General features: G+C 64.2%; 56 protein-coding genes (1 of these 56 running past the window's edge). 50 read left to right on the top strand and 6 right to left on the bottom strand.

The window, feature by feature from the left end; genetic code table 11:
• Nucleotides 1–239 carry the end of a DUF2252 domain-containing protein gene (locus ACFQ6H_RS18820; protein ID WP_378647841.1) on the top strand. 1,162 nt of this gene lie to the left of the window's left edge, so only the last 239 of its 1,401 coding nucleotides appear in the window; its start codon lies off the left edge, out of view; it ends in the stop codon at nt 237–239.
• 4 nt (nt 240–243) lie between these two features.
• Here the strand turns inward: ACFQ6H_RS18820 and ACFQ6H_RS18815 are convergent, their stop codons facing one another.
• The 3 genes from ACFQ6H_RS18815 to ACFQ6H_RS18805 all read right to left on the bottom strand — a co-directional run bounded on the left by ACFQ6H_RS18815 (nt 244) and on the right by ACFQ6H_RS18805 (nt 2,589).
• On the bottom strand, nt 244–960 hold the full coding sequence (locus ACFQ6H_RS18815) for an SRPBCC domain-containing protein (protein ID WP_378647839.1): 717 nt from the start codon (nt 958–960) through the stop codon (nt 244–246).
• A 2-nt stretch (nt 961–962) separates the two neighbouring features.
• The gene (locus ACFQ6H_RS18810; protein WP_378533183.1) at nt 963–1,592 is read right to left on the bottom strand and encodes an ArsR/SmtB family transcription factor; all 630 of its coding nucleotides are present in this window, start codon (nt 1,590–1,592) and stop codon (nt 963–965) included.
• Nucleotides 1,593–1,665: 73 nt separating this feature from the next.
• Nucleotides 1,666–2,589: a neutral zinc metallopeptidase gene (locus tag ACFQ6H_RS18805; protein WP_378533181.1), complete on the bottom strand. Its 924-nt coding sequence runs from the start codon at nt 2,587–2,589 to the stop codon at nt 1,666–1,668.
• Nucleotides 2,590–2,752: 163 nt separating this feature from the next.
• Between ACFQ6H_RS18805 and aspS the strand changes: the two genes are divergently transcribed.
• The 3 genes from aspS (at nt 2,753) to ACFQ6H_RS18790 (ending at nt 6,945) form a co-directional block, all read left to right on the top strand.
• Nucleotides 2,753–4,576, top strand: coding sequence for an aspartate--tRNA ligase (gene aspS / locus ACFQ6H_RS18800; RefSeq protein WP_378647837.1), 1,824 nt, complete (start codon nt 2,753–2,755; stop codon nt 4,574–4,576).
• Between the two features lie 18 nt (nt 4,577–4,594).
• A complete protein-coding gene (locus ACFQ6H_RS18795) occupies nt 4,595–5,572 on the top strand; it encodes a DUF389 domain-containing protein (RefSeq protein WP_378647835.1) in 978 nt (325 codons plus the stop codon).
• Nucleotides 5,573–5,763: 191 nt separating this feature from the next.
• A complete protein-coding gene (locus tag ACFQ6H_RS18790; RefSeq protein WP_378544381.1) occupies nt 5,764–6,945 on the top strand; it encodes a kinase in 1,182 nt (393 codons plus the stop codon).
• A 68-nt stretch (nt 6,946–7,013) separates the two neighbouring features.
• Here the strand turns inward: ACFQ6H_RS18790 and ACFQ6H_RS18785 are convergent, their stop codons facing one another.
• On the bottom strand, nt 7,014–7,394 hold the full coding sequence (locus tag ACFQ6H_RS18785) for a nuclear transport factor 2 family protein (RefSeq protein WP_378445930.1): 381 nt from the start codon (nt 7,392–7,394) through the stop codon (nt 7,014–7,016).
• 171 nt (nt 7,395–7,565) lie between these two features.
• Between ACFQ6H_RS18785 and ACFQ6H_RS18780 the strand changes: the two genes are divergently transcribed.
• The 11 genes from ACFQ6H_RS18780 (at nt 7,566) to aroQ (ending at nt 19,372) form a co-directional block, all read left to right on the top strand.
• A complete protein-coding gene (locus tag ACFQ6H_RS18780; protein WP_378446117.1) occupies nt 7,566–8,909 on the top strand; it encodes a replication-associated recombination protein A in 1,344 nt (447 codons plus the stop codon).
• A 77-nt stretch (nt 8,910–8,986) separates the two neighbouring features.
• Entirely contained in the window at nt 8,987–11,659 is a 2,673-nt protein-coding gene (gene alaS / locus ACFQ6H_RS18775; RefSeq protein ID WP_378445931.1) for an alanine--tRNA ligase, read from the top strand.
• Between the two features lie 2 nt (nt 11,660–11,661).
• Nucleotides 11,662–12,195 (top strand): Holliday junction resolvase RuvX, encoded by a 534-nt coding sequence (gene ruvX / locus ACFQ6H_RS18770; protein ID WP_230815526.1) that lies wholly within the window; start codon nt 11,662–11,664, stop codon nt 12,193–12,195.
• The gene (gene mltG / locus ACFQ6H_RS18765) at nt 12,192–13,502 is read left to right on the top strand and encodes an endolytic transglycosylase MltG (RefSeq protein ID WP_378647833.1); all 1,311 of its coding nucleotides are present in this window, start codon (nt 12,192–12,194) and stop codon (nt 13,500–13,502) included. Before ruvX ends, mltG begins: the two co-directional genes overlap by 4 nt.
• Nucleotides 13,492–14,331: a shikimate dehydrogenase gene (locus tag ACFQ6H_RS18760; RefSeq protein ID WP_378647831.1), complete on the top strand. Its 840-nt coding sequence runs from the start codon at nt 13,492–13,494 to the stop codon at nt 14,329–14,331. Before mltG ends, ACFQ6H_RS18760 begins: the two co-directional genes overlap by 11 nt.
• 89 nt (nt 14,332–14,420) lie before the next feature.
• Nucleotides 14,421–15,065, top strand: coding sequence for a prepilin peptidase (locus ACFQ6H_RS18755; RefSeq protein ID WP_378647829.1), 645 nt, complete (start codon nt 14,421–14,423; stop codon nt 15,063–15,065).
• Between the two features lie 226 nt (nt 15,066–15,291).
• A complete protein-coding gene (locus tag ACFQ6H_RS18750; protein ID WP_378630279.1) occupies nt 15,292–15,990 on the top strand; it encodes a S1 family peptidase in 699 nt (232 codons plus the stop codon).
• A 111-nt stretch (nt 15,991–16,101) separates the two neighbouring features.
• On the top strand, nt 16,102–17,289 hold the full coding sequence (aroC, locus tag ACFQ6H_RS18745) for a chorismate synthase (protein ID WP_003944974.1): 1,188 nt from the start codon (nt 16,102–16,104) through the stop codon (nt 17,287–17,289).
• Nucleotides 17,290–17,302: 13 nt separating this feature from the next.
• Nucleotides 17,303–17,812, top strand: coding sequence for a shikimate kinase (locus ACFQ6H_RS18740; protein WP_230815531.1), 510 nt, complete (start codon nt 17,303–17,305; stop codon nt 17,810–17,812).
• 25 nt (nt 17,813–17,837) lie between these two features.
• Nucleotides 17,838–18,947: a 3-dehydroquinate synthase gene (gene aroB / locus ACFQ6H_RS18735; RefSeq protein ID WP_283304619.1), complete on the top strand. Its 1,110-nt coding sequence runs from the start codon at nt 17,838–17,840 to the stop codon at nt 18,945–18,947.
• Nucleotides 18,944–19,372 (top strand): type II 3-dehydroquinate dehydratase, encoded by a 429-nt coding sequence (aroQ, locus tag ACFQ6H_RS18730; protein ID WP_378445938.1) that lies wholly within the window; start codon nt 18,944–18,946, stop codon nt 19,370–19,372. The genes aroB and aroQ overlap by 4 nt, the downstream gene beginning before the upstream one ends.
• 87 nt (nt 19,373–19,459) lie before the next feature.
• Here aroQ and ACFQ6H_RS18725 read toward each other — a convergent pair whose 3' ends face one another.
• On the bottom strand, nt 19,460–20,068 hold the full coding sequence (locus ACFQ6H_RS18725; RefSeq protein WP_230815534.1) for a B-4DMT family transporter: 609 nt from the start codon (nt 20,066–20,068) through the stop codon (nt 19,460–19,462).
• 111 nt (nt 20,069–20,179) lie between these two features.
• Here ACFQ6H_RS18725 and ACFQ6H_RS18720 point away from each other — a divergent pair, with 111 nt between their 5' ends.
• The 19 genes from ACFQ6H_RS18720 to ACFQ6H_RS18630 all read left to right on the top strand — a co-directional run bounded on the left by ACFQ6H_RS18720 (nt 20,180) and on the right by ACFQ6H_RS18630 (nt 41,105).
• On the top strand, nt 20,180–21,274 hold the full coding sequence (locus ACFQ6H_RS18720; RefSeq protein WP_378647826.1) for a M24 family metallopeptidase: 1,095 nt from the start codon (nt 20,180–20,182) through the stop codon (nt 21,272–21,274).
• A 34-nt stretch (nt 21,275–21,308) separates the two neighbouring features.
• A complete protein-coding gene (efp, locus tag ACFQ6H_RS18715; protein WP_230815536.1) occupies nt 21,309–21,872 on the top strand; it encodes an elongation factor P in 564 nt (187 codons plus the stop codon).
• Nucleotides 21,873–22,370, top strand: a complete 498-nt coding sequence (gene nusB / locus ACFQ6H_RS18710; RefSeq protein WP_214886555.1) for a transcription antitermination factor NusB — start codon at nt 21,873–21,875, stop codon at nt 22,368–22,370.
• Between the two features lie 206 nt (nt 22,371–22,576).
• Complete coding sequence (pyrR, locus tag ACFQ6H_RS18705) at nt 22,577–23,218, top strand: bifunctional pyr operon transcriptional regulator/uracil phosphoribosyltransferase PyrR (RefSeq protein ID WP_230815537.1); 642 nt, start codon at nt 22,577–22,579, stop codon at nt 23,216–23,218.
• Complete coding sequence (locus tag ACFQ6H_RS18700) at nt 23,215–24,159, top strand: aspartate carbamoyltransferase catalytic subunit (protein ID WP_378647824.1); 945 nt, start codon at nt 23,215–23,217, stop codon at nt 24,157–24,159. Before pyrR ends, ACFQ6H_RS18700 begins: the two co-directional genes overlap by 4 nt.
• A gap of 26 nt (nt 24,160–24,185) precedes the next feature.
• Nucleotides 24,186–25,493, top strand: coding sequence for a dihydroorotase (locus tag ACFQ6H_RS18695; protein ID WP_378647822.1), 1,308 nt, complete (start codon nt 24,186–24,188; stop codon nt 25,491–25,493).
• A gap of 6 nt (nt 25,494–25,499) precedes the next feature.
• Nucleotides 25,500–26,066 (top strand): transporter, encoded by a 567-nt coding sequence (locus ACFQ6H_RS18690; RefSeq protein ID WP_003944773.1) that lies wholly within the window; start codon nt 25,500–25,502, stop codon nt 26,064–26,066.
• Entirely contained in the window at nt 26,063–27,238 is a 1,176-nt protein-coding gene (gene carA / locus ACFQ6H_RS18685; protein WP_378533164.1) for a glutamine-hydrolyzing carbamoyl-phosphate synthase small subunit, read from the top strand. The genes ACFQ6H_RS18690 and carA overlap by 4 nt, the downstream gene beginning before the upstream one ends.
• Entirely contained in the window at nt 27,238–30,594 is a 3,357-nt protein-coding gene (gene carB, locus ACFQ6H_RS18680; RefSeq protein ID WP_378647820.1) for a carbamoyl-phosphate synthase large subunit, read from the top strand. Before carA ends, carB begins: the two co-directional genes overlap by 1 nt.
• The gene (gene pyrF, locus ACFQ6H_RS18675; RefSeq protein ID WP_378445944.1) at nt 30,591–31,412 is read left to right on the top strand and encodes an orotidine-5'-phosphate decarboxylase; all 822 of its coding nucleotides are present in this window, start codon (nt 30,591–30,593) and stop codon (nt 31,410–31,412) included. Before carB ends, pyrF begins: the two co-directional genes overlap by 4 nt.
• 57 nt (nt 31,413–31,469) lie before the next feature.
• Nucleotides 31,470–32,669: a glycosyltransferase 87 family protein gene (locus ACFQ6H_RS18670; protein WP_378647818.1), complete on the top strand. Its 1,200-nt coding sequence runs from the start codon at nt 31,470–31,472 to the stop codon at nt 32,667–32,669.
• A 369-nt stretch (nt 32,670–33,038) separates the two neighbouring features.
• Nucleotides 33,039–33,359, top strand: coding sequence for an integration host factor, actinobacterial type (gene mihF, locus ACFQ6H_RS18665; protein WP_003944825.1), 321 nt, complete (start codon nt 33,039–33,041; stop codon nt 33,357–33,359).
• 33 nt (nt 33,360–33,392) lie between these two features.
• Nucleotides 33,393–33,992, top strand: a complete 600-nt coding sequence (gmk, locus tag ACFQ6H_RS18660) for a guanylate kinase (protein WP_378647816.1) — start codon at nt 33,393–33,395, stop codon at nt 33,990–33,992.
• Nucleotides 33,993–34,090: 98 nt separating this feature from the next.
• Complete coding sequence (gene rpoZ / locus ACFQ6H_RS18655; RefSeq protein WP_003944996.1) at nt 34,091–34,390, top strand: DNA-directed RNA polymerase subunit omega; 300 nt, start codon at nt 34,091–34,093, stop codon at nt 34,388–34,390.
• Nucleotides 34,387–35,685: a bifunctional phosphopantothenoylcysteine decarboxylase/phosphopantothenate--cysteine ligase CoaBC gene (gene coaBC, locus ACFQ6H_RS18650; protein ID WP_378647814.1), complete on the top strand. Its 1,299-nt coding sequence runs from the start codon at nt 34,387–34,389 to the stop codon at nt 35,683–35,685. The genes rpoZ and coaBC overlap by 4 nt, the downstream gene beginning before the upstream one ends.
• A gap of 188 nt (nt 35,686–35,873) precedes the next feature.
• Entirely contained in the window at nt 35,874–37,088 is a 1,215-nt protein-coding gene (metK, locus tag ACFQ6H_RS18645) for a methionine adenosyltransferase (protein ID WP_003944827.1), read from the top strand.
• 25 nt (nt 37,089–37,113) lie between these two features.
• Nucleotides 37,114–39,132, top strand: coding sequence for a primosomal protein N' (locus ACFQ6H_RS18640; protein ID WP_378647812.1), 2,019 nt, complete (start codon nt 37,114–37,116; stop codon nt 39,130–39,132).
• Nucleotides 39,133–39,322: 190 nt separating this feature from the next.
• A complete protein-coding gene (locus tag ACFQ6H_RS18635) occupies nt 39,323–39,991 on the top strand; it encodes a PadR family transcriptional regulator (protein ID WP_378647893.1) in 669 nt (222 codons plus the stop codon).
• 94 nt (nt 39,992–40,085) lie between these two features.
• Nucleotides 40,086–41,105, top strand: coding sequence for an esterase/lipase family protein (locus ACFQ6H_RS18630; RefSeq protein WP_378647810.1), 1,020 nt, complete (start codon nt 40,086–40,088; stop codon nt 41,103–41,105).
• Between the two features lie 27 nt (nt 41,106–41,132).
• Here ACFQ6H_RS18630 and ACFQ6H_RS18625 read toward each other — a convergent pair whose 3' ends face one another.
• The gene (locus tag ACFQ6H_RS18625) at nt 41,133–41,339 is read right to left on the bottom strand and encodes a hypothetical protein (RefSeq protein ID WP_003944900.1); all 207 of its coding nucleotides are present in this window, start codon (nt 41,337–41,339) and stop codon (nt 41,133–41,135) included.
• A gap of 288 nt (nt 41,340–41,627) precedes the next feature.
• On the opposite strand from ACFQ6H_RS18625, the gene fmt reads away from it, so the two are divergent.
• The 16 genes from fmt to tpiA all read left to right on the top strand — a co-directional run bounded on the left by fmt (nt 41,628) and on the right by tpiA (nt 57,610).
• Nucleotides 41,628–42,551: a methionyl-tRNA formyltransferase gene (gene fmt, locus ACFQ6H_RS18620; RefSeq protein WP_378445948.1), complete on the top strand. Its 924-nt coding sequence runs from the start codon at nt 41,628–41,630 to the stop codon at nt 42,549–42,551.
• Nucleotides 42,548–43,996, top strand: a complete 1,449-nt coding sequence (locus tag ACFQ6H_RS18615) for an RsmB/NOP family class I SAM-dependent RNA methyltransferase (RefSeq protein WP_378647808.1) — start codon at nt 42,548–42,550, stop codon at nt 43,994–43,996. The genes fmt and ACFQ6H_RS18615 overlap by 4 nt, the downstream gene beginning before the upstream one ends.
• A 40-nt stretch (nt 43,997–44,036) precedes the next feature.
• Complete coding sequence (locus ACFQ6H_RS18610; RefSeq protein ID WP_283304635.1) at nt 44,037–44,384, top strand: MmcQ/YjbR family DNA-binding protein; 348 nt, start codon at nt 44,037–44,039, stop codon at nt 44,382–44,384.
• A gap of 85 nt (nt 44,385–44,469) precedes the next feature.
• Nucleotides 44,470–45,153 (top strand): ribulose-phosphate 3-epimerase, encoded by a 684-nt coding sequence (rpe, locus tag ACFQ6H_RS18605; RefSeq protein WP_230815552.1) that lies wholly within the window; start codon nt 44,470–44,472, stop codon nt 45,151–45,153.
• A gap of 8 nt (nt 45,154–45,161) precedes the next feature.
• Nucleotides 45,162–46,214, top strand: coding sequence for a bifunctional diaminohydroxyphosphoribosylaminopyrimidine deaminase/5-amino-6-(5-phosphoribosylamino)uracil reductase RibD (gene ribD, locus ACFQ6H_RS18600; RefSeq protein ID WP_378647806.1), 1,053 nt, complete (start codon nt 45,162–45,164; stop codon nt 46,212–46,214).
• Between the two features lie 5 nt (nt 46,215–46,219).
• Nucleotides 46,220–46,828 (top strand): riboflavin synthase, encoded by a 609-nt coding sequence (locus tag ACFQ6H_RS18595; protein WP_003944892.1) that lies wholly within the window; start codon nt 46,220–46,222, stop codon nt 46,826–46,828.
• 110 nt (nt 46,829–46,938) lie between these two features.
• The gene (locus tag ACFQ6H_RS18590; RefSeq protein WP_378544332.1) at nt 46,939–48,213 is read left to right on the top strand and encodes a bifunctional 3,4-dihydroxy-2-butanone-4-phosphate synthase/GTP cyclohydrolase II; all 1,275 of its coding nucleotides are present in this window, start codon (nt 46,939–46,941) and stop codon (nt 48,211–48,213) included.
• Entirely contained in the window at nt 48,210–48,707 is a 498-nt protein-coding gene (gene ribH / locus ACFQ6H_RS18585; protein ID WP_230815555.1) for a 6,7-dimethyl-8-ribityllumazine synthase, read from the top strand. Before ACFQ6H_RS18590 ends, ribH begins: the two co-directional genes overlap by 4 nt.
• Nucleotides 48,704–49,177 carry a PH domain-containing protein gene (locus tag ACFQ6H_RS18580; protein ID WP_378445951.1) on the top strand — a complete coding sequence of 158 codons (474 nt, stop codon included), beginning with the start codon at nt 48,704–48,706 and terminating at the stop codon, nt 49,175–49,177. The genes ribH and ACFQ6H_RS18580 overlap by 4 nt, the downstream gene beginning before the upstream one ends.
• A gap of 74 nt (nt 49,178–49,251) precedes the next feature.
• A complete protein-coding gene (gene uvrC / locus ACFQ6H_RS18575) occupies nt 49,252–51,444 on the top strand; it encodes an excinuclease ABC subunit UvrC (RefSeq protein WP_378630260.1) in 2,193 nt (730 codons plus the stop codon).
• Nucleotides 51,441–52,340 carry an RNase adapter RapZ gene (gene rapZ, locus ACFQ6H_RS18570; protein WP_172436543.1) on the top strand — a complete coding sequence of 300 codons (900 nt, stop codon included), beginning with the start codon at nt 51,441–51,443 and terminating at the stop codon, nt 52,338–52,340. Before uvrC ends, rapZ begins: the two co-directional genes overlap by 4 nt.
• Nucleotides 52,337–53,437, top strand: coding sequence for a uridine diphosphate-N-acetylglucosamine-binding protein YvcK (gene yvcK / locus ACFQ6H_RS18565; RefSeq protein ID WP_378647796.1), 1,101 nt, complete (start codon nt 52,337–52,339; stop codon nt 53,435–53,437). The genes rapZ and yvcK overlap by 4 nt, the downstream gene beginning before the upstream one ends.
• Nucleotides 53,428–54,411, top strand: coding sequence for a DNA-binding protein WhiA (gene whiA / locus ACFQ6H_RS18560; RefSeq protein ID WP_230815559.1), 984 nt, complete (start codon nt 53,428–53,430; stop codon nt 54,409–54,411). Before yvcK ends, whiA begins: the two co-directional genes overlap by 10 nt.
• A gap of 158 nt (nt 54,412–54,569) precedes the next feature.
• Nucleotides 54,570–55,589 (top strand): type I glyceraldehyde-3-phosphate dehydrogenase, encoded by a 1,020-nt coding sequence (gene gap / locus ACFQ6H_RS18555; RefSeq protein ID WP_003944851.1) that lies wholly within the window; start codon nt 54,570–54,572, stop codon nt 55,587–55,589.
• A gap of 17 nt (nt 55,590–55,606) precedes the next feature.
• Nucleotides 55,607–56,818 (top strand): phosphoglycerate kinase, encoded by a 1,212-nt coding sequence (locus ACFQ6H_RS18550; protein ID WP_378533134.1) that lies wholly within the window; start codon nt 55,607–55,609, stop codon nt 56,816–56,818.
• A 6-nt stretch (nt 56,819–56,824) separates the two neighbouring features.
• Complete coding sequence (tpiA, locus tag ACFQ6H_RS18545; RefSeq protein ID WP_019748390.1) at nt 56,825–57,610, top strand: triose-phosphate isomerase; 786 nt, start codon at nt 56,825–56,827, stop codon at nt 57,608–57,610.
• Nucleotides 57,611–57,671: the final 61 nt, after the last annotated feature.

The raw sequence follows: 57,671 nt of genomic DNA, 5'->3' as shown, positions 1-57,671 counted from the left end.
AGGAGATGGTGCCGGAGGGTTTGGAACTCTACGGGCGCCTGTGCGCGAGGGTCCTCGCCTACGCGCATGCTCGCTCGTCCGACCGGATAGCGATCGCCGAATATCTCGGTGACGGAACCGAATTCGATTTCGCGATCGGGGAGTTCGCGGCTGCCTACGCCAAACGCAACGCTCGCGATCACGCCGCTCTGCTGACCGCGATCGACAACGGTCGTATGTCAGCAGAGCGGGGAGTGTGACGACTCAGGCGAACACGCCGGTGAGCCAGGCCTGCCACGCTGCCGTCGCTGCGTCACCATCCGCATCCGCGGCGAAGAGGTGATGGGCCGCGTCGACGTTGCCGCCGAAAGCGTTTCGGCCGTAGAACCGAAGCAAGGCGTTCTCGGTGCGCAAGCCGATGAACCAGTCGTTGACGTAATCGACGATTGCTTCGATGGTCCCGATTCCGGGCACATTCACCGTCACCGTGTCGCCGACGGCGGTGTCTCGGGTGATTCCAAGTGCGCCGCGAAGTGTATTCATGGCCTCCGGCGCGCTGGAGGCCTCCGGACCCTCGGCCGAGACGTACGTGGTGGCACTACCGGCAAAGTACTGCACGTACTGGCCGAGACTGTGAAGGTAGAAGTCGGTGTGCTTGCTCGCTCCGTCGTACTGGTTGTCCCAGTCCTCGGCAAACACTCCAGCGTGGACGTAGCGGACAACGGCGGTGCTCTCGTCGCGTGCTTCGACAACGTATTCGAGGTTGTTGAACCAGCCGTCGGGGCCTTGCATGTGGATGGCAAGTTCGCTGGGCGGCTCCCAGGTCGCGATGATCGGGCTGTCCGGGCGGCTGCCGTCGGCGGGGATCTCGAGAGGAGAGGGGAACATCCAGCCGGCCGTTTCGGCCGAGATGGCGGCCCAGATCTGCTCGGGAGTTCCGGGGACGACCACCTCGCGGCGGATTTCGAATTTCTCGGACATTGCTACTTCTCCGTTTCGGGCGCGTCGATTGCCTGGGGTGTGTTGACAGGGGGTGTGGTGAGGCTGGGATGCAGGGCGACAACGAGGCGGTGTTTGCGTCCGCCCTCGGAATTGCCGCCGTGGTACTTGGCGACGAGTGAGTTGATCGATTCGCCGAGTTCGCCGGCGAATGCGGCGCGGTCGGATGCAGTCGCAAAGGTGATGTCGCTGTCGATGGCAAAGGACGCCAACGGTTTTCCGGCCGCAGTCGCCCCGGCGATCAGCTCGCCGACCTCTCGGACGATCCGCGCCGCCAGAGTGACGAGCCAGCGCGCCGAGAGCTGATCCGGGAACCGGCTCGGGTCCGGGGCGAGCGCAGACATGGCGGCGGGGGAGATGACGTACGACGCGGCGCTGGCCTGCATGATGCGCTCGGTCATGTTGCCCCGCTTGCGTTCCTCGACGAGTTCGACAAGGCCATGCTCTTCGAGAGTGCGTAAGTGGTAGTTCACCTTCTGGCGTGTCAGTCCCACCCGAGGCGCCAGCGAGGATGCCGATCCCGGCACCGCCAATTCGGCCAGAATCCGTTGCCGTATCGGGTCGAGCGATGCCTCCGCGGCAGCGGGGCGATCGATGACTGCTACTTCCAACATGAGAAAACCATCCCACCGACAATAAATTCTGTCAAGACAGAAAAAATTGTCAGCAGGATGGTTTCGGGGTTCTCTACCGCTTCAGGTCGGGTGGGTTGTTCAGATCCCTCGCCGAGTAGGTGTCACACGAGGAGACCTGGCCTGTTTGATATCCAGTTGCGAACCACGCCTGACGTTGCGCGGACGATCCGTGTGTCCAGCCTTCGGGGTTGACCCGACCGGTCGTGGACTTCTGGATGCGGTCGTCACCCACCGAGGAGGCCGCCGACAGTGCGTCGCGAATGTCGTTCTTCGACAGGGGCTTCAGGAAAGGCTGGCCGGTTGCCTCGTCGGGAATCGTGTCCGCGAAATGCGCCCAGACGCCGGCGTAGCAATCTGCCTGGAGTTCCGTGCGGACCGCGCCGGACTCCTCACCCTGCGGGTCGGCTTGCGCTCGGCCGATGTCACCGAGCTGATTCTGGATGTGATGACCGAACTCGTGCGCGACCACGTACTCCTGTGCGAGCGGTCCGGCGCTGGAACCGAAACGGTCGACGAGCAGTTGGAAGAAACTCGTGTCGAAGTACGCCGTCTGGTCGGCCGGGCAGTAGAACGGACCGACATCACTCGACGCCTGTCCGCACCCGGTGTTGACCGAACCGCTGAACAAGATGACCTCGGGTCGGACGTACGCCGTACCGGTCTGCTTGACCAATTGCTGTTCCCAGACATCGTCGAGGCTTCCGACGGTCAGGGTTACTCGGCAGTTCACGTCTGCGTTTGCCTGAGCGCCGGTGCACTCGTCTACCGAGGACAGTCCTGTCGATGAATTCGACGTCTCTGTCGACGTGCCCAGAAGTGAGCCGGGATCGCCACCGAACAGCAGCGCCAAGATCAGGACGATGATGCCGCCCGCGCCACCGCCGATCGCGATTTTGCCGCCCCGGCCACCGCCGCCCCCGCCGCCTTGAACCTGAACGCGTCCCGCTTCACCGCGAGCCCCCTCGTTGAAGGTCATCTATGTCCGCTTTCTGCTGTCGTGAACCAGTGCTTGCCGTCACTTCTGGAGATAGCTTCGCATGCGATGCGGGTCCGCGTTTCCGCTCTGCGCAGTTCGCTCCGTAGGATCGCAGGCAAAGTAGTCGGTCGTCGGTTATTGGAAGTAGTTCGAAAGGAATCCCGTGCTGCGCACACATCTCGCCGGTTCATTGCGACCCGAGCAGGCAGAGCAGACCGTAACGCTCACCGGTTGGGTAGCCAGGCGTCGTGATCACGGCGGAGTGATCTTCATCGATCTCCGTGACGCATCCGGAGTTGCGCAGGTAGTTTTCCGGGCAGGTGACGTGGCCGAGCAGGCGCACCGTCTGCGCGCGGAATACTGCGTCCGCGTGACCGGAACGGTCGAGGTTCGCCCCGAGGGCAACCAGAACTTCGAGATCCCCACGGGAGCAATCGAGGTCAACGCCACAGAACTCGAGGTTCTCAACGAAAGCGCACCGCTGCCGTTCCAGCTCGACGATCAGGTCGGCGAAGAAGCGCGCCTCAAGTACCGATACCTCGACCTGCGCCGTGAGGGCCCCGGCTCCGCAATTCGCTTGCGCTCCAAGGTAAGTGCTGCAGCGCGCGGCGTTCTCGCGCATCACGAGTTCGTCGAGGTCGAAACTCCGACGCTCACGCGCTCGACGCCCGAGGGTGCCCGTGACTTCCTGGTGCCCTCGCGCCTTCAGCCCGGCAGCTTCTACGCACTGCCGCAGAGCCCGCAGCTGTTCAAGCAGCTCCTCATGGTCGGCGGCATCGAGCGCTACTACCAGATCGCGCGTTGCTACCGCGACGAGGATTTCCGCGCCGATCGTCAGCCCGAGTTCACCCAGCTCGACATCGAGATGGCTTTCGTCAACCAGGACGACATCATCCTGCTCGCCGAGGAAATCCTGACGGCGCTCTGGAAGCTCGTCGGCCACGAGATCAAGACGCCGATCGACCGCATGACCTACAACGAGGCAATGCGTCGTTACGGCAGCGACAAGCCGGACCTGCGTTTCGGTATCGAACTGGTCGAGTGCGCGGAGTTCTTCAAGGACACGACGTTCCGCGTGTTCCAGGCCGAGTACGTCGGCGCTGTCGTGATGCCCGGTGGTGCAAGCCAGCCGCGCAAGCAACTCGATGCTTGGCAGGAATGGGCGAAGCAGCGCGGGGCCAAGGGGCTGGCGTATGTGTTGGTCGGCGAAGACGGCACCCTCGGTGGACCCGTCGCCAAGAACCTGACCGACGCCGAACGTGAGGGCCTTGCCGCTCATGTCGGAGCCCAGCCGGGCGACTGCATCTTCTTCGGAGCCGGTGCGACGAAGTCGACGCGCGCGCTCCTTGGCGCAGCCCGTGGTGAGATCGCACGCAAAAAGGACCTCATCGATCCCGACGCGTGGGCTTTCGTGTGGATCGTCGACGCTCCGATGTTCGAGCCGACTGCCGATGCCACTGCTTCCGGTGACGTTGCGCTGGGCCACTCCGCCTGGACGGCCGTGCACCACGCGTTCACCTCGCCGAAGCCGGAGTTCTTCGACACCTTCGACACCGATCCGGATTCCGCTCTCGCCTACGCATACGACATCGTCTGCAACGGCAACGAGATCGGCGGCGGCAGTATTCGTATCCACCGCAAGGACATTCAGGAACGAGTGTTCAAGGTGATGGGTATCTCCGAGGAAGAGGCGCAGGAGCAGTTCGGCTTCCTCCTCGACGCCTTCGCCTTCGGCGCGCCTCCGCACGGCGGAATTGCATTCGGCTGGGACCGCATCACCGCGCTCCTCGCCGGCATGGATTCCATCCGTGAGGTCATCGCGTTCCCGAAGTCCGGCGGCGGCGTCGACCCGCTGACGGATGCGCCGGCACCGATCTCGGCTCAGCAGCGCAAGGAGTCGGGTATCGACGCGAAGCCCGAGAAGAAGTCCGAGGAGAAGAAGTCAGAGGACAAGAAGTCCGAAGGCGACACCGGCGAAGCCAAGTAGAGCCGACACCGGATCGCCATGCTGCATTTGCGGGTGATCTGCCCGACCGAGCGCACCGAGCAAGTTCTCGGTGCGCTCGCGTCGCAGCGGGGCGCGACACACATCGTCGTATTACGTGATGTCGCAGTTCATCCTGCCGGTGACATGGTGGAGGCCGACGTCGCCCGTGAAGCGGCCAACGACGTCGTCGATGCCCTGAACGAACTCGGCGTCGCCGAGGACGGCGGAATGACGCTCGTACCGGTCGAGACGGTGTTGTCGGCGGCGGCGCGCAAAGCCGAGCGTGACGTGCCTGGTGATCCAGCGGATTCCGTCGTGTGGGAGGAATTGCTGTCCCGCACTCGGGAAGAATCAACTCTCAACGGATTGTTCGTCGCGTTCCTGACGATCGCGTGCCTTCTTGCCGCAATCGGCGTTGTCACCGACTCACAGATCACGATCGTGGGCGCAATGGTCGTCGGCCCCGAGTTCGGGCCGCTGGCGGCCCTTGCGGTGGCACTGGTGCGGCGCGACCGACGGTTGCGCCGACGCTCGATTCTTGCGCTCGCCGTCGGATTCCCCATCGCGATGGGCGTGACTCTTGCTGCCACGTTCGTGGTGAAGTTCTTCGGATGGATGGACGTCGTCAGTCTCGAATCACTCCACGAGGTCGATTTCGTCTACAAGGTCGGGCCAATTTCCTTTGTCGTCGCCCTCCTCGCCGGCGCGGCCGGAATGCTGGCGCTCGTCTCATCGAAGTCCGCCGCCTTGGTCGGGGTGTTCATCTCGGTCACCGCAGTTCCCGCCGCTGGTTTCGCCGTGGTTGCGGCAACGAACGGGGAGTGGCGGATCGCCGGATTGTCGTCTCTGCAACTGGCGGTCAACCTGCTCGGGATAGTCATCGCCTGTGTACTCGTTCTCTGGGTCAGAACGCGGGCCGACGAGGAATTCGAAGCAGCGTTGAAGGGCATTTCTCGATTTGTCGACGAGGACGACGACGCGGACAAATCGGCGTGAGGTTGTATTTGCGGAGTTCTGCTCACGAGTAGAAAAATTCTCGTGAGAACTGTGTGCCGATGTGGCGATTAGGGACTTTCGTCATCACCGCACGTGGGAGCCTATTTCTGTCGTTGTGAGCCCTCGGATTTACGAGCCTGCGCGGATGAGCTGGGCATGATCGGAGTCACTAACGGGTAAGTTGGTCGGTGATGACCGCATTACTGGCAGACCCCGTTTCCGAAGTCGTCGCAGCTGCTGAGCAGTTGCTGACACGCCGCACAGGGGCACCCGTAACCCTGGTGGATCCAGTCGATCTCGGGGGGAGTGGCCGCACCGTCGTGCTGCGCGTCCGTGTCGCCGAGAATCCGTTCTCGTTGCCTCGCACACTGGTGATCAAGCAGGTCCGCGACAACTTCCAGGGAGCTACCAAGACGGCGATTGCGCTCCCCGCCGCATCCGAGGGCGACTTCGACGTCGAAACCGCCTTCCTCCGTGAAGCGGTGTCGTATCAGTTCGCCAACGCGCTTGCCAAGGACGCTCGCCCCGGCGCGGAACTGTTGGCGTCCGACCTCGACGCTCGTCTCCTGATCCTGAGTGATCTCGGCGACGCCACCGCCATCAGCGTCCGTCTCGAAGACTCCGACCCGGACACCGTCACGCACACGTTGATGGCCATGGCGCAGGCCATGGGCCGCATGCACGCCGCGACCGTCGGTCGTGAGGACGACTTCACCGCGCTGCTGCGTCGCGCCGAGGTCGCCCATTGCTCCGACGAAGTAGCGGATCAGGTGGGACGCGCCGTGGCCGGCGTTCCCACCATGCTGGTGCAAAATCTCGGCATAGATGTGAGTTCGGACATTCTCGAGCAGGTCCAGCATGCACAAACGCTGTTCAGTGGCGGCCGGTTCCGCGCATTCAGTCCGTCGGACCTGTGCCCGGACAACATCATCGTCAACGACGACGGCGTGCAGTTCCTGGACTACGAGTGGGGCGGCTACCGCGACGCCCTCCTCGACATCACGTACGCGCTGGTGTCGTTCCCCGGTTGCCTGTGCAACATCGACCTGACCGAAGAGCGGGCGTCTGCGATGGTGGATGCCTGGCGGGCCGAGGTCGTCGGGATGTGGCCCGCCCTGGCCGACGAGGCCGAGTTGGGACGCAGGATCGTCGAAGCCCAACTCATCTGGGTCTGGCTCAGCACCTACCTGTACCTGCCCGAAGACCATTCACGTATCGCTGCGGTCCGAGAGCACTATCTCTCGATCCCGCGCGCCGACGCACTGGTGGGACGCTGGGCCAGGCTCGCACGGTCGGCGCAGCTCGCCGGCAACGACGCCGTCGAGTCACACGCCCGCGAGGTCGTGGCGGCGTTGCGCACCGAGTTCAGTTGAGTCTCTGACCACATGCAGACGGGCGCCCGTGCACGCAGCACGAGCGCCCTATCTTTGTCGAGGTCCGCTCAGTTGTCGGAGACCAGATCGCTCTCGGACAGGTCCGTCGCTGCGAGCGCCGTCGCCAGATCAGGATGCCGGAACGTCGACGTGACCTGATCCGCCACGACCCGGAACGCCGAGGCCACAGTTGCGGACTTGTCCGGTTCGGCCGCCCACGTTGCAGTCTGTTCGACGACGACCACGCCGTGGTGGACGTACATCTTTCCGGGGACGAGTGTGATGCCGGCGTTGGTGGCCCACTCGCGCAGGGCAGCGAGTCCCTGGCTCGCGCCCTTGGGGCCGCCGACCTCGATGTCGTCACTCGACAACTGCAGCAGTGTGTCGATGTCTTGGGAGTTGAGTGCATCGTGCCACGCGAGGACGGTGGCGATCTCGGAGGTGCTCATGGCGACAACGCTATCCAATGCTGATTCCCAGCGGGGTGAGGGCTGGCGGAACAGCGGATTGTGTCAGGCGTCGGTGGTCTCTAGTAGCGTCGATTCGTGAGCGATTGGCAAGCGGAAGACAGCACGGTGGCGGAAGACGGCCTCTTCGAGGCAACACCGGAAGAGTCCGAGATCGACGAACCAGATGTCGTGTCGGTAGCCGAGCGCGCTTTGTCCTCGGTGCCGCCCGGTGCTCCTCTGGCTGTCCGCATGCGCCCGCTCACTCTTGGTGAGGTTGTCGGGCAACAGCACTTACTCGGGCCCGGCGCGCCACTGCGCAGAATGGTCGAGGGATCCGGCGCCGCATCGGTGCTTCTGTACGGACCTCCCGGCACCGGCAAGACCACGCTTGCATCGTTGATCTCGGGTGCAACCGGCCGCCGGTTCGAGGCCTTGTCTGCTCTGTCCGCGGGTGTCAAGGAAGTCCGCGGTGTCATCGAACTCGCGCGCCGTCGCCTGCTGAACGGCGAACAGACGGTTTTGTTCATCGACGAGGTTCATCGTTTCTCCAAAACCCAGCAGGACGCCTTGCTCGCCGCAGTCGAGAACCGGATCGTTCTCTTGGTCGGCGCGACCACCGAGAACCCGTCGTTCTCCGTCGTCTCCGCGCTGTTGTCGCGCTCGTTGGTCCTGCAACTGCAATCGCTCACCGCTGCCGATGTCCAGGAACTGCTCGAGCGTGCGGTCGCGGACGAGCGAGGGTTCGGGGGAGCGATCACGATCGACGACGACGCGATGGAACACCTCGTCCGTCTGGCTTCCGGCGATGCACGCCGAGCCCTGACGGCACTCGAGGCCGCTGCCGGGGCCGCACTGGACACTGCAGGTGACGCGCCGGGTCCGGTGGTGCTCGACCTCGCGACCGTCGAGGCCAGCGTCGACAAGGCTGCGGTTCGGTACGACCGTGCCGGAGATCAGCACTACGACGTCATCAGCGCATTCATCAAGAGCATTCGCGGCTCCGACGTCGACGCCGCGCTGCACTACCTCGCACGGATGCTGACCGCGGGCGAAGACCCTCGATTCATCGCACGGCGTCTGGTCGTTCACGCCAGCGAAGACATCGGCATGGCCGATCCGACAGCTCTGCAGACTGCGACCGCCGCCGCGCAGGCAGTGCAGCTGATCGGCATGCCCGAGGCGCGTCTTGCTCTGGCACAAGCCACCATTCATCTGGCGACAGCCCCCAAATCGGGTGCGGTCATCGCCGCTCTCGGCGCTGCCATGGCCGACGTGGCCGCCGGAAAATCCGGACTCGTACCGCCGCATCTGCGTGACGGGCACTACAAGGGCGCCGAGCAATTGGGCAACGCAGTCGGTTACAAGTACCCGCACGACACACGTGATGGTGTTCTGCGGCAACAGTATCCGCCGGACGATCTGGTGGGTGTCGACTACTACCAGCCCACCGCGCACGGCAACGAGCGAGAGATCGCCGATCGGGTGAGCAAACTCCGCCGAATAGTTCGTGGCTGACGCCTGCCAGGTTCCACCGGTCGACGCGTTAGTCTGGACACCCATAGCTCGACGCTCTTGAAGGTAAGGACCGGTTAGTGCAAACCCACGAGATCCGCAGGCGATTCCTCGACCACTTCGTCAAGGCCGGCCACACCGAGGTGCCCAGCGCCTCGCTGATTCTCGACGACCCGAACCTTCTGTTCGTCAACGCGGGCATGGTTCCGTTCGTGCCGTTCTTCCTCGGGCAGCAGACGCCGTCCTACTCGCGCGCGACGTCCGTGCAGAAGTGCGTCCGCACCCTGGACATCGAAGAGGTCGGCATCACCACCCGCCACAACACTTTCTTCCAGATGGCGGGCAACTTCTCCTTCGGTGACTACTTCAAGAAGGAAGCCATCTCCCACGCCTGGCAGTTGCTGACAGGTTCGGTCGAGGACGGCGGATACGGCATCGATCCCACCCGCCTGTGGGCCACCGTCTACCTTGACGACGACGAAGCATTCGCGATCTGGCGCGACGAGGTCGGTCTGCCCGAAGAGCGCATCCAGCGCCGCGGCATGAAGGACAACTACTGGTCCATGGGCATCCCGGGACCCTGTGGACCCTGCTCGGAGATCTTCTACGATCGCGGCTCCGAGTACGGCGTCGAAGGCGGCCCGGAAGCCGACGAGGACCGCTACATCGAGATCTGGAATCTCGTGTTCATGCAGAACGAGCGCGGCGAGGGCACCAACAAGGGCGACTACCCGATCCTCGGACCGTTGCCGAAGAAGAACATCGACACCGGTATGGGCGTCGAGCGCGTCGCGTTCCTGCTGCAGGGTGTCGAAAACGTCTACGAGACAGATCTTCTCCGCCCCGTCATCGACAAGGCCGCCGAACTGACCGGCAGTGTCTACGGGACCGACCACACTTCAGACGTCCGTTTCCGGGTCATCGCCGACCACGCACGCACCGCCGCGATGTTGATCGCCGACGGTGTGAACCCCGGCAACTACGGCCGCGGGTACGTCCTGCGTCGGTTGCTGCGTCGTATCGTGCGCTCGGCCAAACTGCTCGGCAGCGAGCAGCCCACCATGCGCGAGTTCATGATCGTCGTCCGCGACACGATGGCGCCGTCGTACCCGGTTCTGGAAACCGACTTCACGCGCATCGAGAACGTTGCCGTCGGTGAGGAGACCGCGTTCCTCAAGACGCTGGCCTCGGGATCGGCACTCTTCGAAAATGCTGCCGAGTCGGTCAAGTCGTCCGGAAAGTCGGTCATCGCCGGCGATCAGGCGTTTGCACTGCACGACACCTACGGCTTCCCGATCGACCTCACGCTCGAAATGGCGTCCGAGGCCGGTCTCACCGTCGACGAAGACGGTTTCCGCTCACTCATGGCCGAGCAGCGTAAGCGCGCCAAGGACGACGCGCAGGCTCGTAAGCACGCTCACGCCGACCTCACGGTCTACAAGGAACTGCTCGATCGAGGCGCCACCGAGTTCACCGGTTTCGACGAACTCGTCTCCGAGGCTCACGTTCTCGCGTTGATCGTCGACGGCGTCCGCGTGCCGGTGGCGAAGGCCGGCCAGGACGTCGAGGTCATTCTCGACCGAAGCCCGCTCTACGCAGAGTCCGGCGGACAGATCGCCGACATCGGTTCGCTCACCGCTCCGGGCCTCGAAGCCAAGGTCAACGACGTGCAGAAGATCGCCAAGAAGGTCTGGACGCACAAGGTGACGGTCAAGAAGGGCGAGATCACCGAGGGTGACGTCGTCCTCGCACACGTCGATGCCGAGTGGCGCAAGGGCGCAACCCAGGGGCACTCCGGTACCCACATGGTGCACGCTGCGCTGCGTCAGGTGCTCGGCCCCAACGCGGTGCAGGCCGGCTCGCTCAACAAGCCGGGTTACCTCCGCTTCGACTTCTCCTGGCAGGGCGCGCTGTCCGAGTCCCAGAAGCAGGACATCGAAGCCCTCACCAACGAAGCCGTGGCGTCGAACTACGCGGTCAACACCTTCGTGACGGACCTCGACAAGGCCAAGTCGATGGGTGCGATGGCACTCTTCGGCGAGAACTACGGCGACGAGGTTCGCGTCGTCGAAATCGGCGGCCCGTTCTCGATGGAACTGTGCGGCGGTACTCACGTCGGAAGCTCCGCTCAGATCGGTCAGGTCACGCTGCTCGGTGAGCAGTCGGTCGGCTCCGGAATCCGACGCGTCGAGGCGTACGTCGGTTTGGATTCGTACCGCTACCTCGCCAAGGAGCGCGCGCTTCTGGCCGGACTGTCCTCCTCACTGAAGGTTCCTTCGGAAGAGGTGCCTGCTCGAGTCGAGGCACTCGTCGAGCGACTCAAGGTGGCAGAGAAGGAACTCGAGCAGACCAAGGCCAAGGCTGTGCTGGCGTCGGCAGGCGAGTACGTCGCCAAGGCCAAGCGCATCGGCAGCGTCCTGGTGATCGCCGAACCGGCTCCTGCCGGAGTCGGTGGAAACGATCTGCGCAGCCTGGTCACGGACATCAAGGGTCGCCTCGGCTCCGAACCTGCCGTCGTAGCTCTCCTCGGTGACGTCGACGGCAAGGTTCCGTTCGTGGTCGCCTCGAGCAAGGCAGCTCAAGGTCTCGGTGTGAAGGCCGGCGAACTGGTCGCGTCGTTCGGACCCAAGATCGGCGGCCGCGGCGGCGGAAAGCCCGACATGGCCCAGGGCTCGGGTTCGGACTCCGCAGGAATCCCGGCGGCGCTCGATGCGATCCGGGACAGAGTCGGAGAGCTGGCGGGCGGCAGCTGACGGTGGTGGCTACGCAGCAGGGTCCCGATCGCCCCGGCATCGACGACCCTGGTCGCGGGCGGCGCATCGCCATCGACGTCGGCAGTGTTCGCATCGGCGTCGCGTCCAGCGACCCCGACGGCATCCTCGCGACACCGGTGGAAACGGTTCCACGCTCGAAGGAGCGTGGGCCCGACGCGCCGGATATCCGGCGCATTATCGACATCGTGTCCGAATACGAGGCCGTTGAGGTTATCGTCGGACTGCCACAGACGCTGCGCGGTGAGCAAGGTAAAGCCGCCGGTATCGCGACTGCATTCGCCAAACGACTGCAGCGGGCCGTCGAACCGATCCCGGTGAGGCTGTCCGACGAACGACTGACGACTGTCACGGCTGCGCGCAATCTCCGCGAAAGTGGAGTCAAGGCACGCGGTCAGCGGCCGATGATCGATCAGGCTGCGGCGGTGGAAATCCTGCAAGGCTGGCTGGACGAGCGGAGTAGAGCTGTGAAACCAGGGGAGTCGTCGAAGGACGCTGCACTGGAGGGCGATCTGTGAACGCGCGGTGGGATGAGGGCGGCGGAAGCCGGCCCACCAGTTCGTTCGACTTCGACAACGACGAGACAATGGTCATGCGTGCGCTGCCGCAGAACATCGATCCGCCGCACATGTCGCGAGCCGAGGCACGCAAGCAACGCGAAGCGCGCAACAAGCGCGCCAAGCGAGGCAAGAAGGTCGGTGTTCTCGCCCTGCTGGTGTTGGTGATCGCAGTCCTCGGTGTCGGTGCATACGGCGCTCTCTGGTACATGGATCGCAACAAGACCGCGGAGGATTTCGCCGGCCCCGGCGGCGCACCCGTGGTCATCCAGATCAACAGTGGAGAAACCGCATCGGAAATCGGTGCGACGCTCGAGGCGAAGAACGTCGTCGCGAGTTCCGCTGCTTTCTACAACGCGGCGATCGCCAATCCGTCGGAGATCCAGAAGGTGCAACCCGGCTTCTACCAGGTGCCGGTGCAGAGTAGCGCCGCGAGCGCACTCGACACCTTGGTTGCCCCGGACTCCCGAGTCGGCAGTGTTGTCATCGCCGAGGGGCGTCAGCTGCACGACAGTTCGGATGCGCAGACGGGCTCACTCAAGAAGGGCATCTACAACCTCATTTCCGAGGCGAGTTGTGTAGGCCCGGTTTCCGCTCAGAAATGCGTATCGACAGATGAATTGAACACTGCGGGAGCATCTTCCGATCTGGCTTCGCTCGGCGTCCCGGACTGGGCCATGTCTTCGGTCAAGAGCGTTCCGGACAAAGATCGTCAGCTGGAAGGTTTGATCGCCGCCAGCAGTTGGGATTTCGACCCGACTGCGACGCCCACCGAGATCTTGCGTGCGTTGGTCGAGGGCAGCGCAGCCAAGTACGAGGCCACCGGGATTCTGACAGCCGGAAGCGGCGTCGGGATGTCGCCGTACCAGTTGTTGGTAGCAGCGTCGTTGGTCGAGCGTGAGGCATTGCCTGGCGACATGGCCAAGGTCGCGCGAGTGATCGTCAACCGACTCGCCGTCGATCAGCCGTTGCAGTTCGACTCCACGGTCAACTACTCACTCGACACCACCGAGGTCGCCACCACGGATGCCGACCGTGAGCGCGTCACTCCCTGGAACACGTACGCGATGCCCGGCCTGCCCGCGACGCCTATCGCTTCGCCGAGCATCGACGCTCTCAAGGCCGTGGAATCCCCGGCAGACGGTGACTGGTTGTACTTCGTCACGATCAACAAGGAAGGCCAGACGCTCTTCACCAAGAGTTACGAAGAGCATCTCGCCAACATCGAACTGGCACAGCAAAGTGGGATTCTCGACAGTGGACGGTAGTACCGCGGCAACACTCGAGACGCCGCGTAAGGCAGCTGTTCTCGGAAGTCCGATCGCTCACTCGAAGTCGCCGTTGCTGCACCTTGCGGCGTACGAGGCTTTGGGGCTGAGCGATTGGACCTACGAGCGGATCGAGTGCACCGGCGAGCAGTTGCCTGCCCTCGTGGATTCACTCGGCCCCGAATGGGTCGGACTCTCGGTGACGATGCCCGGCAAGATCGCGGCACTCGAGTACGCCACCGAACGCACACCGCGGGCGGTGACCATCGGCTCGGCCAACACCTTGGTTCGCATCGATGGCGGTTGGCGTGCCGACTGCACGGACGTCGACGGAGTCAGTGGTGCCCTGATCGCCGGCGGTGTCGGCGATCTGAGCGGGAGTTCGGCGGTAGTTGTCGGCGCGGGCGGCACCGCGCGGCCGGCACTGGTCGCGTTGGCCGACATGGGAGTTCGGGCAGTCACCGTGGTCGCACGTGATCCGGGACGCGCATCCGGTGCCATCGAATGTGGTGGCGCTGTCGGGTTGGACGTTGATCTGGTTACGTTCGACGACGCACGGCTCGGTGGGATCTGCGCCGAATCCTCGGTCTTGGTCAGTACTGTTCCCGCAGATGCGGCAACGCCCTTCGCCCAGCAATTGGGGAAGGCGCGGTTTGTCCTCGACGCGATCTACAACCCCTGGCCGACGCCACTCGCTTCGGCTGTCGAGGCGGCTGGTGGCACGGTGATCGGTGGCCTCGAGATGTTGCTCAATCAGGCCTTCGGACAGGTCGAGCAGTTCACGGGCAAGCCCGCTCCGCGAGAGGCCATGGCAGCCGCTGTCGCCTAGCTCTGTTCACAGGGCCCAGGTAGTCCACAAGACGATTCGTAGTCTGCCGCTGGTGAACGCCAGACCCCATGCTCGAAACCATGTGGACAATGGTGGTCTTGGCAGGCGCTGGGGTCGTCGCAGGTGCCTGCGCTCGGGCGATCGCCGACAGTTGGTTGCGGCGACACGGTTATCGACCAGTCACGACTCGCTGGTGTGCGCCGCAGTGCGCCGTCGCAACAGGTTGGGTTGTCGTCGGTGTGCTGAATACTTCAGTGGTGCAGCTAATTTCAGGTCTCGCTGTGGTGTGGTGGTGCATTGCGATCTCGACTGTCGACCTGGCTGTGCGCCGGCTGCCCAACAGTTTCACCTTGCCGGGTTACGTAGTCGTGATGGTCTACGCGACGGTGTCGGGAACGGTGTGGGCAGCCGCGGTGGGATCGGCACTGCTCGCCGGAATCCATCTCCTGGCGCACGTGATGTCGCCTGGATCCATGGGTCTAGGCGATGTGAAGCTTTCTCTTCCGTTGGGTGCGCTGACCGGATTGGTGGGAGCGGACGCCTGGCTGTGGTCGTTGACCTCCGCGTCGGTACTCACTGCAGCTCTGGGTATGGTGCTCGAACTTCGAAGACTCGAACGGCGAAAGCTGGAACGTCGAAAATCGGGTCCGGTAGCCCACAATTCGCCCATCGCGCACGGGCCTTCGATGTGCCTGGCAGCATGCGGTTCGATTGCGTTTGCCGGGTGGACGTGACGAGCGCAACGTTCACGAAAAAAGCTCGCGTCATTGAGGATTCAACGACGGACCGTGATCTGCAGGAAAGACGTAACCGTCGGTTTCATATGTTCGGCCGTCGTAGGCGCGCAGTCCCAGTATGCGGCGAGTCGGACTTGCCGAATGTCCACATACTGTCGTTCACTGTGGTTTCGGAAATGGGACAAAACGAATCTCGTTTCGCACTCGATTATCGGGGGAACCTATGCGCACAAGGCTTTTCGTCGCTGCCGCAGCCTGTTTGGCGGCTGTGGCTGCAGGGGCAGGCGTCGCCGGCGCCGCGCCTGCACCATCGTCGGTGGCACTGGGCGGGGGCTCAGGAATCCTGCTGCCGGACGTGGATCACTCCAATCCCGACCGAGTTGCGGCGTGCACGTTGACCGCGGTCGGCTATGACAACGCCGGTTCGCTCGTGGCACTCACCGCCGGACACTGCGGAGTTGTCGGCGACCGAGTGTTCGCCGAATACCTGCCCGAAGCCGGCCCTATCGGCCGATTCACCTACTCGAGTCCGGTCTCGGACATCGCCGTCATCGATCTCGACGACGCAAAGGTTGCTCCGCTGCGTACCGTCGGCGGCACGACGATCAACGGTATCGGCGCCCCGCCGGCACCGGGCACGATCGTGTGCAAGGAAGGCCGTTCGACCGGTAACACGTGCGGTATCACCTGGGGCTACGACTCCGTCTACGGAGAGATCGTCGAGCACACGTGCTCGATTCCCGGTGACTCCGGTGGACCACTCGTCGTCGGCGATCGCCTGGTGGGGTTGATCAGCAACGGTTTCGAACCGTACTGCTTCGAGCCGCTCCCGCCGCCGTTCCACGCTCCCGACAACTCGGCCGACATCAACATCGGATTGGCTGACATCAACGCCAACGGTGGAGGATTCCGCCTTCTCTAGACCCACAGGTACTGCTGATATGGCCCACACGCATCGTGCGTGTGGGCCATCTGTGTTCACCTGGAGGGCCACTGTGACAACTGAGGTCTGCGACGTGGAAAGATGGTCGGCGTGCTGCGTTGGATAACTGCCGGAGAATCCCATGGTCCCGCCCTCGTCGCGATGCTCGAGGGCATGGTTGCGGGGGTCGAAGTGACCTCTGAGGCCATCTCGTCCGAACTTGCCCGTCGTCGACTCGGTTACGGCCGTGGCGCGCGGATGAAGTTCGAGGCCGACAAGGTCACCATCATCGGCGGTGTCCGCCACGGATTTACGCTCGGTGGCCCCGTGGCCATCGAAATCGGCAACACCGAGTGGCCCAAGTGGGAAACCATCATGTCCGCCGACCCGGTCGACCCGGACCTGCTTGCCGATCAGGCTCGCAATGCCCCGCTGACGCGCCCGCGTCCCGGTCACGCCGATTACAGCGGCATGCTCAAGTACGGCTTCAACGACGCGCGTCCCGTCCTCGAGCGCGCCAGCGCTCGCGAGACCGCAGCTCGGGTAGCCGCCGGAACCGTCGCACGGTCGTTCCTGCGTCAGGTATTCGGTGCCGAGGTCGTCTCACACGTCATTTCCATCGGTGCTTCCGAGCCTTACGTCGGTCCCGTGCCGGAGGGCAAGGATCTGGACGCGATCGACGCGAGCCCGGTCCGCGCATTCGACAAGGCCGCCGAAGAGTCGATGATCGCCGAAATCGAATCAGCCAAGAAGGACGGCGACACCCTCGGCGGCGTCGTCGAGGTCGTCATCCACGGCCTGCCGGTCGGACTCGGCACTTTCGTCAGTGGCGCCGAGCGCCTTGATTCGCGACTTGCCGCTGCCCTCATGGGAATTCAGGCCATCAAGGGTGTCGAGGTCGGTGACGGTTTCGAAACCGCGCGTCGTCGTGGCAGCGAGGCTCACGACGAAATCCGTCCGGGCCCGGACGGCATCGTGCGCTCCACTAACCGCGCAGGCGGTATCGAAGGCGGCATGACCAACGGTGAGGCTCTGCGAGTTCGCGCCGCGATGAAGCCGATCTCGACGGTTCCGCGCGCTCTGGCGACGGTCGACATGGAGAGCGGCGAAGAGGCCGTGGCCATCCACCAGCGCAGTGACGTGTGCGCGGTTCCGGCCGCCGGCGTCGTCGCCGAGTCGATGGTTGCACTTGTCGTCGCTCAGGCCGCACTCGAAAAGTTCGGTGGTGATTCCATTGCTGAAACCACTGCCAACTACCGTCGTTACGCCGAGGGCATCGCAGCCCGACCGCCTCGATAGGACTCACGTATCGATGAAGCCGAAGGCTGTACTCATCGGTCCGCCCGGCGCCGGCAAATCGACCATCGGTCGACGCCTTGCGCAGGCCCTCGAACTCGAATTGGTCGATACAGACGCCGAGATCGAACGGACCACGGGTAGGACCATCCCGGAGATCTTCACCCACGACGGAGAGCCTCGGTTTCGTGAGATCGAGGAAGCGGTGGTCCGCGACGCGTTGCAGGCGACCGACGGAATCGTCTCGCTCGGCGGTGGTGCGATCCTCTCTGATCGCACCCGCGAGTTGCTTCAGGGACACACGGTCATCTACCTGGAGATCAGTGTCGCCGAAGGGCTTCGCCGCACGGGGGCGAACAATCATCGTCCGCTGCTGGCCGGTGGAGATCCCAAGGTCAAGTACCAGGAGCTGATGAGGCGCCGTCGTCCGCTGTACCGGCGTTCGGCCACGATTCGGATTCGGACCGACGGCCGCAGTCCGGCGCGTGTCGTCGGGCAATTGGTGTCGAAACTTCAAGACAAATGAACAACCGGAGCGGAGTAGTGGAGCAGTGACCGAACCCGTACGTGTAGAGGTGAAGACCGCAAGTCCCTACCCGGTCGTGATCGGCCGCGGCCTGCTCGGTGATCTTGTTGCCGAGTTCGACGGCGCGCGCACTGTCGCGATCTTCCATCAGCCGCCGCTCGCAGAGACCGCGGAGGCAGTACGGGCTGCGTTGGCGGAGAAGGGAATCGACGCTCACCGTATCGAAATTCCCGACGCCGAGGACGGTAAGGATCTTGCCGTCGCCGGCTTCTGCTGGGACGTGCTCGGCCGGATCGGTCTGACTCGCAGCGACGCGATCATGAGCTTGGGTGGGGGAGCGGCGACCGACCTCACCGGCTTCGTGGCAGCCACCTGGATGCGCGGCGTCAAGGTTGTTCACGTGCCGACCACGTTGCTCGCGATGGTCGACGCAGCGGTGGGCGGCAAAACCGGTATCAACACCGAAGCGGGCAAGAACCTCGTCGGTTCGTTCCACGAACCCGGAGCGGTGTTCATCGATCTCGCGACGCTCGAGACGGTGCCGCACAACGAGATCGTTGCCGGCATGGCCGAGGTCATCAAGACCGGATTCATCGCCGACCCGGTGATCTTGGACCTGATCGAAGCCGATCCCAAGGCGGCTCTCGATCCGTCGGGAACTGTTCTGCCCGAGCTGATTCGGCGCTCCGTCGAGGTCAAGGCCAAGGTCGTGGCCGCGGATCTGCGCGAGTCGGACCTGCGCGAAATCCTGAACTACGGCCACACACTCGGCCACGCGATCGAACGTCGTGAGCGGTACAAGTGGCGCCACGGTGCCGCTGTCTCCGTCGGCCTGGTCTTCGCAGCCGAACTCGGACGGCTCGCCGGTCGACTCGACGACGCCACCGCGGATCGTCACAAGTCGATCCTCGACCTCGTCGGCCTGCCGACGTCGTACGACGGTGACGCGTTCGGTGACCTGCTGAAGGGCATGCAGACCGACAAGAAGAACCGTGCCGGGCTGCTTCGTTTCGTGGTCCTCGACGGACTGGCCAAGCCGGGCCGTCTCGAAGGGCCGGATCCGAGCTTGTTGGTCGCGGCGTACTCCGCGATTGCCCGCGATCCGAGGCCGGCCGGCGGAACGGTCCTGTTGTGAGGATCAATGTCGTCAACGGACCCAATCTGGGGCGTCTGGGTAAGCGTCAGCCCGAGGTCTACGGGGCGACCACACACGATGATCTGATCGAATTGTGTGTCGCGGCGGGCAAGGATCTCGGCGTCGAGGTGACCGTTCGTCAGAGCGATCACGAAGGTGATCTGCTCGGTTGGATCCACGACGCAGCCGACGCGGGGGAGCCGGTGATTCTCAACGCCGGTGGCTTGACGCACACGTCGGTGGTCCTGCGCGATGCGTGTGCCGAACTGACCGCCGGACTGGTCGAGGTGCACATTTCGAATGTTCATGCGCGGGAAGAGTTTCGGCACCATTCCTACCTGAGCCCGATCGCAACCGGTGTGATCGTCGGACTCGGCGTCGCCGCGTATCCGCTGGCGATCAGGTTCCTCGCCGAGCGGGGCTGACCGAAGCGAAGTCGAAAGTACAGCCACACGAATGCGGCCCCGAGGAAAAGTTCCTCGGGGCCGCATTCGGTTGTGTAGACGGTGGCGTTACTGCTCGCGCTTGCCCAGATCGATCGCCGGGAAGACCGCGGTATCGGCGTCGGATTCCTCGACGGACATGGCGGCTCCGCTGTATGCGTGCTGCTCGGTGGGGGAGTCGTAGCCCTCGCTGACAGGCACTGGTTCGCGATGACGCTCGTGGGTCGGGGTCTGCGGAGCTGTTCCGTTCTTGCGCTGTTCACGGCTGACGAAGAAGCGTCCGACGGTGATGGCGACCATGGCGGGGACGAAGATGAGAAGGATCGTGAACGCCGCACCAGAGGTCACCTCGAAGAACAAGCCCTGCTGGGTCAGTTCGAGGGAGGGGACCAGGCTGAGTGCCCAGCTGGCAGCGCCGGCGACGAATCCGCCGACGAGTGCAGCCTTGAGCCACAGCATAGTCAGATCGGCGCCGTCTTCGGGTTCGGGGAAGTCTCGGCGGTCACGAATGCCGTCGATACCACCCCAGATCGCGGCGAAGACGATGACGATCAACAGGGACAGCCAGCGCAGGGTGGACCCCTGAAGTGGCCACTGTGCGATTGCTGCACCGAGCAACGCACGAAACACAACATGTATCAGGGCCATGCCGAGGCCACGTACCAACCACGCATTCATGGGTACAGCCTAACTAGAACCCATTTCACCTTGTGGCCTAACCCACACTTATTGCTGTAACCGTGAGTTTCGAGTTGATCGGCAGGTCTGCGCGGGCGGTAGGTTCGAGGGATGCCGGTCGACTTCAGAACACGCCGTGAATCCCTCAGACGCCTCCTCGCGGAGCGCGAACTCGACGCGATTCTCGTCACAGATCTTCTCAACATCAGATACCTCACCGGATTCACCGGTTCGAATGCGGCGCTCGTCGTCAGTGCGTCCGATTCAGCGTCCGACGAATGTGCGACGGTGATCTGCACCGACGGTCGTTACGTGACGCAGGTGGCGGAGCAGGTGCCGGACCTTCGTGCCGAAATCGCCCGTTCGAGTGCTGCGCACTTGATCGAGACGTCCACGGTGCCCGTTCTCGCGTTCGAGTCTCATGTGGCGACATTCGCCGAACATCGGGCATGGACCGAGGCAGCGCCGAAGATCAGGTTCGAACCGGTGAGCGGACTTGTCGAACAATTGCGCATGGTCAAGGACGAGCACGAGGTGGAGTTGTTGCGCGCGGCGTGCACCGCAGCCGATGTCGCGTTGGCGCAGTTGATCGCTCGCGGTGGCCTGCGACCTGGCCGAACGGAACGAGAGGTCGGCCGCGAGCTGGAAAACCTGATGCTCGACAACGGCGCAGACGGTATTTCCTTCGAGACGATCGTGGCGGCCGGTGCCAACTCGGCAATTCCCCATCACCGGCCGACCGGCGCGATTCTTGCGTCGGGAGACTTCGTCAAACTCGACTTCGGAGCTCAGGTAGGCGGGTATCACTCGGACATGACCCGGACCTACGTGCTCGAGTCCGTTTCCGATTGGCAACGGGAGATTTACGAGCTCGTCGCGCGTTCGCAAGCTGCCGGTTGCGACGCCCTCGCTCCGGGTGTCGAATGCGCGGCAGTCGACGCCGCTGCCCGTGCGGTGATCGACGATGCAGGCTACGGCGAGTTGTTCCTGCATGGCCTCGGCCACGGTGTGGGCCTCGAAATCCACGAAGCACCGGGGATCGGCAAGCTCGGCACCGGTACACTTCTTTCCGGCGCGGCGGTGACCGTCGAGCCGGGCGTGTACTTCTCCGGGCGCGGAGGTGTACGGATCGAGGACACGCTCGTTGTTCGTGAGCAGGGGCCAGAGCTGCTCACACTGACCGCAAAAGACCTTACCGTCGTCTGAGACGGTTTCCCGACCCCTAGGAGACGCGAAGCAAGTGGCTTCCACCAGTGATTTCAAGAATGGTCTGGTTCTGCAGATCGAAGGCCAGCTGTGGACGATCATCGAGTTCCAGCACGTCAAGCCCGGCAAGGGCCCTGCCTTCGTGCGCACCAAGCTCAAGAACGTGCTCTCGGGCAAGGTAGTGGACAAGACGTTCAACGCCGGTGTGAAGGTCGAGACCGCCACGGTCGACCGTCGTGACATGACCTACCTGTACCACGATGGCAGCGACTACATCTTCATGGACGGCGACACCTACGACCAGGTGTCGATCAGCGAAGCCACCGTCGGCGACCAGTCGCGTTTCCTGCTCGAGAACATGGCAGTCCAGGTCGCGACCCATGAAGACGTCCCCCTCTTCGTTGAGCTTCCGGTCACCGTCGAGCTCGTCGTCAAGCACACCGATCCCGGCCTGCAGGGCGACCGCTCCACCGGCGGCACCAAGCCTGCCACCCTCGAGACCGGTGCCGAGATCAACGTCCCGCTCTTCATCAACACCGGTGACAAGCTCAAGGTCGATTCCCGTGACGGCAACTACCTCGGGCGTGTGAATTCCTGAGTGTCCGGCACACATAAGAAACTCGGTGCACGCCACAAGGCGCGCAAGCGTGCTGTCGACTTCCTCTTCGAAGCCGAAGCACGTGACCTCGATCCGGTCGCACTCGCATCGGAGCGTTCAGACCTGGCCGTCAAGGACGACGCGGTAGCGCCCGTCGCGGCCTACACCGTCACGTTGGTCTCCGGAGTTGCGGAGAACCTGGATCGCATCGATCAGGTCATCTCCTCGCATCTGCAGGATTGGACGCTCGAGCGTCTGCCTGCCGTGGACCGCGCGATTCTGCGTATCGCCGTGTGGGAGCTCTTCCACGCGACGGACGTTCCGCCGGTTGTCGCTGTGGACGAGGCTGTCGAACTCGCGAAGCAGCTTTCGACGGACGACTCTCCGGGATTCGTCAACGGAATCCTCGGGCAGGTCGTTCTCGTTGCGCCGCAGGTTCGATCGGCTGCAGCTGCGACATCTCAGCGCGCGCAGGAATCGGATTCGGGTACCGAGTAGCAAGTTTTGTTCCACCACCCGCCGTGCGAGTCGCGCGAGTGTCACAGTGCGAGTCGCACAGGTGTCACAGTGCGAGTTGTGTGTCTGCACACAACCGGTTCGAGTGACTGCTCGCACGGCGGGATCAGGTCTGTCGGCTGATAGGGTGGGGACCGTCAGACATCCTTTAACGATCCGTCCAGTGAGGCGGAGAAGGAGGTCGCTGCATGAGCGTGCCCGAAGGGTCTCGCCCATCCGATCTTGCAGGTCCAGATAACGCGAAGGCGCCCGCCGGTGCCGAGGCAAGTAGCGAGACCCGCGAATTGTTGTCCGCCCAGGATGTGGGCAGGACCATCGCGCGGATCGCTCACGAGATCATCGAGAAAACCGCACTCGACGGACCAGAGGGAACAGCCCCGCGTGTAGTCCTGATCGGTATCCCGACGCGCGGCACTACTCTCGCCACGCGACTGCGGGCCAAGATCGAAGAATTCTCCGGTGTGCGTCTTCCCATCGGATCTCTCGACATCACGCTCTACCGGGATGATCTCCGGAACAAGCCGCACCGCCCGCTCGAGCGAACGTCCGTCCCTGAAGGCGGCGTAGACAATGCGCTGGTCGTTCTCGTGGACGACGTCCTCTTCTCCGGTCGCACCGTGCGCTCCGCCCTCGATGCGTTGCGTGATCTCGGCCGCCCCCGTGCGGTGCAACTCGCCGTGTTGGTCGATCGCGGTCACCGTGAACTGCCGCTGCGCGCCGACTACGTCGGCAAGAACGTCCCGACTGCGAGGTCCGAGGACGTCAAGGTTCTCCTCCAGGAGCACGACGGCAGGGAAGCGGTAGTCATCTCCGGAGGTAAGAGCGCGTGAAGCACCTTCTTTCCATCGCGGACCTCAATCGTGAATCCGCGGTAGAACTTCTCGACGAGGCAGAACGGTTCGAGCAGGCGCTTCTGGGACGCGAGGTACGCAAACTCCCGACGCTGCGCGGACGCACGGTCATGACGGTGTTCTTCGAGAACTCGACGCGCACCCGGGTGTCTTTCGAGGTGGCGGGCAAGTGGATGAGTGCCGACGTCATCAACGTCAGCGCGTCCAGTTCCTCGGTGTCCAAGGGTGAATCCCTGCGCGATACGGCGATGACCTTGCGCGCGGCCGGTGCCGACGCACTCATCGTGCGCCACCCGGCGTCGGGCGCCGCCCATCAGATCGCCAAGTGGACCGGAGCGGCCGACGACGGTGGCCCGGCAGTCATCAACGCGGGTGACGGCACCCATGAGCATCCCACCCAGGCGCTTCTCGACGCTCTGACCCTCCGCCAGCGTCTCGGCGACATCGAGGGCAAGCGGATCGCCATCGTCGGCGACATTCTGCACAGTCGTGTGGCGCGCTCCAATGCGCTGCTGCTCTCGATGCTCGGCGCCGAGGTCGTACTTGTTGCCCCTCCGACGCTGCTGCCGGTCGGGGCGCACACGTGGCCGGTCACGGTCTCGCATTCACTCGACGCCGAACTACCCGGCCTCGACGCGGTGCTGATGCTCCGTGTTCAGGCCGAGCGCATGAACGGCGGCTTCTTCCCGTCGCAGCGCGAGTACTCGATCAACTACGGCCTGTCCGAGAAGCGATTGGCGATGCTGGCCGATCATGCGGTGGTTTTGCACCCCGGTCCGATGCTGCGCGGCATGGAGATCGCATCCGCCGTCGCCGATTCCTCGAAAGCTGCTGTACTGCAACAGGTTACCAACGGTGTGCACATGCGCATGGCTGTCTTGTTCCGACTTCTGGTCGGGTCAGAGGACGGTGCGCTGTGACGAGAAACGAGAACGGAGAATCACCCGTGAGTGTCCTGCTCCGCGGAGTCCTGATCTACGGAGAAGGGGAGCCCACCGACGTACTCGTCGGCGAGGGCACCATCCTCGAGATCGGCGTGAACCTCGATTCGGCCACGGCGTCCGAGGTGATCGACGCCGGCGGGCAGATCCTGCTTCCCGGCTTCGTGGACCTGCACACACATCTGCGTGAGCCGGGTCGCGAGGATACCGAGACCATCGAAACCGGCAGCTCGGCAGCCGCTCTGGGTGGATACACCGCGGTCTTCGCGATGGCCAACACAAGCCCTGTCGCCGATTCAGTGGTCATCACCGATCATGTCTGGCGACGCGGGCAGGAAGTCGGCCTCGTCGACGTCCACCCCGTCGGCGCTGTCACAGCGGGCCTGGAGGGCAAGCAACTCGCCGAGATGGCGACCATGGCCGCCGGCGTCGGCAAGGTCAAGATGTTCTCCGACGACGGTCACTGCGTCTACGACCCACTGATCATGCGTCGCGCGCTCGAATACTCCAGCTCGCTGGGCGTTCTGATCGCGCAGCACGCCGAAGAGCCGCGCCTGACGGTCGGTGCGGTCGCCCACGAGGGTCCTACCGCTGCACGTCTCGGCCTGGCCGGGTGGCCGCGAGCAGCCGAAGAATCGATCGTGGCCCGCGACGCACTGCTCGCCCGCGACGCCGGTGCCCGCGTTCACATCTGCCACGCATCCACCGCCGGAACCGTCGAACTCGTGAAGTGGGCTCGCAGCCAAGGGATTTCGATCACCGCCGAGGTCACGCCGCATCACCTGCTCCTCGACGATTCACGTCTCGAGACGTACGACGCGATCAACAAGGTCAACCCTCCTTTGCGTGAGGCCAGCGATGTTGCTGCCCTGCGCAAGGGACTGGCCGAGGGCATCATCGACTGCGTCGCGACCGACCATGCTCCGCACGCCGAGCAGGACAAGTGCTGCGAATTCGCAGCTGCTCGCCCCGGAATGCTCGGCCTCGAGACAGCGCTCTCGATCATCGTGCAGACGATGGTCCAGCCTGGCCTGCTGGACTGGCGCGGTGTTGCCCGGGTTATGAGTGAGCGCCCCGCGGCAATTGTGGGCCTCGATGATCAGGGCCGCCCGATCGAGGTGGGGGAGCCCGCCAACCTGACATTGGTCGATCCTTCGGCCGAGTGGACGGTCCACGGCCCCGACCTGGCGAGTGTCGCGCATAACACTCCGTACGAGTCGATGACATTGCCCGCTCGGGTCACGACCACACTGTTACGTGGCCGCATCACCGCACACGACGGGAATGTGCGGCTGCGGAGTAGCGAGGAGTAGCGCGTCATGGACAGAGCACTGTGGATCATCGGTCTGGCGATCTTCTGGGTCGCGATGATCGGCCTGATGTACGTCGGCTGGCGTGGACGCGCTCGACGCCAGAAAGACAAGATCGGCGAGTTGCCGACGGTACCGGCAACTCTGGGTGAACTGCTCGTCCTGCCGACCACCGGCCTGTACGTCGGCAGCACCATTGCGCCCAGCTGGCAGGACCGCATCGCCGTCGGCGACCTCGGTTTCCGCGCCACCTGCGAGATCAGCCGCTACAGCGGCGGAATTCTCGTCGAGCGTGACGGTGCGTCGGCGATCTGGATCCCGGAGAAGTCGATCCGCGCGATCCGCACGGAGAACGGTCTCGCCGGCAAGGTCATGAGCAAGGACGGCGTCCTGGTGATTCGTTGGGAATTGCCGAGCGGAACCGAGATCGACACGGGCGTGCGCGGTGACGACAAGACGGTTTATCCGGACTGGGTCAAGCCGGTAACTGCTTCGAACAAGACTGCTTCGAACAAGACGAATGACAATGAAGACGCAAGCTCTGGCGACATCGAGCAGAACGGAAAGAACGCATGAGCGGCTTTGACAACAGCCCCGCAGTACTGGTCCTCGAAGACGGACGGGTGTTCCGCGGAACCACCTTCGGTGCGGTTGGACAGACCCTGGGCGAAGCGGTGTTCAGCACCGGAATGACCGGCTACCAGGAAACGCTCACCGACCCCAGCTACCACCGCCAGATCGTGGTCTCCACTGCGCCGCAGATCGGCAACACCGGCTGGAACGACGAGGACGACGAGTCTGTCGGACCGACCGGCGACAGTTCCGGAGCGAAGATCTGGGTTGCCGGCTACGTGGTCCGCGATCCTTCTCGGGTTACTTCGAGCTGGCGTGCAACGGGCTCGCTGCAGGCCAAGCTGGAAGAGCAGGGAATTGTCGGAATCGCCGGGATCGATACTCGCGCCCTGGTGCGCCACCTGCGCACCCGCGGCTCGATGAAGGCCGGTGTCTTCTCGGGTGAGGCAATTGCCGCCGATGACGAGTTGGTCCGACGGGTTCAGGATCAGCCGACCATGCTCGGCGCCGATCTTGCCGGTGAGGTCAGTACCACCAGTGGCTACGTCGTCGAGCCGAAGGGCGGGGAGGCGCTGTACACCGTTGCCGCCATCGACCTCGGTATCAAGACCAACACCCCGCGCATGTTCGCCGAGCGTGGCATCCGCGTGCACGTGTTGCCGTCGAACGCGAGCCTCGAGCAGATTCTCGACCTGAAGGCAGACGGAGTGTTCCTCTCCAACGGTCCGGGCGACCCGGCCACCGCGGACGGCGCCGTCCACCTCACCAAAGAGGTCATCGGGCAGGGCTTGCCGCTGTTCGGTATCTGCTTCGGCAACCAGATCCTGGGCCGCGCCCTCGGCCTGAGCACGTACAAGATGAAGTTCGGCCACCGCGGCATCAACATCCCGGTGATCGAGCATCAGACGGGTCGCATCGCGATCACCGCGCAGAACCACGGCTTCGCGCTCGAAGGCGAAGCCGGTCAGGAATTCGACACACCGTTCGGTCGCGCCGTGGTCAGCCACACCTGCGCAAACGACGGAGCCGTCGAAGGTGTTCGCCTGCTGGACGATTCGGCCTTCTCGGTGCAGTACCACCCGGAAGCCGCAGCCGGACCGCACGACGCTGCGTATCTCTTCGACCGCTTCACCAGCCTGCTCTCCGCACGGAAAGAAACCGGAGTCAAGAACTAATGCCACGCCGTACAGATCTCAAGCACATCCTGGTAATCGGCTCCGGTCCGATCGTCATCGGTCAGGCCTGCGAGTTCGACTACTCGGGCACCCAGGCCTGCCGCGTCCTCCAGGAGGAGGGCCTGCGCGTCAGCCTGGTCAACTCCAACCCCGCCACCATCATGACGGACCCCGAGTTCGCCGACGCCACGTACGTCGAGCCGATCACGGCCGAGTTCCTCGAGAAGGTCATCGCCAAGGAAGCCTTGCAGGGCAACAAGATCGACGCCGTCCTCGCGACGCTCGGCGGTCAGACTGCTCTCAACGCCGCCGTGGCGCTGCACGAGCAGGGAATCCTCGAGAAGTACGACGTCGAACTGATCGGCGCCGATTTCGACGCCATCCAGCGCGGCGAGGATCGCCAGAAGTTCAAGGACATCGTCGCCAAGGTCGGTGGCGAATCCGCGAAGTCCGCGGTTTGCTACACGATGGACGAAGTACATGCCACGGTCGCAGAACTCGGTTACCCGGTTGTCGTGCGCCCGTCCTTCACAATGGGCGGCCTCGGTTCCGGCATGGCGTACGACGTCGACGATCTCAACCGGATCGCCGGTGGCGGTCTGGCTGCCTCGCCGACGGCGAACGTCCTCATCGAGGAATCCATCCTCGGTTGGAAGGAATACGAACTCGAACTCATGCGTGACAGTCGCGACAACGTCGTGATCGTCTGCTCCATCGAGAACGTCGACCCCGTCGGTGTCCACACCGGTGACAGCGTGACGGTCGCCCCGGCGATGACGCTGACGGACCGCGAGTACCAGGCGATGCGCGACCTCTCCATCGACATCCTGCGTGAGGTGGGCGTCGACACCGGCGGCTGCAACATCCAGTTCGCGATGGACCCGGCCGACGGCCGCCTGGTTGTCATCGAGATGAACCCGCGCGTATCCCGCTCGTCGGCTCTGGCGTCCAAGGCGACCGGCTACCCGATCGCGAAGATGGCCGCCAAGCTGGCCATCGGCTACACGCTCGACGAGATCGTCAACGACATCACCAAGGAAACCCCGGCCTGCTTCGAGCCGACACTCGACTACGTCGTCGTCAAGGCTCCGCGGTTCGCTTTCGAGAAGTTCCCGGGTGCCGACGGAACGCTGACCACCACGATGAAGTCGGTGGGTGAGGCCATGAGCATCGGCCGCAACTTCACCGAGGCTTTCGGCAAGGTCATGCGTTCGCTCGAGACCAAGCGTGCGGGTTACTGGACCGGCGCCGACATCGAGACGGAGAGCCTGGACGCACTGCTCGCCGATCTGAGCGTTCCGCAGGACGGCCGCATGTACGGCATCGAGAAGGCATTCGCGCTCGGCGCAACTGTCGAGCAGCTCTTCGACGCCACCAAGATCGATCCGTGGTTCCTCGACCAGTTCCAGCAGATTCACGAGCTCGGTGAAAAGCTGCGCGCTGCAGAGTCTTTCGACGAGGCTTCCCTGCGTCAGGCCAAGTACCACGGCATCTCGGACCGCCAGATCGCGGCTCTGCGCCCCGAACTCGGTGGTGACACTCACGCAGGTGAGGACGCCGTTCGCGCTCTGCGTGATCAGCTGGGCGTGCGCCCCGTCTACAAGACCGTCGACACCTGCGCCGCAGAGTTCGAGGCCAAGACGCCGTACCACTACTCGACCTACGAGCTCGACCCCAACGCCGAGTCCGAAGTTGCTCCGCAGACCGAACGACCCAAGGTTCTGATCCTCGGATCCGGCCCCAACCGCATCGGTCAGGGCATCGAGTTCGACTACTCGTGTGTCCACGCGGCGCAGACGCTGTCCGAAGCCGGGTACGAGACCGTCATGGTCAACTGCAACCCCGAGACCGTCTCGACGGACTACGACACCGCTGATCGCCTGTACTTCGAGCCGCTCACGTTCGAGGACGTCTTCGAGGTCTACCGCGCGGAGGCGCAGTCGGGCACCGTTGCCGGCGTCATCGTTCAGCTCGGCGGCCAGACCCCGCTCGGATTGGCGAAGCGTCTCGAAGCTGCCGGTGTCCCTATCGTGGGAACGAGCCCCGCAGCCATCGACCTGGCCGAGGACCGCGGCGAATTCGGTCGCGTGCTGACCGAAGCCGGTCTGCCCGCACCGAAGTTCGGCACCGCCACCACGTTCGACGGCGCCCGCGAGATCGCAGCCGGCATCGGCTACCCGGTGCTGGTGCGTCCGTCGTACGTGCTCGGTGGACGCGGCATGGAGATCGTGTACGACGAGGCTTCCCTCGCCGACTACATCTCGCGCGCCACGGAGATCTCCGACGACCGCCCGGTTCTGGTCGACCGCTTCCTCGAAGACGCAGTCGAGATCGACGTCGACGCACTGTGCGACGGCACCGAGGTGTACCTCGGCGGCGTCATGGAGCACATCGAGGAAGCCGGCATTCACTCCGGCGACTCGGCGTGTGCGCTCCCGCCCATCACCCTGGGCCGGGCGGATCTCGAAAACGTCCGCCGTTCCACCGAGGCTCTCGCGAAGGGCATCGGCGTCAAGGGCCTGCTCAACGTCCAGTACGCCCTCAAGGACGACATCCTCTACGTGCTGGAAGCGAACCCCCGCGCCAGCCGCACGGTTCCGTTCGTGTCCAAGGCGACCGCCGTGCAGCTGGCCAAGGCATGTGCCCGCGTGATGCTCGGCGAATCCATCGCCGATCTGCGCGCAAGCGGCATCCTGCCGGCGACCGGCGACGGTGGAAACACCCCGGCCGGTGCACCGATCGCGGTCAAGGAAGCTGTGTTGCCGTTCAACCGCTTCCGCCGCGCCGACGGTACCGGCGTGGATACCTTGCTCAGCCCGGAGATGAAGTCCACCGGTGAGGTCATGGGAATCGACTTCGACTTCGGTACGGCTTTTGCCAAGTCGCAGACCGCTGCCTACGGATCGTTGCCCACCACGGGCGCGGTGTTCGTCTCGGTCGCCAACAAGGACAAGCGTTCGCTGATCTTCCCGGTCAAGCGCCTGGCAGATCTCGGATTCACCATCCTTGCTACCGAGGGAACCGCAGATGTGTTGCGGCGCAACGGTATCGAGTGCAAGCAGGTCTACAAGCAGTCGGGTGAGGATGTTCCGGCCGGTGCCGAGACCATCGTCGACCAGATCCGCAGCGGTGAAGTCGCCATGGTCATCAACACGCCGTACGGCAACAACGGCCCGCGCGTCGACGGCTACGAGATCCGAAGCGCAGCAGTCGCGTCGAACATTCCGTGCATCACGACGGTCCAGGGCGCCTCGGCGGCCGTGCAGGGCATCGAAGCGGCCATCCGCGGCGACATCGGAGTTCACTCGCTGCAGGAACTGCACGCAGGTCTTCGTCAGCCGGCACAGCAGTCGTGAGTCACAGTTGGGGGCATCGTCTCCGGTCCGCGATCGCGGACCGGGGGCGGCTGTGCGTCGGCATTGACCCGCATCCCGCGCTTCTCGACGCGTGGGGACTGCCACGCACGGCTGAAGGCCTCGAGACTTTCGCCGAGATCTGCGTCGAGGCGTTCACCGGTGAGGTGGGGCTCGTCAAACCTCAGGTTGCGTTTTTCGAGGCGTACGGCAGCGCCGGATTCGCCGTCTTGGAGCGGACCATTTCGGTCCTTCGCGATGCGGGAACGCTTGTCGTCGCGGACGCCAAGCGTGGTGACATCGGGTCGACCATGGACGCGTACGCGCAAGCCTGGTTGGGCGATTCGCCGTTGACCTCCGACTCGGTCACCGTCTCGCCGTACCTGGGGTTCGGCGCGCTGGCTCCCACACTCGAACTGGCAAGGCAGAACGCACGCGGGATCTTCGTGCTGGCACGAACGTCCAATCCCGAGGGTGGCGTCCTTCAACAGTCGTCGGCCGACGGTGTGAGTGTGGCTCAGTCGATCGTCAACGCTGCGGTCGACGCGAACGCAGACGGCCGCGACACCGTCGGACTCGTGGTCGGTGCCACTCGGGACCACGGACTTGACCTATCCGACTTCAACGGCCCGATTCTCGCTCCGGGGCTCGGCGCGCAGGGCGCGACGGCAGCGGATCTCGCAGACATCTTCGCGGGATCGACGGAACTCCTGCTGCCGAACACTTCCCGTGGAGTGCTCCAGCATGGTCCTTCGGTATCGGCACTTCGGGAGGCAGCAATGCGTGACCGGGACGAGATCGAAGCCGCATTGGCGAACTGATCCGTGAGTGACCTCGAGGCTCGTTCGAGCGGTGGAACCCGGTGGTACCGTCCGTCGGTGAATCGTTGGTGGCGGATCGGACTTCTCATCGCGGCGTGTGCGCTGCTGGCCACCGGGTTCCAAGCCGTCACCGGCGTACACGGCGACGATCTCGCCGTGTACCGGACGGCGGGCCAAGCCGTCCTCGACGGCTCGAACCTGTACGACGAGTCGTTCAACGCGAGATTGCCGTTCACGTATCCGCCCTTCGCTGCGCTCGTCGCCGTTCCGGTCGCCCTGGGTTCCTGGGGTGCGGTCCAGTGGGGATGGAGTTTTGTCAGCCTCCTGATGCTGGCCGCGATCATCGTGCTCAGCTATCGCGAAGTCCCGTTCACACGTCGGCGGCCCGTCGTCGTCTACGTGGGTTTCCTGGTCCTGTGGACTGTGGCATCGCCGATCTCCGATCACCTTGGGTACGGGCAGGTCGGATTGTTCCTGACGCTCCTGTGCCTGGTCGACGTGCTGGCTCGGCCACGGTGGATTCCCGAGGGTGTGCTGGTGGGGATCGCCGGGGCGGTCAAACTGGTGCCACTCGTCTACATCGGCTACTACGTGATCACCGGGCGTTGGAAAGCAGTTGCGGGCGGACTCGCCGGCTTCCTGGGCGCCACGGCGCTCGGCTTTGCCGTTCTCCCGCGCCAGACGATCGACTACTTCGGTGACATCGCCTCACTCTCGGGGCGCGTCGCGGTCGGTGACCCGTCCGTGTTCGGCAACCAATCCGTGCGTGGGATGGCCTTGCGGCTACTTCCCGAGGGCCTGGTGGGTCCCGCATGGCTCTTCGCCTGTGCAGTGTTGGGTGTCCTCGGAATCGTCGCAACGCGGCGTGCTCAGCGCCTGCGGGGTGATCTCGCCGGTTTCACGGTGGTGGCTCTGCTGGCGGCGATCGTGACGCCCATTGCCTGGACCCACCATTTCGTGTGGTTGGTGCCTGCGGTGGGCGTGCTGCTGGTGCCGATCAAGTCGGGCATGGGGGAGGGCACTCGATCGGTGCCCGTGTGGTCCTGGATAGCGATCGCCCTCACCGCTGCCGTCGTGCTGTTTCGGCTTCCTCGCGTCGGCGCGGACATGGATGTCCCGGTCTTCGGCTTCGTTCTGGAGAATTCATTGCTCTGGGCGAGTCTCGCGGTGGTTCTCGCTCTGGCTGCCCCCGGCGTGAGCCGCACCGAACCCGAGACGGTCGACGCCGACGATCCGAAATCGTCGCTGCAGACCTGAAAACAGGCCGCGACACGCGCATAGGCGCCGAAAATGCTCGAAAATTTTGAATGTGTCAGCGACCACGTTCATTCCCGCAGGTAACGATTTCGCACACATGCACGGGGCTGTCGTGCCGCAATTATCGAAATACTTTGTGTTACAGTCTATTTCGGTACTGTACGCACGTTCATGTTGCGCCGAATCCGTCTCGATCTCACCGAAAATGGCGACGATCCGTGACATCGATTCGTCGCGCATAACCCACCGCGATCCGCATCGGACCGCGGGGGGTGGGTTAGCAATTCGCGCCAGGCGTGAGTACGGTCGCTATCGCTGCTGGTTATCAGCGGAATAGACAAAATTTGCACACGACGAGACGGAGGAACCGTGGCCCTTCCCCAGTTGACTGATGAGCAGCGCGCTGCTGCTTTGGAGAAGGCAGCTGCTGCCCGCAAGGCCAGGGCTGAGCTCAAGGAGCGCCTGAAGCGTGGCGGCACCGACCTCAAGCAGGTCCTCAAGGACGCCGAAGACAACGAAATCTTGGGCAAGATGAAGGTTTCGGCACTGCTCGAGGCACTGCCCAAGGTGGGCAAGGTCAAGGCTCAGGAGATCATGACCGAGCTGGAGATTGCACCGACCCGTCGCCTTCGTGGCCTCGGTGATCGGCAGCGCAAGGCTCTGCTCACCAAGTTCGACTTCGAGGCCTGAGCCGACAAGTGATTGCTGACGCAACAGTGTCTGATGATTGCTGACGCAACAGTGTCAGAGAGCAAGACCGCAGTGCGGAGGGGTCGGCTGGTTGTACTGGCCGGCCCTTCGGCTGTCGGTAAGTCCAGCGTCGTTCGCGAGCTGAGAACTCGGGTGCCCGAACTTGTCTTCAGTGTTTCGGCGACCACTCGCGATCCCCGTCCGGGTGAAGTGGACGGCAAGGACTACCGATTTACCTCCCGCGAAGAATTTCAACGGATGATCGACTCCGGTGAACTTCTCGAATGGGCGGAAATCCACGGCGGCCTGCAGCGCTCCGGCACTCCCGCAGTTCCGATCGAAGAAGCACTCGAAGCTGGAAAGCCCGTTCTCGTCGAGGTCGATCTCGCCGGAGCACGAGCTGTCCGGAAGGCGATGCCCGAAGCTTTGTTGGTGTTCATGGCACCACCGAGTTGGGACGTTCTGGTGCAACGGCTGACCGGACGGGGCACCGAAACGGAAGACGTCGTGGCGCGCCGACTCGAGACGGCTCGAGTGGAATTGGCCGCACAGGACGAGTTCGACACGGTCATCGTGAACGAGGATGTAAGCCGTGCTTGCGATGAGTTGGTATCCTTGTTGGTCGGGAACTGATTCCGCAACCTTCGGAAACCGATTTCCGCCCCGTTTCTCAGATATCCGGAACGATAAATCTAGTTCTTCAACGAAGATCTAATTCAGGAGACACAAGAGTGAGCAGCACTTCAGCCGCGTCCGCAGCAGGTCAGGGCGCTCTGCCTGCCTACGACACCCCGCTCGGCATCACCAACCCGCCGATCGACGAGTTGCTCGAACGCACCTCTTCCAAGTACGCCCTGGTCATCTACTCGGCCAAGCGTGCGCGCCAGATCAACGACTACTACAACCAGCTCGGTGACGGCATCCTCGAATACGTCGGACCCCTGGTCGAGCCCGGTCTGCAGGAAAAGCCGCTGTCCATCGCGTTGCGTGAAATCCACGCTGATCTCCTCGAGCACACCGAAGGCGAGTGAGCACCACGTCTGCCGCACCCGAACCTCGTTCGGGTGTCGGGGGAGTGTCCGACGCACCCACATCGATACGTAAGCGCATCGTCGTCGGTGTCGGTGGGGGTATCGCCGCGTACAAAGCGTGCTCGATCATCCGCAGCTTCACCGAGAGTGGTCATCACGTCCGCGTGATTCCGACCGAATCCGCTCTGGAGTTCGTCGGCCGCGCCACGTTCGAAGCACTCTCCGGTAACCCGGTTCACACCGGCGTCTTCAACGACGTCCCGCAGGTTCCGCATGTCCGTCTCGGGCAGGAAGCCGACCTGGTCGTCATCGCGCCGGCTACAGCTGATCTGATGGCGCGAGCCGTCATGGGCCGCGCAGACGACCTGTTGACGGCCACTTTGCTGACCGCTCGCTGTCCGGTCGTCTTCGCCCCCGCAATGCACACCGAGATGTGGGAACACCCCGCAACGGTGTCCAATGTCGCGACACTGCGCTCGCGCGGCGTCCACGTGATCGAACCTGCCTCCGGGCGTTTGACCGGTAAAGACACCGGAGCGGGGCGACTTCCCGAGCCTGACGAAATCGTCGGTTTGGCGTCGTTGCTCCTCGAGCGCTCGGATGCATTGCCGCGAGACCTGGAAGGTCGCCGCATTCTGGTCACCGCCGGCGGTACTCGCGAGCCCCTTGATCCCGTGCGTTTTCTCGGTAATCGCAGCTCGGGCAAACAGGGATACGCACTCGCCCGTCTGGCCGCACAACGCGGCGCGCACGTCACACTGATCGCCGGCTACACGGCCGATCTCGCCGACCCTGCTGCCGTCGACGTCGTGCACATCAAGACGGCCGAAGATCTCCGACTGGCAGTGGAGAAGCACGCGCCCGGACACGACGGGGTCGTCATGGCTGCGGCTGTCGCGGACTTCCGCCCCACCACCGTCGAAGGCAGCAAGATCAAGAAGGGCGCAAACGAACCCGACTCGATCAGCCTCACTCGGAATGCCGACATACTCGCCGGCCTCGTCGAAGCGCGTCGTGACGGCGATCTGGATGCTCGAACGGTCATCGTCGGATTCGCCGCAGAGACAGGTGACGCTCACGGTGACGTCCTCAGTTACGCCCGTTCCAAGCTTGCCCGCAAAGGCTGCGACCTCCTCGTCGTCAATGCTGTCGGCGAGGGCAAGGCATTCGAGGTCGATCACAACGACGGTTGGCTGCTCGGTTCGGACAGTTCGGAGTCCGCTCTCGAGCACGGATCCAAGGCCCTGATGGCCAGCCGAGTGCTCGACGCCCTGGTCAAGCTCTTCCCCGAGTAGCGACACGCGCCCGGTGGTGAGAGTTACCCCACGATAATCGGGTGAGTGCAAGGGTGTTGCGCAGGCGGTCCAACCGTTATCGTCGGCTCAGCCCCCAGCTAACAAAGCATGACAAAACGGTCACCGAACGGTGATTCGGATACTTCAATAAGCTGTAGTCAAGAACTCAGTCGTCGAGAGGGAGATCTGTGAGCAAGTCCGGCAGTCGGCTATTCACCAGCGAGTCCGTCACCGAGGGGCACCCGGACAAGATCTGTGACGCGATCAGCGACTCGATCCTCGACGCGCTGCTCACCCAGGACCCGCGCGCTCGCGTGGCCGTCGAGACGCTGGTCACCACCGGCCAGGTTCACGTAGCCGGCGAGGTCACCACCACTGCGTACGCGGATATCCCGAAGATCGTGCGCGACACGGTCCTCGAGATCGGCTACGACAGCTCCGCAAAGGGCTTCGACGGAAACTCGTGCGGCGTGAACGTCGCGATCGGCGCCCAGTCGCCCGAGATCGCGCAGGGTGTCGATCACTCGCACGAGGCTCGCGTCGACGGAATCAGTGACGACGAGATCGACCGTCAGGGTGCAGGCGACCAGGGCCTGATGTTCGGCTACGCCACCACCGACACCCCGGAACTGATGCCGCTGCCCATCGCGCTGGCGCATCGTCTGTCTCGCCGGTTGACCGAGGTCCGCAAGTCCGGCGTGCTGCCGTACCTGCGCCCGGACGGCAAGACCCAGGTCACCATCGAGTACGACGGCGACAAGGCCGTCCGTCTCGACACCGTGGTCATCTCCACCCAGCATGCAGCGGACATCGATCTCGACAACCTGCTGACGCCGGACCTTCGTGAGAAGGTACTCCACTCGGTGCTGACCGACGTGAACCTCACCGACCTGGACACCTCCGACGTTCGTCTGTTGGTCAACCCGACGGGCAAGTTCGTCCTCGGTGGTCCGATGGGTGACGCCGGTTTGACCGGTCGCAAGATCATCGTCGACACGTACGGCGGAATGGCTCGTCACGGCGGCGGCGCGTTCTCCGGCAAGGACCCGTCAAAGGTCGACCGCAGCGCTGCCTACGCCATGCGCTGGGTGGCCAAGAACGCTGTTGCCGCAGGTCTGGCCGACCGCATCGAGGTTCAGGTCGCCTACGCCATCGGCAAGGCAGCTCCGGTCGGGCTCTTCGTCGAAACCTTCGGCACCGAGAAGACCGATCCGGCACGGATCCAGAAGGCGATCACCGAGATCTTCGACCTGCGTCCGGGAGCGATCATTCGCGACCTCGACCTGCTGCGCCCGATCTACGCGCAGACGGCGGCATATGGTCACTTCGGTCGCACCGACATCGACCTTCCGTGGGAGAGCACCGATCGTGCCGACAAGCTGCGTAGCGCAGCTGGTCTCTGATCACTGACGTACAGACGGGGCGCGGGTGGGCGCGGAAAGAGTAGCGGCAGAAGTCGATCCGGTCGCCCGGGTGCTGCCGATGCTCCCGCTCGCTCACCTCGACCGTGAATTCGACTACCTCGTTCCTCGTGAACTCGAAGCGGATGCGCAGCCCGGAGTCCGGGTGCGTATCCGCTTCGCTGGTCGGTTGGTGGACGGCTTCATCGTCTCGCGCGAGGCAACCAGTGACCACCAGGGGAAGTTCGGCTGGCTCGAACGCGTCATCTCGTCCGAGCGGGTCCTGACGGCCGAAATCGCGCAGGTAGTCGACCGCGTGGCCGAACGCTACGCCGGAACCCGTGCCGATGTTCTCCGCTTGGCGGTACCGCCGCGCCACGCGAAGGTCGAAGCCGAAGTGTGGGAGCCTGCCGAGCCGCCGTCCGCGCCGGAACCGATCGAAAATGGTTGGCATCTCTACAGATTCGGTGACGCATTCCTGACCGCGATTCGCGAATCGAAGAGTCCGCGCGCAGTCTGGCAGGCGTTGCCCGGCGAAAACTGGCCGTTGCGTCTGGCCGAACTCGCCGGCGCTGTAGCGGCAAGCGGGAAATCCGCGATTCTGGTTGTGCCCGACCAACGCGACCTGGACCGCGTCGTCGCCGCATGCACCGAACTCTCCGGAGCTGATGCAGTGGTGGGTCTGTCCGCGGGACTGGGACCGGCCATGCGATACCGAAAGTGGCTCGCTGCACTGCGCGGGACCGCCCGGATCGTCGTCGGCACGCGGAGCGCTGTTTTCGCGCCGACCCCCGAGACCGGTCTGGTTGTCGTCTGGGACGACGGCGACGACAATCTCTCCGAGCCGCGGTCGCCGTATCCGCATGCCCGCGAAGTTGCCGTCCTGCGTGGCTACGTCGCCGGGTGCACGGTTGTGATCGGCGGGTTCTCACGAACGGCAGAAGCCCAAGTCCTTGTCGATTCGGGGTGGGCGCATGATCTCGTCGCCACGCGGGACGTCGTTCGGGCCCACGCACCCAAGATCACGGCGCTGGCCGACAGCGATCAAGCCTTGGCCCGCGATCCAGGAGCAAGAGCGGCTCGTTTGCCCGCCATTGCATTCGCGGCTGCCCGGCGCGCCCTGGGCGAGGGCAACGGAGTCCTGGTGCAGGTACCGCGCCGGGGGTACGTACCGACCTTGGCCTGCGGAAAGTGCCGTGCCCCGGCACGGTGCCGTCGGTGCAACGGCCCATTGGCGCTTCCCGCTGCGGCTGGTCCGGACGGCGCCGGGACGCCGGCGTGCCGCTGGTGCGGGGTTGCCGATGCCGCCTACCGTTGTCATGCGTGCGGCGCGAAAGCACTGCGCGCAGTGGTTGTCGGCGCCGGCCGCACTGCAGAAGAGCTCGGGCGCGCGTTTCCCGGAGTGAAAGTCGTGCTGTCCGGGGGCGGTGACGTGGTCAAGGAACTGCCGCACGGGCCCGCGTTGGTGGTTTCGACGGTCGGTGCGGAGCCGGTGATGACGGGCGGCTACGGCGCCGCGCTTCTGCTCGACGGTTGGGCGTTGCTCGGCCGGCCGGACCTGCGCGCCGCCGAGGAAACGCTCAGACGCTGGATGTCGGCTGCTGCCATGGTGATTCCGCTGTCCGAAGGCGGGGAAGTTGTGGTTGTCGCGGACTCGGGTATCCCGACGGTGCAGGCGTTGGTCCGGTGGGATCCGGTGGGGCACGCACAGTCTCAATTCGAGGAGCGAGACGAGGTCGGCTTTCCTCCGGCCGTGCACATGGCTGCGATCGACGGTGGATCCGCGGCGATCGCGGAGCTGGTGGAGTCGGCTGAGCTACCGGCGAGTGCTGTGCTGCTCGGCCCGGTGGAATTGCCTGCGGGGGAGCGGCTTCCGTATTCCGGCGAGGACGAGAGTGGTGTCGCGCCGGAGCGAATGCTGGTCCGCGTCCCACGTAAGGACGGTCGCGGCCTTGCGGATGCTCTGGCACATGCGCGTGCCGCGCGTAGTGCGCGGAAGTCTTCGGGTCCGGTCCGCATTCAGATCGATCCGCGCCGCATCGGCTGAGTCTCGCATTGGCAGGTGGGTCCTTACGCGTACCGGAAATCTTGCGCAACCCAGTATGGCGATATATCGTCGAACTATCAACGATAGTGATGGAGGTTTGACGATGGATGCAAGTTTCCCGAACGAGGGGATGTTCGGCCGTCGAGGCTTTTTCGGCGCTTTCGGACGTGAGCAGCGGCCGCCCTTTGCGATGTGGGTGCCGACGGACGACGGCACGCCGGATGACGGTCCCCGCGATCACGACGGAGGGCGTCGTGGTCGACCGCACGAGCGTCCGGGCTTCGGCGACATGCCACGCAGAGGCCACCGACGAGGACGGTTCGGTCCCGACGGCGGACCCGGCCCCGGCTTCGGTCCGGGCGCACAGTTCGGTCGCGGGCGAGGACGTGGTGGCCGCGGTCGTCGCGGAGACGTGCGCGCCGCGATTCTGCTCTTGATCGCCGAAGAACCGATGCACGGCTACGAATTGATTCAACAGATCGTCGAGCGCAGCGGCGGCGTCTGGAAGCCGAGTCCGGGCTCCATCTATCCCGCCCTGTCCCAGCTCGAGGACGAAGGTCTGGTGATCATCGACAAGGTCGCCGGTCGCAAGACCGCGAAGCTGACCGAAGAAGGGGTCGTGTACGTCGAGGAGCATCGCGCCGATCTCGGAGCGCCGTGGGATGACGTTCGTCTCAGTGTCGGAGAGCCGGAGCAGGACCTTCGTGAGCTGATCGGTCAGCTGATGGGCGCAGCCGGTCAAGTGGCCGCTGTAGGCACGCCCGCGCAGGTCAAGGCCGCAGCCGACGTGCTGGTCGAGGCACGCAAGTCTCTGTACCGAGTACTTGCCGGTGACGATGCCGGTGAAGGCGGCAATTGAGACGTCAGATACCTACTGTTCGGTAGGGTATGCGCCCCGAACTTTCTGGTGTTACGGTCAGCTCCCTCGTAGGATCAGAGCAGGAGCAGGAACAATGTCTGGCGTCAAACGGTCTGTGGGACTGACATTTTCGGTAGCGGTGGCGCTGCTGATCGGAGCACCGCCCGCGATATCGGCTGCCGCACCGGCGCTCCCGTCCGCGAGTGCCGACGCGATGGACGTTCCCCTCGACATCGGCCCAGGCCAGGTGTCCCGTTCCGTGGCCACCGCATTCGCGCATGCGCATCCCGGATCTGCCCCAGCCGGGTCGAACGATTTCGGATGTGCGCCCTCCGCAGCGCATCCCCGGCCGGTTGTGCTCGCCCACGGGACCGACACCGAGGCGTACGCGGATTGGGCGGCGCTGTCACCCGCACTCGCCGAGGACGGCTATTGCGTATTCGCCCTCAACTACGGCGGTGCGATCAAAGAAGAACGCGGGGACGTCGCACACGAGACGTACGGCGTCGGCGACATCGTCGGTAGTGCCGCCGCGTTCGGCTCCTTCGTCGATCAGGTACTGACTGCGACAGGCGCGGAGAAGGTCGACGTGATCGGCTACTCCCAAGGCGCGACGGTGACGCGGTACTACGTCAACAAGATGGGCGGGAACCAGTACGTCGACCATTGGGTCGGGTTGGCATCGCCGACGTACGGCGGTGTGATGTTCGGGTTGGTTCCGATCGTCCGCGCGATACCCGGCGGAGAAGACTTCGTCGAAGAAGTCTTCTCCCGAGCTGTCCGCGAGCAGATGCAGGGTTCCGATACGTTGAACGCCCTCAACGACGGTGGCGACACCGTGCCCGGTGTGCGCTACACGACAATCGGGTCGACTGTCGACGAGATGATCCAGCCGTCCTCGAACATCGCACTGCGCGACGCCGGTGCGGAGAACATCGTCCTCCAGGATCTGTGCCCGTCCAACCTGACCGGTCATTTCCGCATGCCGTACGACCCCTACGTGATCGACGTCATCCGGACGGTCCTCGACCCCGATGCCGAGCGGCACGCTTCGTGCAGCGCGGTGCCGCTCGGCACGGATATTCCGCAAGTGGTCATCGACGCCAATTCGTGAGCGTCGAGTTCACGTGGGTCGGAATCTCTACTCGGCGAGCTTGGCAGTGGCCTGTGCCCAGAGGAAGAACTTGTTGGTTCCGAGATCGCGGACGGTCTTGATGTTGAACGCTGCCTTCAAATGCTCTGCATCCGAATCGCTTACACCGTTGAGTGCCGCGACCGGGGCATCCGCCAATTCTTCGACGGACTTTCCTGCGTAGGCCTTGTCGAACTTACTGTCGATGCCTGCCATCTAAGTTCCTCCGTGTGATCGGTGTATCCCGTATCAGCCTTCGCCGAGTGGCGACGACAGAGACAGTCAATACCGACAACCGGTGAATCTGCAGGGTTCTGATCAAAGAAATTCTCGAGAAAGTGGTTCGGTGTGGCGCGAGGTAGGTCGCAGCTCGTGCAGTCCTTAGACTGAGAGTTCCATCCACCGACACATCCGGGAGCATTTTCGTGAGTTGCAGTCCACCGCGTTCGACAGGCCGATCGGCTGATCAGAGTCCGAAGAGCCCACCGAAACGGGAGAGCTGACATGCGCGTCGTGTTCGCCGGGACGCCGGAACCCGCTGTTCCCTCCTTGCGTCGGCTGATCGAGTCGGCCAACCACGAAGTCGTCGCTGTCGTCACGCGTCCGGACGCCGTTGCCGGTCGAGGCCGAAAAGTCACCCGATCGCCGATCGGATTGCTCGCCGACGAGCACGACATCCCGGTGCTGACCCCGACCAAGGCGTCCGATCCCGACTTCGCGGCCGAACTCGCACGGCTCGAACCGGACTGCGCACCCGTCGTCGCCTACGGAAACTTGTTGCCGCAGAACGTACTCGACATCCCGAAATTCGGTTGGGTCAATCTGCATTTCTCCCTGCTCCCCGCCTGGCGCGGTGCCGCGCCTGTGCAGGCCGCGATCAGTGCCGGTGACGAGGTGACCGGAGCCAGCGCGTTTCGTTTGGAAGCCGGCATGGATACCGGCCCGGTGTACGGAGTGATGACCGAGCGCATTCGTGACACCGACACCGCAGGCGACCTACTCGGGCGTCTGGCGGAAAACGGCGCCGCTCTGCTCGAATCGGTACTCGACGGGCTCGAAGCCGGCGAGATCAACGCCGTTCCACAGTCTGCCGACGGCGTCTCGTACGCCCCCAAGGTGACGGTGGACGCTGCCCGTGTGAAGTGGGAATTGCCCGCGCGCACCATCGACCGTCACATCCGGGCCGTCACCCCCGCGCCCGGCGCGTGGACGATGATCGGTGACCTACGGGTCAAGGTCGGGCCGGTCACCGTCACGGACGAGACCCTGGCAATCGGTGAGATCTCGGTACGCAAGGATGGTCTGTACATCGGTACCGCGACCACCGCGGTACGACTCGGGCAGATTCAGCCCCCGGGCAAGAAATTGATGTCGGCAGGGGACTGGGCACGCGGTGCCCGACTCGACGCGGAGGTACGAGCACAGTGACCGAATCACGACGACCGGCACGACGGACACAGGGTCCCGGAGCCAAGAACGCGGCCGGTGGAAAGAACACCAAGCCGACGCAGGCCAAGCGCCCGGATCCGGCCACCGCCGGGCTCGATCAGCCGCGCCTGGCTGCGCGCGACGTACTGCGCGCGGTTCGTGAACGTGACGCGTACGCCAACCTGGTACTGCCCGGACTGCTTCGCGATCGCAAGCTCGACGCGCGCGACGCTGCGCTGGCAACCGAACTCGCGTACGGCGCCGCACGCGCGCAGGGTCTGTTGGACGCGGTCATCGCGCACGCAGCGGGTCGACCGATCGAGGAGATCGACGGAACCCTGCTCGACGTTCTCCGTCTGGGCTCGTATCAACTGCTGCGGACCCGCGTTGCCCCACACGCCGCTGTTGCCACCTCGGTCGACCTCGTTCGCGCCGAAAACGGTCAGGGCCGAGCAGGATTCGTCAACGCAGTCCTGCGTCGTGTCTCCGAACGCACTCAGGACGAGTGGGTCGAGTTGCTGGCCCCGAAGGACCCGATCGGCCGACTCGCCTTCGAGCACGCTCACCCTCTGTGGATCGCGCAGGTGTTTTCGGATTCGCTCGGCGCCGCAGCCGGAGAGCTCGAAGACGTCCTGATCGCCGACGACGCCCGCCCCGCCGTGCACCTCGTCGCCCGCCCCGGTGAGATCTCCGCCGAGGAGCTCGCGTTGGTGACCGGCGGCGAGATCGGGCCGTACTCGCCGTACGCCGTGCATCTCGACGGCGGTGACCCCGGACAGCTCGAGGCGGTTCGCCAAGGCTTGGCGGGCGTGCAGGACGAGGGCAGTCAGCTGGTTGCCCGCGCCCTCAGCATTGCTCCTCTCGAAGGTGACGACGCCGGCCGCTGGCTCGACCTCTGCGCAGGTCCAGGAGGCAAGGCGGCGCTTCTCGGCGCTCTTGCCGGTATCGAAGGCGGACGGCTCGACGCCGTCGAGCCCGTCGAACACCGTGCCGAACTGATCCGCAAGACCACTCGCGAGCTTCCCGTGGACGTGCACGTGGCGGACGGCCGCGAATCCGGACTCGAACCCGGATACGACCGCATCCTCGTCGACGCTCCCTGCACCGGCTTGGGCGCCCTGCGCCGGCGCCCGGAAGCTCGTTGGCGTCGCCAGCCGTCCGATGTCGCGCCGCTCGTGAAGTTGCAGCGCGAATTGCTCGCCGCTGCAATCGAACTGGTACGCCCCGGCGGAGTGGTGCTGTACTCGACGTGTTCGCCGCACCTGTCGGAAACGCTGGCAGTCGTCGCCGACGCAGTGAGGCGTCACGGCGTCGTGGAACTCGACACCAAGGAATTGGTGCCCGGTGTTCCGGACGTCGGAGACGGGACTTCGGTTCAGTTGTGGCCGCACCGGCACGGCACGGACGCGATGTTCATGGCCGCTTTGCGCAAGCCGCTGGCCTGATCGGATGACTTCTGGGCATCGGTAGTCGTATGGTGCCTACATGGTTACGTGGGAACAGGTTGTAGTACTGGGTTCGGCTCTTCCCTCCGTGGAGGAGTCGACCTCGTACAACACCCCGGCACTCAAGGTGGCAGGCAAGACTTTTGCGCGACTCCGCACCGAAGCGGAGGGCGCTTTGGTCTTGATGTGCGGTCTGGACGAGAAGGAAGCGCTACTCGCCAGTGGTGAGGCGCCTTTCTTCACGACAGATCACTATCACGGGCACGGCTCCATCCTCGTGCACCTCGAACTGATCGACGAGGTGCAATTGGCGGAGATGCTCGAAGATGCGTGGCGAATCAAGGCACCCGCCAAGGTGCGCAAGCTTCGCAGTGTCGTGAAGAACTGATCGGATTGCGCCTGTCCAACGGTGTGGCCGTTCTCTGATGACGGGCATGCACGGTCGGCAATGAAGCACAGCTAAACTCGGCGTCGTGGCTTCCCCGATGATTGCACCGTCCATTCTGTCCGCAGATTTTGCTCGACTCGCCGATGAAGCGACTGCCGTGTCCGGCTCCGACTGGCTTCACGTCGACGTGATGGACGCGCATTTTGTTCCCAATCTCACGCTCGGTCTGCCCGTCGTCGAGAGTCTGCTGAAGGCGACGGATATTCCGCTCGACTGCCACCTCATGATCGAGAACCCGGAGCGCTGGGCACCGCCGTACGCCGAGGCCGGCGCGTACAACGTCACGTTCCACGCCGAGGCCACCGACGATCCGCGTTCGGTTGCCCGTGACATTCGTGCAGCGGGCGCCAAGGCCGGACTGAGCGTCAAGCCGGGAACCCCGATCGACGACTACCTCGAAATCCTCAAGGACTTCGACACCCTTCTGATCATGAGCGTCGAACCCGGCTTCGGCGGCCAGTCCTTCATGCCGCAGGTGCTCGACAAGGCACGCGCAATTCGCAAGCTCGTCGATTCGGGTGAGTTGACGCTGCTCGTCGAAATCGACGGCGGCATCAACGCTTCCACGATCGAGCAGGCAGCGGAAGCCGGTATCGACTGCTTCGTCGCCGGTTCGGCGGTGTACGGAGCCAGCGATCCCGGTGAGGCGGTGCGCAAGCTCCGTGCGCAGGCTGCCTCGGCGTCGCCGCACCTGACGCTGTCGGTCTGAGCCGCTCGATGGCAAAGGGTGGACAGGCGTCGACGGCTGATCTCGACGCCGCGATGCAGATCGCGCTGGCCGCAGCTGATTCCGCGCGCGGATTCACCAGCCCCAACCCGCCCGTCGGCGCGGTCATCCTGGCGGCCGACGGCACCATCGCGGGCGTCGGTATGACGCAACCGCCCGGCGGACCGCACGCGGAGGTCGTGGCTCTCGACGAGGCCGGCGATGCAGCGCGTGGCGGTACGGCAGTGGTGACTCTGGAACCGTGCAATCACCAGGGACGAACCGGCCCGTGCTCACAGGCGTTGATCGACGCCGGAGTCTCGGCGGTTGTCTACGCAGTCGGTGATCCCAATCCGGAAGCCTCCGGCGGCGCAGCGACGCTCATGCGAGCCGGCATCAGCGTGACGGCCGGCCTGCGAGCACCCGAGGTGGAAGCTGGTCCACTGCGACCCTGGCTGCACAAACAGCGGACCGGTCGCCCGCACATCACGTGGAAATACGCGGCCAGTCTGGACGGACGCAGCGCCGCCGAGGACGGAACGAGTCAGTGGATCACCGGTCCGCAGGCGAGAGCGCGCGTGCATGCGCAGCGGGCACAGATCGACGCAATTGTGGTCGGCACCGGCACCGTGTTCGCCGACGACCCGTGGCTGACGGCGCGTCAGCCCACGGGTGAGCTCGCGGGGCACCAGCCCGTGCGCGTCGTCGTCGGAAAACGTGAAATACCTTCGACTGCAAGCGTTCTCGATGACACCGCACCGACTCTGGTACTCAACACCGACAACATCGACGAAGTAATCGAGGCGTTGGGGGAGTACACAGATGTACTGCTCGAAGGTGGGCCACGTCTGGCCGGAGCATTCCTCGCCGCCGGATATGTCGACGTCATCGAGGCGTACATCGCGCCGATACTTCTCGGCGCGGGCGCTTCGGCGCTCGTCGATGCCGGCGTGCACACCATTACCGACGCCCACCGATTCCGTTTGGAGTCCGCGGTAACGATCGGCCCCGATATTTTGTTGAGTCTGGTTCCGGAGAGTTTTGCTCCGGGGAACGAGGAGTAGGGCGCGTGTTCACAGGAATTGTGGAAGAACTCGGCGAAATTGTCGCCAAGGAAGAACTGGTCGATGCTGCACGGTTCACGGTGCGCGGGCCACTGGTCACCTCCGACGCCGGTCACGGTGATTCGATCGCGGTCAACGGGGTGTGCCTGACGGTCGTCGACGTGCTTGCCGACGGTTCGTTCACCGCAGACGTCATGCAGGAAACGCTGAACCGCTCGAGCCTGGCGAAGTTGGACGTCGGTTCTCGCGTCAACCTCGAGCGCGCCGCGGCGCTGAACAGCCGACTCGGTGGCCACCTGGTTCAAGGGCACGTCGACGGAACGGGCCATGTCATCTCCCGCTCGCCTTCCGAGAACTGGGAGGTAGTGCGGATCGCACTGCCGGACTCCATTTCCCGTTACGTCGTGGAGAAGGGTTCGATCACCGTCGACGGTGTCTCGCTGACGGTTTCCGCGCTGGGCGGCGACCGTGGGTTCGAGTACTTCGAGATCTCACTGATCCCCACGACGTTGGAGTTGACGACGCTCGGTACCGCGGTGGTCGGTACTCCGGTGAACCTCGAGGTGGACGTGATCGCGAAGTACGTCGAGCGGCTTCACTCTGCCGGTCGGTAGGACCAGGCTGATCGGACCCGTCCGATTGGTCGTAGGGTTGTGAGTGCATCCGTCGGATGCACTCGTTGTATTCGATGATGTGAAAAGTCAAGACTTTGGAGTGCGAGCACGTGACCAGGTTCGACAGTATCGAGCGCGCAGTAGCAGATATCGCTGCAGGTAAAGCTGTTGTCGTTGTGGACGACGAGGATCGTGAGAACGAAGGCGATCTCATCTTCGCCGCCGAGAAGGCCACCCCGGAACTGGTGGCGTTCATGGTTCGCTACACCTCCGGCTACCTGTGTGTGCCGCTCGACGGTGACGATTGCGATCGGTTGGGCCTGCCCCCGATGTACGCCACCAACCAGGACAAGCACGGCACGGCCTACACCGTCACCGTCGACGCCCGTGAGGGAATCGGTACCGGCATCTCGGCATCGGACCGCGCTGCGACGATGCGTCTGCTCGCCAACCCCGAAACCGGCGCCAACGATTTCACTCGTCCCGGCCATGTCGTGCCGCTCCGCGCGAAGGAAGGCGGAGTACTGCGTCGTCCGGGCCACACGGAAGCCGCAGTCGACCTCGCCCGCATGGCGGACCTGCGTCCCGCCGGCGTCATCTGCGAAATCGTCAGCCAGAAGGACGAGGGCGCGATGGCTCAGACCGACGAGTTGCGAGTCTTCGCCGACGAACACAACCTCGCTCTGATCTCGATCGCCGACCTCATCGCGTGGCGTCGCAAGCACGAGAAGCACGTGCTGCGTATCGCCGAAGCCCGCATCCCCACCCGTCACGGTGAGTTCACCGCTGTCGGCTACACGAGCATCTACGACGAGGTCGAGCACGTCGCGCTGGTGCGCGGCGACATCGCGGGCCCGGACGGTGACGGTAGCGACGTACTCGTCCGCGTTCACTCCGAGTGCCTCACCGGCGACGTCTTCGGTTCGCTGCGGTGCGACTGCGGCCCGCAACTCGATGCTGCACTGGACATGGTCGCTCAGGAGGGCCGGGGCGTTGTCCTGTACATGCGCGGACACGAGGGTCGCGGCATCGGTCTGATGCACAAGCTGCAGGCTTACCAGCTCCAGGACGCCGGTTCCGACACCGTCGACGCCAATCTCGAACTCGGGCTACCGGCCGACGCCCGCGACTACGGCATCGGTGCGCAGATCCTCGTCGATCTGGGCATCTCGTCGATGCGCCTGCTGACCAACAACCCGGCCAAGCGTGTCGGTCTGGACGGCTACGGCCTGCAGATCACCGACCGCGTTCCGATGCCACTGCGCGCGAATGCCGAAAACCTCACCTACCTGCGCACCAAGCGTGACCGGATGGGCCACGATCTGATCGGACTCGACGAGTACGAGGCGAACCAGAACTCCGCACAGCCCGGAACCGCACTGTGAGCGGCGAAGGTCAGCCGCAGCTCGCGATCGCCGAGGCCAAGGATCTGAAGCTGGCGATCGTTGCCGGGCAGTGGCACGCGACGATTTCCGAGGCCCTGATCGCCGGCGCACAGCGCGTCGCCGAGCAGGCACAGATCAAGGACGTGACACTGGTCCGTGTCGCCGGTGCGATCGAACTGCCGGTCGTTGCGCAGGCGTTGGCTCGCACCCACGACGCCGTTGTTGCACTCGGCGTCGTCATCCGCGGTGGTACTCCGCACTTCGAGTACGTGTGCGACGCGGTCACCGCCGGCCTCACACGCGTCTCGCTCGACGAAAGTACTCCCGTGGGGAACGGTGTCCTGACCACCGACACCGAGCAGCAGGCTCTTGACCGTTCGGGTCTGCCGGGTAGCGTCGAGGACAAGGGCGCACAGGCCTGCGCCGCCGCACTGGACACCGCAGTGACCCTGCGTCATCTCCGAGCACCATGGACCGAGGATTCGTTTCGATGAGCACACCCGGCGACAACGAGAACTGGGAACTGATCGCCTCACCGCGTAAGTCGACGCGGTACGCGATCGGCGTCGCTGTCCTTCTGGTGATCGTTCACGTCACACTTGCGCTCCTGCTCCGTCAGGGGTCCACCGGCGTGTACTTCCGCGCCGCGGACCAAATTGCGATGGCAGGCATCGGCACCGTTCTTGCTCTCGGTGTACTGATGTTGACCCGGCCTCGGGTCAAGGTGGGTAAGCAGGGAATCGCCGTACGAAACATCCTGGGCGAGAAGATCGTCGACTGGGATCTGTTCGAGGGGCTCTCGTTCCCCGACGGCGCCGCCTGGGCACGCATCGAATTGCCCGACGACGAGTACATGGCAGTGATGGCGATCCAGTCCAACGACCGCGAGTACGCCGTCGACACGGTCGGTAAGTTCCGCGAACTCGCCGACCGCTACGCACCGGTCGCGCACAAGAGCAACTGACGTCTTCCGGCCGGTTCGGTGCCCGCATCCTGCGCGTTTCCGAGTCGGTCGGTGGCGGCGACTAACCTGAAACCGTGCCGGATCCCTCGACTTACCGCCCCGCTACCGGAACCATTCCGGCCGCGCCGGGCGTCTACAAATTTCGTGATCCGCATGGTCGGGTCATTTACGTCGGAAAGGCGAAAAGCCTCCGTTCACGTTTGAACTCGTACTTCGCGGACGTCACGACGCTTCATCCCCGTACGCGGCAGATGGTGACCACTGCCGGCAGCGTCGAGTGGACCGTCGTCAGTACCGAAGTCGAAGCGCTTCAGCTCGAGTACAACTGGATCAAGGAATTCGATCCGCGGTTCAACGTGCGGTACCGCGACGACAAGACATATCCGGTTCTCGCTGTGACGCTCAACGAAGAGTTCCCGCGGTTGTTCGTCTACCGCGGTCCGCGGCGCAAGGGCGTCCGGTACTTCGGTCCCTACTCCCATGCCTGGGCGATCCGCGAAACTCTCGATCTGCTGCTACGAGTCTTTCCCGCACGAACGTGCTCGTCCGGAGTCTTCAAACGGCACAACCAGATCGGCCGTCCGTGTCTGCTCGGCTACATCGACAAGTGCTCGGCGCCCTGCGTCGGCCGCGTCAGTGCCATCGAGCATCGACAGATCGTCGAAGATTTCTGTGACTTCCTCGCCGGCCGCACCGACAAGCTGGTCAAAGACCTCGAGAAGCGCATGCAGCAGGCTTCCGAGGATCTCGACTTCGAGACCGCAGCTCGTCTGCGCGACGACATCGGAGCCTTGCGTAAGGCACTCGAGAAGCAGGCAGTGGTGCTCGGTGACGGCACCGACGCCGATCTCGTCGCTTTTGCCACCGATGATCTCGAGGCCGCTGTCCAGGTGTTCCACGTGCGCGGCGGACGAGTGCGCGGTCAGCGTGGATGGGTCGTGGAGAAGGCAGGCGACGCCATCGACTGGGCTGCGCTCGACGCCGAGTCGGACCTGCCGATTCTGGTCGAACAGTTCCTCACGCAGTTCTACGGCGAGCAGGCGGCCCTCGACCCGGGAGCGGGCTCCGGGGCCGGGATCAGTGCCGTACCCAAGGAAGTTCTGGTGCCGGTTCTGCCGGCAAACGCGACCGAGATCCAGGCGTGGTTGAGCGAGCTTCGGGGATCGCAAGTGCAACTGCGGGTTCCGCAACGCGGCGACAAGAAGGACCTCGCCGAAACAGTCCAGCGAAACGCGAAAGAGGCTCTGGCGCAGCACAAGCTGAAGCGCGCCGGGGATTTCACTTCACGATCAGCGGCGCTGCAGGGCATTCAAGAAGCGCTGGACCTGGATTCGGCTCCGCTACGAATCGAATGTATCGACATCAGTCACGTCCAGGGAACCGACGTCGTGGCGTCACTGGTCGTGTTCGAGGACGGGCTCCCGCGCAAGTCGGACTACCGGCACTACGCGATCAAGGAAGCTGCCGGCGACGGTCATTCCGACGACGTGGCGAGTATCGCCGAGATCACCCGCAGGCGGTTCCTGCGCCACAACCGCGACCTGGGCGTCCTCGCGGCGTCGGCGTCGACCATGGACGCGGACGGCGGGGATCTCGCTCCCGAAGCGGCGATCGACCCGGCCACCGGTCGGCCTCGGCGCTTCGCGTATCCACCCAATCTGTTCGTCGTGGACGGCGGCGCCCCTCAGGTCACGGCGGCAGCTGCTGTCCTCGACGAGTTGGGGGTCACCGACGTCGCGGTGGTCGGGTTGGCCAAGCGCCTCGAAGAGGTATGGGTGCCGGGCGAGGAAGATCCGGTGATCCTTCCCCGAACGAGTGAGTCGCTGTACCTACTGCAGCGCATCCGCGACGAAGCTCACCGCTTCGCGATCACCTTCCATCGCAGCAAGCGCTCGAGGCGCATGACGGCTTCGGCGTTGGACTCGGTCAAGGGGCTCGGTGAAACCCGTCGTACCGCTCTGGTGGCTCACTTCGGTTCCGTGGCGAAGCTGAAAACGGCAACGGTCGAGGAGATCATGCAGGTCCCTGGTATCGGTGAGACCACCGCCACAGCAGTTCTGGCCGCACTGGGAACGGATTCGGCTGCGGCCGATGCGGGTGCTGAAGCTCGAGCGCTGCCCGCCGCGGTAGGGGATGATGAGCTGGACACGGAATCCGAATCGTCTGTTACGTCTGCTGACGCGCCCAGCGCTGAATCCGGTAGCGGTGACGAGGGCTCCGAGTCGCGAGAATTGTCCATGCCGACGACGGGGCCGAGTGCACAGTGACTACCGACAGCGCCAAAGACAGTCGAACGATGGATTTCCTGCTGGTGACGGGATTGTCCGGAGCAGGTTTGAGTACCGCGGCCAAGGTGCTCGAAGACCTCGGCTGGTATGTCGCGGACAATTTGCCACCTGAGCTGATTTCCCGGATGGTCGGTCTGAGCTTGACCTCCGATCCGCCGGTCGATCGTCTCGCCGTCGTGATCGACGTGCGAAGTCGACTCTTCACCGGAGACCTCGGTTGGGTGCTCACCGAACTCGAGGCGGAACCGATCCACACCCGGGTGCTCTACCTCGAAGCATCGGACGACGTGTTGATCCGGCGGTTCGAACAGGTGCGCCGCAGCCATCCCTTGCAGAACGACGGCATCGACGGCACGTTGTCCGAGGGGATCGCAGCCGAGCGTCGGCAGTTGGCCGTGGTGAAGGCGGCCGCCGATCTGGTCATCGACACGTCGGCGTTGAAGGCTCATCAGCTGCGTCAGAAGATCGAAACCGCGTTCGGGAACGATGCAAACCGCACGATGAAGGTGACGGTTCAGTCGTTCGGATTCAAGTACGGCCTGCCGATGGATGCCGATCTCGTCTGTGACGTTCGATTCCTGCCCAATCCCCACTGGATCCCCGAACTTCGTCCGCACACCGGTCAAGATGCCGACGTCCGCGACTACGTGTTGTCCCGAGAGGGCGCCGAAGACTATCTCGACACCTACCGTCATCTGGTGGATTTGACGATCGCTGGATATCGACGAGAAGGAAAGCGCTACATGACAATTGCGGTCGGGTGCACCGGCGGTAAGCACCGCAGCGTGGCCATGTCCGAAGCTCTCGCGAGGCGTCTGGGTTCCGAGGAAGACATCTCGGTCAGCATCGTGCACCGGGATCTGGGGCGCGAATGAGTGAACCGACACAGCGCTCGCCGGAAGCACTCGAGGGGCCGGCCATCGTCGCTCTGGGCGGCGGGCACGGATTGTTCGCCACCCTCCAAGCCGTCAGACGCCTGACTGTCGACGTCACCGCGGTGGTCACGGTCGCCGACGACGGTGGTTCCTCGGGCCGGCTGCGCGCCGAGCTCGGCGTCATCCCGCCCGGCGACCTACGGATGGCGCTGGCGGCTCTGGCGTCCGACGAACCCGAGATAGTCGACTGGACGCGGACCATCCAGCATCGCTTCGGCGGGGTCGGCGCGCTCGCCGGGCACTCGGTGGGCAATCTCATCCTGGCCGGCCTCACCGAGGTGCTCGGTGATCCAGTGGTCGCGCTCGACGAGATGGCGCGACTGCTGCGAATCCGCGGCCGTGTGTTGCCGATGTCGCCGATCGCGCTCGAGATCGAAGCCGACGTTCAAGGACTCGAAGAGGACCCCCGCGTCAGCCGCTGCATTCGTGGACAGGTTGCCGTCGCGACGACGCCGGGCAAGGTCCGGCGCGTGAGACTGCTCCCGTCCAATCCTCCCGCGTGCCCCGACGCCGTGACCGCGATCGATCGTGCCGATCTCGTGGTCCTCGGACCCGGATCGTGGTTTTCGAGCGTGATCCCGCACGTCCTGGTACCCGAACTCGTCGAATCACTCTCGTCGACGAAGGCTCGAAAAGTGCTGGTGCTCAATCTCGCCCCCGAGCCGGGGGAGACCGCCGGATTCTCCGCAGAGCGTCACCTGCACGTACTCTCCCAACACGTGCCCGATTTCCGGGTCGACTACGTGGTGGTCGACTCGGCGTCGGTACCGGCCGGGCGCGAACGTGAACATCTGCAGCGTGCGGCGGATCAATTTTCGGCCGAAGTGAGGTACGCGGAAGTCGCGGACACCTCACCGGGCGCAGCGCATGTACACGATCCGGCGAAACTGGCCGACGTGTTGGCCGAACTGTCGAGCAGTGCGGCAGTGGGGGATTCGACACAGCGTTCCCGGCAAGACCAGCCTTCCCGGCAAGACCAGCCTTCCCGGCAAGAACAGTATTCCGAAGAACAGAGGGAGAACGCTTCGTGGCAATGACAGCGGAGGTCAAGGACGAACTGAGCCGGTTAGTGGTGACTCAGGTCAGCTGCCGCAAGGCAGAGGTCTCCGCGTTGCTGCGCTTTGCCGGTGGACTCCACATAGTCGGCGGCCGGGTGGTCGTCGAAGCGGAGGTCGATCTGGGCTCCACGGCGCGACGTCTGCGCCGGGAGATCTTCGACCTGTTCACTTACAGCGCCGACGTTCACGTACTCAGTGCAGGCGGACTTCGAAAGTCCGCTCGCTACATCGTGCGCGTGGCGAAGGAAGGTGAGGCGCTCGCCCGCCAGACGGGACTACTCGATCTTCGCGGACGCCCGGTTCGCGGCTTGCCTGCGCAGGTGGTCGGCGGAAGTGTCGGCGACGCCGAAGCAGCTTGGCGCGGAGCGTTCCTCGCGCACGGTTCCCTGACCGAACCCGGCCGTTCGTCGGCGCTCGAAGTGAGCTGCCCGGGCCCGGAAGCCGCACTGGCATTGGTCGGAGCTGCGCGGCGTCTCGGGATCTCGGCGAAGGCACGTGAGGTGCGCGGAACGGATCGTGTGGTGATCCGCGACGGCGAGGCCATCGGCGATCTCCTGACCCGAATGGGAGCCCAGGACACGCGTCTGGTGTGGGAGGAGCGACGGATGCGACGCGAGGTCCGCGCCACCGCCAATCGCCTCGCCAATTTCGACGACGCGAACCTGCGACGCTCGGCTCGCGCTGCCGTTGCCGCTGCTGCACGCGTCGAGCGTGCGTTGGAGATCCTCGGCGAGGACGTGCCCGATCACCTCGCCGCGGCGGGCGCACTGCGCGTCGAGCATCGACAGGCGTCCCTCGAGGAACTGGGCCAGTTGGCGGACCCGCCGATGACCAAGGACGCCGTTGCCGGACGTATCCGTCGCCTGCTGTCCATGGCTGATCGCAAGGCAAAGGAAACGGGCATACCCGACACCGAATCGGCAGTGAATGCGGAGCTACTCGAAGAGGGGTGACCTGCCCTCCGTCAGGGTGGGCTGCGCACGTTCGGGCCACGCGCATTAGGGTATGAGTCACATCGACCGATGAACCCCACGTCCGCGTCGTGCACACACGGATTCGGAGTATGCGTGGGTCAAGTTGCACACCAGAATCATGGTCAAAGGAGCGAATTGTGACTGTCCGGGTTGGCGTAAACGGTTTCGGCCGTATCGGACGTAACTTCTTCAGGGCGGTGGATGCGCAGAAGGCGCTCGGAACCACCGATATCGAGATCGTGGCAGTCAACGACCTGACTGACAATGCGACGCTCGCTCACCTGCTGAAGTACGACTCCATCCTCGGCCGTTTGCCGTACGACGTGTCGCTCGACGGTGACGACACGATCGTTGTCGGCGATCAGCGCATCAAGGCCCTCGCACACCGCGGCCCGTTGAACGAACTTCCCTGGGGCGAGTTGGGCGTCGACGTCGTCGTCGAGTCCACCGGCATCTTCACCGACGCCGCAAAGGCCAAGGGACACCTCGAAGCCGGCGCCAAGAAGGTCATCATCTCGGCTCCGGCCAAGGGTGAAGACATCACCATCGTCATGGGCGTCAACGACGACAAGTACGACGGCAGCCAGAACATCATCTCCAACGCGTCGTGCACCACCAACTGCCTCGGCCCCATCGCCAAGGTTCTCGACGACGAGTTCGGCATCGTCAAGGGTCTGATGACCACGATCCACGCGTACACCCAGGATCAGAACCTGCAGGACGCTCCGCACGCAGACCTCCGTCGCGCCCGCGCAGCCGCCCTCAACATCGTTCCCACCGGCACCGGTGCAGCCAAGGCAATCGGCCTGGTCCTCCCGCAGCTGCTCGGCAAGCTCGACGGCTACGCACTGCGCGTGCCGATCCCCACGGGCTCGGTCACCGACCTCACCGCGAACCTGAAGAAGTCGGCCACCGCCGACGAGATCAACGCCGCGATGAAGGCTGCTGCCGAAGGACCCCTCAAGGGCATCCTGAAGTACACCGACGCACCGATCGTCTCCTCGGACATCGTCACCGACCCGCACTCGTCGATCTTCGACTCGGGTCTGACGAAGGTCATCGACGACCAGGTCAAGATCGTTTCCTGGTACGACAACGAGTGGGGCTACTCCAACCGCCTCGCCGACCTCATCGGCCTCGTCGCCAAGTCTCTCTGAGCGGAGTTTCGATAACAGTGGCAGTTCAGACGCTGAAGGATCTGCTGGACGCTGGGGTCGAGGGGCGCACCGTACTGGTGCGTTCCGACCTCAACGTCCCGTTGGATGGCGGAGAAATCACGGACCCGGGCCGCATCGTCGCGTCCGCTCCCACCCTGCGGGCACTTGCCGAGGGTGGAGCGAAGGTCATCGTGACCGCGCACCTCGGGCGCCCCGACGGTCAGCCCGATCCCAAGTTCTCCCTCGCACCGGTTGCTGCGAAGTTGGCCGAAATCCTCGGTCGCAACGTGCAACTCGCCGGTGATGTCGTGGGACAGGACGCGCTGGCTCGTTCCGAAGGACTCACCGACGGTGACGTCCTGATGCTCGAGAACATCCGTTTCGACCCTCGCGAGACCAGCAAGGACGAAGCCGAGCGGGTCAAGCTCGCCCAGGCTCTCGTCGAGCTGGTCGGTGACGACGGCGCATTCGTCTCCGACGGATTCGGTGTTGTTCACCGCAAGCAGGCGTCGGTCTTCGACGTCGCGAAGCTGCTCCCGCACTACGCGGGTTACCTCGTCGGCGCCGAGGTCGAGGTGCTCGCCAAGCTCACGCAGGACGCAGCGCGTCCGTACGCGGTGGTGCTCGGCGGCTCCAAGGTCTCGGACAAGCTGGCCGTCATCGAGGCACTGGCACCGAAGGTCGACACTCTGGTGATCGGCGGCGGAATGTTCTACACGTTCCTCGCGGCTCAGGGTGTGTCCGTGGGCAATTCGCTGTGCGAAGAGTCCATGATCGGGACCTGCAAGGATCTCCTCGACCGGTACGCCGACGTCATCCACATCCCTCAGGATGTTGTTGTCGCGGACTCCTTCTCGGCCGATGCCGAGTCGAAGATCGTTCCGTTCGACGAGATTCCCGACGGTTGGATGGGTCTGGACATCGGACCCGAGTCGGTCAAGCGCTTTGCCGCGATCCTGACCGGCGCCAAGACCGTGTTCTGGAACGGCCCGATGGGCGTGTTCGAGTTCCCGAAGTTCGAGGCAGGCACCCGCGGTGTCGCCGAGGCAATCGTGGAGGCAACCGAGAAGGGTGCCTTCAGCGTCGTCGGCGGCGGCGACTCCGCAGCAGCCGTTCGTCAGCTCGGTATCCCGGACGAGGGCTTCTCGCACATTTCCACCGGTGGTGGCGCTTCCCTCGAGTACCTCGAGGGCAAAGAGCTGCCTGGCATCGCAGTACTGGAAGGCTGATCCGACATGGCACGTAAGCCGTTGATCGCCGGCAACTGGAAGATGAATCTGAACCACCTCGAGGCTATCGCCCTGGTGCAGAAGATCGCTTTCTCCTTGCCTGCGAAGTACTTCGACAAAGTGGATGTCACGGTCATCCCGCCGTTCACCGACATCCGAAGCGTCCAGACGCTGATCGAGGGCGACAAGCTCCTCCTCACGTACGGCGCGCAGGATGTCTCGGCTCAGGACTCGGGCGCGTTCACGGGCGAGATCAGCGGCTCCATGCTGGCCAAGCTCGGTTGCACCTTCGTCGTGGTCGGTCACTCGGAGCGTCGCACCCTTCACGGTGAGACCAACGAGACCGTCCTCGCGAAGACCAAGGCCGCTCTCAAGAACGGCCTCACGCCGATCGTGTGCATCGGCGAAGGCCTCGAGATCCGCGAGGCCGGCGATCACGTCGCCTACAACGTCGACCAGCTCAAGGGTTCGTTGGCGGGCCTGAGCGCGGAGGAGATCTCCAAGATCGTCATCGCGTACGAGCCTGTCTGGGCCATCGGCACCGGCCGTGTCGCTTCTGCCGCAGATGCACAGGAAGTGTGCGCTGCGGTGCGAGCAACAGTCGCCGAACTTGCCGACGCCGAGGTCGCAGCCGGCGTTCGCGTCCTGTACGGCGGTAGCGTCAGCTCCAAGAACGTCGGAGAGATCGTCGGCCAGACCGACGTCGACGGTGCTCTTGTCGGCGGCGCGTCACTCAAGGCTGACGAGTTCGCGACACTGTCTGCGATCGCTGCAGGCGGTCCACTCCCGTGATGTGATCGGGTCGTGAGCTGAAACTGCTCGAGACTGAAACTGCGGGCGTGTGACCGAATAG

The organism is Rhodococcus sp. NPDC056506 (assembly GCF_042794945.1).
In the GTDB taxonomy this organism is placed as follows: Bacteria; Actinomycetota; Actinomycetes; order Mycobacteriales; family Mycobacteriaceae; genus Rhodococcus_F.
This window is presented reverse-complemented; position numbering and strand designations above follow the sequence as displayed.

Excerpts from the sequence above, each read along its gene's own strand:
- ACFQ6H_RS18815 (WP_378647839.1), bottom strand. The coding sequence starts at position 960 with ATGTCCGAGAAATTCGAAATCCGCCGCGAGGTGGTCGTCCCCGGAACT.
- ACFQ6H_RS18810 (WP_378533183.1), bottom strand. The coding sequence starts at position 1,592 with ATGTTGGAAGTAGCAGTCATCGATCGCCCCGCTGCCGCGGAGGCATCG.
- ACFQ6H_RS18805 (WP_378533181.1), bottom strand. The coding sequence starts at position 2,589 with ATGACCTTCAACGAGGGGGCTCGCGGTGAAGCGGGACGCGTTCAGGTT.
- ACFQ6H_RS18795 (WP_378647835.1), top strand. The coding sequence starts at position 4,595 with ATGCTGCATTTGCGGGTGATCTGCCCGACCGAGCGCACCGAGCAAGTT.
- ACFQ6H_RS18790 (WP_378544381.1), top strand. The coding sequence starts at position 5,764 with ATGACCGCATTACTGGCAGACCCCGTTTCCGAAGTCGTCGCAGCTGCT.
- ACFQ6H_RS18785 (WP_378445930.1), bottom strand. The coding sequence starts at position 7,394 with ATGAGCACCTCCGAGATCGCCACCGTCCTCGCGTGGCACGATGCACTC.
- ACFQ6H_RS18755 (WP_378647829.1), top strand. The coding sequence starts at position 14,421 with ATGGTGGTCTTGGCAGGCGCTGGGGTCGTCGCAGGTGCCTGCGCTCGG.
- ACFQ6H_RS18750 (WP_378630279.1), top strand. The coding sequence starts at position 15,292 with ATGCGCACAAGGCTTTTCGTCGCTGCCGCAGCCTGTTTGGCGGCTGTG.
- ACFQ6H_RS18740 (WP_230815531.1), top strand. The coding sequence starts at position 17,303 with ATGAAGCCGAAGGCTGTACTCATCGGTCCGCCCGGCGCCGGCAAATCG.
- ACFQ6H_RS18725 (WP_230815534.1), bottom strand. The coding sequence starts at position 20,068 with ATGAATGCGTGGTTGGTACGTGGCCTCGGCATGGCCCTGATACATGTT.
- ACFQ6H_RS18720 (WP_378647826.1), top strand. The coding sequence starts at position 20,180 with ATGCCGGTCGACTTCAGAACACGCCGTGAATCCCTCAGACGCCTCCTC.
- pyrR (WP_230815537.1), top strand. The coding sequence starts at position 22,577 with ATGAGCGTGCCCGAAGGGTCTCGCCCATCCGATCTTGCAGGTCCAGAT.
- ACFQ6H_RS18690 (WP_003944773.1), top strand. The coding sequence starts at position 25,500 with ATGGACAGAGCACTGTGGATCATCGGTCTGGCGATCTTCTGGGTCGCG.
- carA (WP_378533164.1), top strand. The coding sequence starts at position 26,063 with ATGAGCGGCTTTGACAACAGCCCCGCAGTACTGGTCCTCGAAGACGGA.
- carB (WP_378647820.1), top strand. The coding sequence starts at position 27,238 with ATGCCACGCCGTACAGATCTCAAGCACATCCTGGTAATCGGCTCCGGT.
- gmk (WP_378647816.1), top strand. The coding sequence starts at position 33,393 with ATGATTGCTGACGCAACAGTGTCAGAGAGCAAGACCGCAGTGCGGAGG.
- ACFQ6H_RS18635 (WP_378647893.1), top strand. The coding sequence starts at position 39,323 with ATGTGGGTGCCGACGGACGACGGCACGCCGGATGACGGTCCCCGCGAT.
- ACFQ6H_RS18630 (WP_378647810.1), top strand. The coding sequence starts at position 40,086 with ATGTCTGGCGTCAAACGGTCTGTGGGACTGACATTTTCGGTAGCGGTG.
- ACFQ6H_RS18625 (WP_003944900.1), bottom strand. The coding sequence starts at position 41,339 with ATGGCAGGCATCGACAGTAAGTTCGACAAGGCCTACGCAGGAAAGTCC.
- fmt (WP_378445948.1), top strand. The coding sequence starts at position 41,628 with ATGCGCGTCGTGTTCGCCGGGACGCCGGAACCCGCTGTTCCCTCCTTG.
- ACFQ6H_RS18610 (WP_283304635.1), top strand. The coding sequence starts at position 44,037 with ATGGTTACGTGGGAACAGGTTGTAGTACTGGGTTCGGCTCTTCCCTCC.
- ribD (WP_378647806.1), top strand. The coding sequence starts at position 45,162 with ATGGCAAAGGGTGGACAGGCGTCGACGGCTGATCTCGACGCCGCGATG.
- ACFQ6H_RS18580 (WP_378445951.1), top strand. The coding sequence starts at position 48,704 with ATGAGCACACCCGGCGACAACGAGAACTGGGAACTGATCGCCTCACCG.
- yvcK (WP_378647796.1), top strand. The coding sequence starts at position 52,337 with ATGAGTGAACCGACACAGCGCTCGCCGGAAGCACTCGAGGGGCCGGCC.
- tpiA (WP_019748390.1), top strand. The coding sequence starts at position 56,825 with ATGGCACGTAAGCCGTTGATCGCCGGCAACTGGAAGATGAATCTGAAC.